Source organism: Pigmentiphaga humi (genome assembly GCF_900606115.1).
In the GTDB taxonomy this organism is placed as follows: domain Bacteria; phylum Pseudomonadota; class Gammaproteobacteria; order Burkholderiales; family Burkholderiaceae_B; genus Pigmentiphaga; species Pigmentiphaga humi.
The window spans coordinates 57,672-114,565 of sequence record NZ_UWPJ01000012.1; the positions used below are offsets into that span (position 1 = coordinate 57,672).

The 56,894-nt window shown below is 67.4% G+C and carries 51 protein-coding genes (2 of these 51 cut by a window edge); 22 read left to right on the top strand and 29 right to left on the bottom strand.

All coding sequences use genetic code 11. The annotated features are described in order from the left end of the window. Both PIGHUM_RS06645 and PIGHUM_RS06650 read left to right on the top strand, forming a co-directional pair. Window positions 1-6,746, top strand: the 3' portion of a protein-coding gene (locus PIGHUM_RS06645) for a VCBS domain-containing protein (RefSeq protein ID WP_124078610.1). 16,561 nt of this gene lie to the left of the window's left edge; only the last 6,746 of its 23,307 coding nucleotides appear in the window; its start codon lies off the left edge, out of view; its stop codon occupies window positions 6,744-6,746. A 122-nt stretch (window positions 6,747-6,868) separates the two neighbouring features. Next, window positions 6,869-7,468 carry a helix-turn-helix domain-containing protein gene (locus PIGHUM_RS06650; protein WP_124078611.1) on the top strand — a complete coding sequence of 200 codons (600 nt, stop codon included), beginning with the start codon at window positions 6,869-6,871 and terminating at the stop codon, window positions 7,466-7,468. A gap of 123 nt (window positions 7,469-7,591) precedes the next feature. On the opposite strand, the gene ppa is transcribed toward PIGHUM_RS06650, so the two are convergent. From ppa to hemC, 5 genes are all read right to left on the bottom strand, one after another. Next, window positions 7,592-8,128: an inorganic diphosphatase gene (gene ppa / locus PIGHUM_RS06655; RefSeq protein ID WP_124078612.1), complete on the bottom strand. Its 537-nt coding sequence runs from the start codon at window positions 8,126-8,128 to the stop codon at window positions 7,592-7,594. Window positions 8,129-8,201: 73 nt separating this feature from the next. Beyond that, complete coding sequence (locus PIGHUM_RS06660) at window positions 8,202-9,497, bottom strand: heme biosynthesis HemY N-terminal domain-containing protein (RefSeq protein WP_124078613.1); 1,296 nt, start codon at window positions 9,495-9,497, stop codon at window positions 8,202-8,204. Window positions 9,498-9,500: 3 nt separating this feature from the next. Then, entirely contained in the window at window positions 9,501-10,661 is a 1,161-nt protein-coding gene (locus PIGHUM_RS06665; protein WP_124078614.1) for a uroporphyrinogen-III C-methyltransferase, read from the bottom strand. Then, the gene (locus PIGHUM_RS06670; protein WP_124078615.1) at window positions 10,658-11,482 is read right to left on the bottom strand and encodes a uroporphyrinogen-III synthase; all 825 of its coding nucleotides are present in this window, start codon (window positions 11,480-11,482) and stop codon (window positions 10,658-10,660) included. The genes PIGHUM_RS06665 and PIGHUM_RS06670 overlap by 4 nt, the downstream gene beginning before the upstream one ends. 6 nt (window positions 11,483-11,488) lie before the next feature. Further along, window positions 11,489-12,415 carry a hydroxymethylbilane synthase gene (hemC, locus tag PIGHUM_RS06675; RefSeq protein WP_124078616.1) on the bottom strand — a complete coding sequence of 309 codons (927 nt, stop codon included), beginning with the start codon at window positions 12,413-12,415 and terminating at the stop codon, window positions 11,489-11,491. A gap of 183 nt (window positions 12,416-12,598) precedes the next feature. Between hemC and ppc the strand changes: the two genes are divergently transcribed. From ppc to PIGHUM_RS06695, 4 genes are all read left to right on the top strand, one after another. Next, complete coding sequence (gene ppc / locus PIGHUM_RS06680) at window positions 12,599-15,418, top strand: phosphoenolpyruvate carboxylase (RefSeq protein WP_246012980.1); 2,820 nt, start codon at window positions 12,599-12,601, stop codon at window positions 15,416-15,418. 214 nt (window positions 15,419-15,632) lie between these two features. Further along, a complete protein-coding gene (locus PIGHUM_RS06685) occupies window positions 15,633-16,772 on the top strand; it encodes an FAD-dependent monooxygenase (protein ID WP_124078618.1) in 1,140 nt (379 codons plus the stop codon). A 30-nt stretch (window positions 16,773-16,802) separates the two neighbouring features. Continuing rightward, entirely contained in the window at window positions 16,803-17,771 is a 969-nt protein-coding gene (locus tag PIGHUM_RS06690) for a Bug family tripartite tricarboxylate transporter substrate binding protein (protein WP_124078619.1), read from the top strand. A 71-nt stretch (window positions 17,772-17,842) separates the two neighbouring features. After that, entirely contained in the window at window positions 17,843-18,682 is an 840-nt protein-coding gene (locus PIGHUM_RS06695; protein ID WP_124078620.1) for an IclR family transcriptional regulator, read from the top strand. A 221-nt stretch (window positions 18,683-18,903) separates the two neighbouring features. Here PIGHUM_RS06695 and PIGHUM_RS06700 read toward each other — a convergent pair whose 3' ends face one another. From PIGHUM_RS06700 to recA, 14 genes are all read right to left on the bottom strand, one after another. Then, window positions 18,904-19,632 (bottom strand): TerC family protein, encoded by a 729-nt coding sequence (locus PIGHUM_RS06700; RefSeq protein ID WP_124078621.1) that lies wholly within the window; start codon window positions 19,630-19,632, stop codon window positions 18,904-18,906. Between the two features lie 203 nt (window positions 19,633-19,835). Continuing rightward, window positions 19,836-20,540 carry a TerC family protein gene (locus PIGHUM_RS06705; protein WP_124078622.1) on the bottom strand — a complete coding sequence of 235 codons (705 nt, stop codon included), beginning with the start codon at window positions 20,538-20,540 and terminating at the stop codon, window positions 19,836-19,838. Window positions 20,541-20,664: 124 nt separating this feature from the next. Next, on the bottom strand, window positions 20,665-21,546 hold the full coding sequence (gene sucD / locus PIGHUM_RS06710) for a succinate--CoA ligase subunit alpha (protein ID WP_124078623.1): 882 nt from the start codon (window positions 21,544-21,546) through the stop codon (window positions 20,665-20,667). 38 nt (window positions 21,547-21,584) lie between these two features. Then, window positions 21,585-22,745, bottom strand: coding sequence for an ADP-forming succinate--CoA ligase subunit beta (sucC, locus tag PIGHUM_RS06715; protein ID WP_124078624.1), 1,161 nt, complete (start codon window positions 22,743-22,745; stop codon window positions 21,585-21,587). A gap of 415 nt (window positions 22,746-23,160) precedes the next feature. After that, complete coding sequence (locus tag PIGHUM_RS06720; protein WP_124078625.1) at window positions 23,161-24,768, bottom strand: M30 family zinc metallopeptidase; 1,608 nt, start codon at window positions 24,766-24,768, stop codon at window positions 23,161-23,163. Window positions 24,769-24,854: 86 nt separating this feature from the next. After that, window positions 24,855-25,148 carry a hypothetical protein gene (locus PIGHUM_RS06725; RefSeq protein ID WP_124078626.1) on the bottom strand — a complete coding sequence of 98 codons (294 nt, stop codon included), beginning with the start codon at window positions 25,146-25,148 and terminating at the stop codon, window positions 24,855-24,857. A gap of 103 nt (window positions 25,149-25,251) precedes the next feature. Continuing rightward, on the bottom strand, window positions 25,252-26,253 hold the full coding sequence (locus tag PIGHUM_RS06730; protein WP_160142189.1) for a Bug family tripartite tricarboxylate transporter substrate binding protein: 1,002 nt from the start codon (window positions 26,251-26,253) through the stop codon (window positions 25,252-25,254). A 71-nt stretch (window positions 26,254-26,324) separates the two neighbouring features. Then, window positions 26,325-26,921 (bottom strand): NADPH-dependent FMN reductase, encoded by a 597-nt coding sequence (locus PIGHUM_RS06735; protein WP_124078628.1) that lies wholly within the window; start codon window positions 26,919-26,921, stop codon window positions 26,325-26,327. Further along, window positions 26,903-27,772 (bottom strand): alpha/beta fold hydrolase, encoded by an 870-nt coding sequence (locus tag PIGHUM_RS06740; RefSeq protein ID WP_124078629.1) that lies wholly within the window; start codon window positions 27,770-27,772, stop codon window positions 26,903-26,905. Before PIGHUM_RS06740 ends, PIGHUM_RS06735 begins: the two co-directional genes overlap by 19 nt. Window positions 27,773-27,777: 5 nt before the next feature. Beyond that, window positions 27,778-28,998, bottom strand: coding sequence for an LLM class flavin-dependent oxidoreductase (locus PIGHUM_RS06745; RefSeq protein WP_124078630.1), 1,221 nt, complete (start codon window positions 28,996-28,998; stop codon window positions 27,778-27,780). A gap of 11 nt (window positions 28,999-29,009) precedes the next feature. Further along, window positions 29,010-29,798, bottom strand: coding sequence for an alpha/beta fold hydrolase (locus PIGHUM_RS06750; RefSeq protein ID WP_124078631.1), 789 nt, complete (start codon window positions 29,796-29,798; stop codon window positions 29,010-29,012). A gap of 144 nt (window positions 29,799-29,942) precedes the next feature. Next, complete coding sequence (locus tag PIGHUM_RS06755; RefSeq protein WP_160142190.1) at window positions 29,943-30,608, bottom strand: GntR family transcriptional regulator; 666 nt, start codon at window positions 30,606-30,608, stop codon at window positions 29,943-29,945. 181 nt (window positions 30,609-30,789) lie between these two features. Continuing rightward, entirely contained in the window at window positions 30,790-31,278 is a 489-nt protein-coding gene (recX, locus tag PIGHUM_RS06760) for a recombination regulator RecX (RefSeq protein WP_246012982.1), read from the bottom strand. Further along, complete coding sequence (recA, locus tag PIGHUM_RS06765) at window positions 31,265-32,338, bottom strand: recombinase RecA (protein WP_124078634.1); 1,074 nt, start codon at window positions 32,336-32,338, stop codon at window positions 31,265-31,267. Before recA ends, recX begins: the two co-directional genes overlap by 14 nt. A gap of 236 nt (window positions 32,339-32,574) precedes the next feature. Between recA and PIGHUM_RS06770 the strand changes: the two genes are divergently transcribed. The 4 genes from PIGHUM_RS06770 (at window position 32,575) to PIGHUM_RS06785 (ending at window position 36,728) form a co-directional block, all read left to right on the top strand. Next, entirely contained in the window at window positions 32,575-33,633 is a 1,059-nt protein-coding gene (locus tag PIGHUM_RS06770; protein WP_124078635.1) for a 2,5-dihydroxypyridine 5,6-dioxygenase NicX family protein, read from the top strand. 93 nt (window positions 33,634-33,726) lie between these two features. Next, window positions 33,727-34,593, top strand: coding sequence for an alpha/beta hydrolase (locus PIGHUM_RS06775; RefSeq protein ID WP_160142191.1), 867 nt, complete (start codon window positions 33,727-33,729; stop codon window positions 34,591-34,593). A 144-nt stretch (window positions 34,594-34,737) separates the two neighbouring features. Beyond that, window positions 34,738-35,721: a Bug family tripartite tricarboxylate transporter substrate binding protein gene (locus tag PIGHUM_RS06780; RefSeq protein ID WP_124078637.1), complete on the top strand. Its 984-nt coding sequence runs from the start codon at window positions 34,738-34,740 to the stop codon at window positions 35,719-35,721. A gap of 89 nt (window positions 35,722-35,810) precedes the next feature. After that, window positions 35,811-36,728 carry a LysR family transcriptional regulator gene (locus PIGHUM_RS06785; protein WP_124078638.1) on the top strand — a complete coding sequence of 306 codons (918 nt, stop codon included), beginning with the start codon at window positions 35,811-35,813 and terminating at the stop codon, window positions 36,726-36,728. 37 nt (window positions 36,729-36,765) lie between these two features. Here the strand turns inward: PIGHUM_RS06785 and PIGHUM_RS06790 are convergent, their stop codons facing one another. The 4 genes from PIGHUM_RS06790 to PIGHUM_RS06805 are packed head-to-tail and all read right to left on the bottom strand — an operon-like array spanning window position 36,766 to window position 40,650. After that, window positions 36,766-37,791, bottom strand: coding sequence for a MaoC/PaaZ C-terminal domain-containing protein (locus tag PIGHUM_RS06790; RefSeq protein ID WP_124078639.1), 1,026 nt, complete (start codon window positions 37,789-37,791; stop codon window positions 36,766-36,768). An 18-nt stretch (window positions 37,792-37,809) separates the two neighbouring features. Then, window positions 37,810-38,661, bottom strand: coding sequence for an HpcH/HpaI aldolase/citrate lyase family protein (locus PIGHUM_RS06795; RefSeq protein WP_124078640.1), 852 nt, complete (start codon window positions 38,659-38,661; stop codon window positions 37,810-37,812). 40 nt (window positions 38,662-38,701) lie between these two features. Next, window positions 38,702-39,439, bottom strand: coding sequence for a GntR family transcriptional regulator (locus tag PIGHUM_RS06800; RefSeq protein WP_124078641.1), 738 nt, complete (start codon window positions 39,437-39,439; stop codon window positions 38,702-38,704). 11 nt (window positions 39,440-39,450) lie between these two features. Next, a complete protein-coding gene (locus PIGHUM_RS06805; protein ID WP_124078642.1) occupies window positions 39,451-40,650 on the bottom strand; it encodes a CaiB/BaiF CoA transferase family protein in 1,200 nt (399 codons plus the stop codon). Window positions 40,651-40,765: 115 nt separating this feature from the next. On the opposite strand from PIGHUM_RS06805, the gene PIGHUM_RS06810 reads away from it, so the two are divergent. From PIGHUM_RS06810 to PIGHUM_RS06820, 3 genes are all read left to right on the top strand, one after another. Then, entirely contained in the window at window positions 40,766-41,746 is a 981-nt protein-coding gene (locus PIGHUM_RS06810; RefSeq protein WP_160142192.1) for a Bug family tripartite tricarboxylate transporter substrate binding protein, read from the top strand. 73 nt (window positions 41,747-41,819) lie between these two features. Then, complete coding sequence (locus tag PIGHUM_RS06815) at window positions 41,820-42,509, top strand: response regulator transcription factor (protein ID WP_124078644.1); 690 nt, start codon at window positions 41,820-41,822, stop codon at window positions 42,507-42,509. A 16-nt stretch (window positions 42,510-42,525) separates the two neighbouring features. Then, the gene (locus tag PIGHUM_RS06820; protein WP_246012984.1) at window positions 42,526-43,974 is read left to right on the top strand and encodes a sensor histidine kinase; all 1,449 of its coding nucleotides are present in this window, start codon (window positions 42,526-42,528) and stop codon (window positions 43,972-43,974) included. An 18-nt stretch (window positions 43,975-43,992) separates the two neighbouring features. Here PIGHUM_RS06820 and PIGHUM_RS06825 read toward each other — a convergent pair whose 3' ends face one another. From PIGHUM_RS06825 to PIGHUM_RS06840, 4 genes are all read right to left on the bottom strand, one after another. Next, the gene (locus PIGHUM_RS06825) at window positions 43,993-44,751 is read right to left on the bottom strand and encodes a class II aldolase/adducin family protein (RefSeq protein WP_246012986.1); all 759 of its coding nucleotides are present in this window, start codon (window positions 44,749-44,751) and stop codon (window positions 43,993-43,995) included. A gap of 1 nt (window position 44,752) precedes the next feature. Beyond that, window positions 44,753-45,715, bottom strand: a complete 963-nt coding sequence (locus PIGHUM_RS06830; RefSeq protein WP_124078645.1) for a tripartite tricarboxylate transporter substrate binding protein — start codon at window positions 45,713-45,715, stop codon at window positions 44,753-44,755. Window positions 45,716-45,776: 61 nt separating this feature from the next. Continuing rightward, window positions 45,777-46,880 (bottom strand): aromatic ring-hydroxylating oxygenase subunit alpha, encoded by a 1,104-nt coding sequence (locus tag PIGHUM_RS06835; RefSeq protein ID WP_124078646.1) that lies wholly within the window; start codon window positions 46,878-46,880, stop codon window positions 45,777-45,779. Between the two features lie 34 nt (window positions 46,881-46,914). Then, entirely contained in the window at window positions 46,915-47,892 is a 978-nt protein-coding gene (locus tag PIGHUM_RS06840) for a PDR/VanB family oxidoreductase (protein WP_246012988.1), read from the bottom strand. Between the two features lie 148 nt (window positions 47,893-48,040). On the opposite strand from PIGHUM_RS06840, the gene PIGHUM_RS06845 reads away from it, so the two are divergent. From PIGHUM_RS06845 to PIGHUM_RS06885, 9 genes are all read left to right on the top strand, one after another. Continuing rightward, entirely contained in the window at window positions 48,041-48,955 is a 915-nt protein-coding gene (locus PIGHUM_RS06845) for a LysR family transcriptional regulator (protein WP_124078647.1), read from the top strand. Between the two features lie 149 nt (window positions 48,956-49,104). After that, window positions 49,105-50,781, top strand: a complete 1,677-nt coding sequence (locus PIGHUM_RS06850; RefSeq protein WP_124078648.1) for an MFS transporter — start codon at window positions 49,105-49,107, stop codon at window positions 50,779-50,781. Between the two features lie 155 nt (window positions 50,782-50,936). After that, window positions 50,937-51,689, top strand: a complete 753-nt coding sequence (locus PIGHUM_RS06855) for an ABC transporter ATP-binding protein (protein WP_124078649.1) — start codon at window positions 50,937-50,939, stop codon at window positions 51,687-51,689. 19 nt (window positions 51,690-51,708) lie between these two features. Continuing rightward, entirely contained in the window at window positions 51,709-52,617 is a 909-nt protein-coding gene (locus tag PIGHUM_RS06860; protein ID WP_124078650.1) for an HlyD family secretion protein, read from the top strand. A gap of 10 nt (window positions 52,618-52,627) precedes the next feature. After that, entirely contained in the window at window positions 52,628-53,383 is a 756-nt protein-coding gene (locus tag PIGHUM_RS06865; RefSeq protein ID WP_124078651.1) for an MtnX-like HAD-IB family phosphatase, read from the top strand. A gap of 29 nt (window positions 53,384-53,412) precedes the next feature. Further along, complete coding sequence (locus tag PIGHUM_RS06870) at window positions 53,413-54,279, top strand: alpha/beta hydrolase (RefSeq protein ID WP_124078652.1); 867 nt, start codon at window positions 53,413-53,415, stop codon at window positions 54,277-54,279. Continuing rightward, window positions 54,276-54,632 (top strand): EamA family transporter, encoded by a 357-nt coding sequence (locus PIGHUM_RS06875; RefSeq protein ID WP_124078653.1) that lies wholly within the window; start codon window positions 54,276-54,278, stop codon window positions 54,630-54,632. Before PIGHUM_RS06870 ends, PIGHUM_RS06875 begins: the two co-directional genes overlap by 4 nt. Further along, the gene (locus PIGHUM_RS06880; RefSeq protein WP_124078654.1) at window positions 54,632-55,030 is read left to right on the top strand and encodes a DMT family transporter; all 399 of its coding nucleotides are present in this window, start codon (window positions 54,632-54,634) and stop codon (window positions 55,028-55,030) included. Before PIGHUM_RS06875 ends, PIGHUM_RS06880 begins: the two co-directional genes overlap by 1 nt. Next, a complete protein-coding gene (locus tag PIGHUM_RS06885) occupies window positions 55,020-56,237 on the top strand; it encodes a DegT/DnrJ/EryC1/StrS family aminotransferase (protein WP_124078655.1) in 1,218 nt (405 codons plus the stop codon). The genes PIGHUM_RS06880 and PIGHUM_RS06885 overlap by 11 nt, the downstream gene beginning before the upstream one ends. A gap of 21 nt (window positions 56,238-56,258) precedes the next feature. Here PIGHUM_RS06885 and PIGHUM_RS06890 read toward each other — a convergent pair whose 3' ends face one another. Both PIGHUM_RS06890 and PIGHUM_RS06895 read right to left on the bottom strand, forming a co-directional pair. Next, on the bottom strand, window positions 56,259-56,744 hold the full coding sequence (locus PIGHUM_RS06890; RefSeq protein WP_124078656.1) for a cyanophycin metabolism-associated DUF1854 family protein: 486 nt from the start codon (window positions 56,742-56,744) through the stop codon (window positions 56,259-56,261). Further along, window positions 56,741-56,894, bottom strand: partial view of a cyanophycin metabolism-associated ABC transporter gene (locus PIGHUM_RS06895; RefSeq protein ID WP_124078657.1) — the 3' portion only. The gene runs 2,114 nt beyond the window's last position; the window shows 154 of its 2,268 coding nt (coding positions 2,115-2,268); the start codon falls outside the window, past its right edge; it ends in the stop codon at window positions 56,741-56,743. The genes PIGHUM_RS06890 and PIGHUM_RS06895 overlap by 4 nt, the downstream gene beginning before the upstream one ends.

Here is a 56,894-nt window from a genome sequence, read left to right on the forward strand (position 1 = left end):
CGGTCAAGGAGTCGGGCGTGCGCAACGGCGGCAACACGGCCGAGGCGGGCACCGGCTCGGTCACGGCCAATGTGCTGGCCAATGACACCGACGTGGATCACGGCTCGGTGCTGAACGTCACCGGCCTGGTGTACGACGGCAGCCCCTATGCTCTGGGCAGCGCCATCACGACCGTCTACGGCACCCTCACGCTGGCCGCCAACGGCCAGTACACCTATACCTTGGACAACAATCGCGCAGCCACCCAGGCGCTGCCGCAGGGCACCTCGGCCACGGAGACGTTCACCTACACGATCGCCGACCAGTACGGCGCCTCCTCCACCGCGAACCTGGTCATCACGGTCCAAGGCACCAACGACGTGCCGGTGATCACCTCGGCGGCGGAGGATGCGCAGGGCGCCGTCGTCGAAGCCAATGCCGGCAGCGCCGGCACGTCGGCCGCCACCGGCACGCTGACCTCGACCGACGTCGATACCGGACACACCGCGACGTGGTCGATGCAATCGACCAACGGCACCTACGGCACCATCTCGATCGATGCCGCGACGGGAACGTGGACCTATACGCTGGACAACACCCGCACCGCCACCCAGGAGCTGCAAACCGGACAGACCGAGACAGAAACCTTCACCGCGCGGGTAACCGACGAGCACGGCGCCTTCTCGACCCAGACCATCACCGTCCAGGTAAGCGGCTCCAACGACCCGGTGACGGCGGTCGACGATACGCGCACACTGAGCGAGGATCCGGCCGGAGGCCAGGTCACCGGCAACGTATTCGCCAACGACCTCGACGTGGACGATATGCTGAGCCTGGTCGAATTCCAGGTCGCGGGCGATCCCGCGACCTACGGCCCCGGCGATACGGCCACCATTGCCGGAGTCGGCACGATCAGCATCGCCCTCGACGGCGCCTATACATTCGCGCCGCTGGCCGACTACGCCGGCAGCGTCCCGGTGATCACCTACACGGTCGAAGAAAGCCGCGCCGGCGGCGTGTCGGATACGGCGACGCTGACCTTGACTATCACGCCGGTGGCCGACGCACCCGAGCTCGGCGCCGCGCCTGCTCCGTTCACGCCCGAGGATACGGCCGTGGCCCTGGGCCTTCATGCGCCCTCGCTCACCGACACGGTGGCCGGCGGCGGCAGCTATCCCGAGCGCCTGGGCGCGATCACGCTTACCGGCGTCCCCGACGGCGCCCAGCTGAACTACGGCGCTGCGAGCCAGACGGCGACCGGCGGGGCCATCGTCATCATCCTGACCGACCTGGAAGCCGACGACAAGCTGCTCGCCGACGTACGCACCGCCAATCCGGGCGCCTGGCTCATGACCTCGGCCGAATACGAAGCCATGACCATCACGCCGCCGGCGCACTCCGGCGCCAACATCGGCCTGACGGTCTCGGTCACCAGCTACGAGGTGGACGGCAGCGGCACCCCGTTGGCGGACATCGACGGCGCGACCTCCACCCAGGCCGTTGCCGTCGACGTACGGGCGGTGACCGATCCGGTGGGCTTGCAGATCTCCAGCACCGACGGCGGCACCCTGGGCAGCACCGCCACGGTGAGCATCGACGAAGACGCCACCGTCAACCTCAAGACACTGCTGGCGGCGACATTCAACGATCTCGACGGCAGCGAGGTCAGGTCGTTCACGATCACCAACGGCAGCGGCCATGCCATCGTGCTCAACGGCACGACCATCGGCGCGGGCGGCAGCATGACCGTCGCGGCGCCGGGCATGGCCACTTCCGCTTCCGGCCTGCCCGACCTGAACATCGGCGGCGTCCGGGATTTCAGCGGACAGCTGCACGGCATCACCATTACGCTGAATGCGAAGGACACCGACGGCGACAGCCCCTCGGCCTCGCCCGGACAACCGAATGCGCCCTTGGAGCAGACGGCCAGCGTCACCCTGGACCTGGACGTGCAGGCGGTCGTCGACAACGCGACGAGCCCGGCGATCAACGGCACCGAGGATACGCCCATCCTGTTCCTCGCGGACTTCGCGCTGGGCGATAGCGACGGCAGCGAAACCTTGACCGGGCTGGTGATCCAGGGCTTGCCGGCCGGCTGGCAGCTGTTCGCCAGCGCAGGCAGCGCCACGCCGCTGTTCACCGGCGACGGCGTCGCCAGCTACACCGTCGATGCCGGCGACCTGGACAGCGGCAGCGCCACCGCCGCGTTCCGCGACTACGTGCTGCTGCCGCCCCCCCACAGCAGCGCGGACATCCAGGTCACGGTGCAGGCCTCGATCCATGACGACGCGGTCAACACGGTCTCGGCCTCCGGCACGAAGACGGTCACCATCCCGATAACGGTCGCGCCCGCCGCTGAAATCGTCGGCAATGACTCCGACGGCGACGGCAACCCCGATCTGACGATGACCCTCGGACACACTTACGGCGCGGGCGTCTCGGGCACCGAAGACCAGTGGTTCGCCCTGAACCAGGATGGCTTCGACCTGAAGGCCGGCTGGAGCAACCAGGACGGCGACGAAGCCGTCTACGCCCTGCTCACGCCGGTGCTGGTGACCGGCGTGTCCGGCGAACAGGCCATCGGCGCGGAATTCCGCTACTCCACCGACGGAGGCATCAGCTGGATCACGCTGGCCTACGACGGCGATCCGGTCGAGATTCCGATGGCGTACCTCGATACGGTGCAATTCCTCGGCCCGGACAACGTCGCAGGCGTCTTCCGCATCGACGTGCAGGCCAGGACCGTCGATACGGATCCGGACCCGGCGGGCGGCTCGGACACCCAGACGTCCGGCACTGCCACGCTGGGCAACATCGTCCTCGCGCCGGAAGCGGACCAAGCCGCGGTGAGCGCCACGGTGCAGCCGGGACGGGAAGACCAGGACATTCCGCTGGCGGTGCGGCCGACCAGCAGCGACCCCAACGAGACGTTCAACGTCACGTTCAGCGGTCTGCCGCCCGGGGCCAAACTGTTCTACGGCGGGGTCGAACAGACGCTGGCGGGGGGTTCGGTCACAATCGACGGCTTCGACCCATTGACATCCCTGGCGGTGCGCGCGCCGGAAAACAGCAATGACAACTTCGATATCGGAATCTCGGTGGTGACGGTCGACACGGTCAATGGCGCCACCAGCATCTCCGGTTCGCCGACCACGTTGACGCTGCCCGTCATGGTCAAGGGCGTGGCCGATGCGCCGGACGTGATCATGCGCCAGGACGATCCGGACATCGCCCCCGAAGACCTGCCCTTCACCGAGCAGCAGTTCGAAACGCAGGGCATCGCGCTCAAGGACTTGATCACCCATGCGGCCCTGACCGACACGGACGGCTCCGAAACGCTGACCTTCCGCATTACCGGACTGGATCCGGCCTTCGCCATCGAAGGCGCCACCTTCATGGGCGGCAGCGGCCTGACGCGCGAGTGGGTCGTGACCATGTCCCAGCTGCAGGGCGCGGCCAAGCTGGTCGGCCCCGAGCACTTCAGCGGCACGGTCACCGGCTCGCTGTACGCGATCAGCACGGAGAACGACGGCGATTCGCATACCAGCGCGGATCTCGGCCTGGTGGCGGTCGTCACGCCCAGTCCCGAGTCCGACATGACCATCACGTCCCAGGTGCAGGAAGACACCTACAGCAAGGTCGCCTTCACGATCTCGAACAACCATGGCGATGCCGACGAGGCCTTGACCAAGGTGTGGATCAAGGTGGCGGACGTGGACGGCAACCCGAACTACTCGCTGCACCTGGGCGACGGCGGCCCCGACCTGGCAAGCGCCAGCCTGGCCATCGTCGTCAAAGACGGAGAAGACTACTACGAGCTGAGCGGCGCGCAGATCGACGACATCTACGCGCTGACCCTGGCCAACGTGGCGCACAACACACCGTCCGCGCCCGCGATGGAGTTCGAGGTCAAGTACGAGATCACCGACTACAGCAACGACGGCACGACCGGGCCGGTCACCATGGAGAAAGACAGCTCGCACAGCCTGCACGTCGCGCCCGTGACCGATCCTGTCTCGCTGGACGCCACCGGCATGGGCGGCACGTCCGGGACCGTCAGCCAGGACGGCGGCATCTTCAGCTACATGGCCCACGAGGGCTCGTCCTTCCATTTCGGCATCGATATCGGCAAGGTGCCCGACGCGCTGGCCGGCCAGCCGGACTACGACGGCAGCGAACAGCTCACCCGCATCCTGGTCGAAGGCGTGCCCAGCGGCGTCGTGGTGGAAGGGCTGGAAATCGGCGGCGTCACCATCGAAGCCAGCTTCATCGGCGGCAACGAATGGCTGATCGTGGTTCCCGACGCCGCTTACAGCCGCTTCGACGGCGTCATTGCCGGACAGGTGATCTTCACCATCCATGGCGCGCGCGTCGAAGATCTCGCGGACGCTCCCATCCAGGTCACCGTCGTGACGCAGGATGCCGGCACGAGCGGCGCGCAGGCCGAAGAACGCGCATCGGTCTCTTTCCTGCTCAGCACGGACTTTGCCGGCCAGGGCGACTCCGACTTTGTCGAGATCCTGAAGTGGGAGCAGAACACCGCCTTCAGCGCCGGCGAAGACAGCGCCTACACGCTGGGCGACGCCATGACCGCGCAGATCGACGATCATGGCGTTGCCGGCAGCGGCTTCGCCATCGTCCTGGAGGACCTGCCCCCGGGCACGGTGGTCACCGGCATGACCCTGACCTACATCGGCGGCAAGGAAGTATGGACGGCCAGCGGCACGGGCGGCAATGCCGAACTGCAGGCGTTGATGGACAGCATTACCGTGCAGCCGCCCGCCGACTGGAACGACAACAACCATCCTGACGGGCTGCCCTACACGGCTCGCCTGACGACGTTCTCGAGCGTGGGGGCCAACGACGTCGAGACGCTCCAAGTGGCGCAGCCGGTGGTGCCGGCATCCGATTTGCCGGAGATCTCCGTTACCAGCACCGCGGCCGACCCGGACGGCACGCCTACCCCCGACGCTCCGCTGGAGGGCAAGCCGGTCGCCATTGCCATCGACCTGAGCAATTCCGCGGACGGCAGTTTCGCCGTCATGGAAGGCAAGCTCTACCTCCAGCTGACCGAGACCGACCTGAACGGCGGCCGGCTCGAGGACGCCAACGGCCCGCTGGCATTGCAACCCGTCGCGGCCGGCGCCATCCCCGGCCTGCCTGCCGGCCAGTACTATGTGGTCGACCTGGCGGACGCCACGCTGCCCCTGCAATTGACGTATTTCCCCTCTGCGGGCGATGCGTACCGGTCCGGTTCGATCACGGTGAACAGCTGGGTCCAGAGCGAGGAGCAGAACGCCCCGCAGCCGGTCACCGCCCACGGCAGCACCACCATCGACCTGGCCCTGGTCAACAACGGCTACGACATAGGCATCGGCCTCGGCGGCGTGGTCACCGGGATCGAGCATGCGAACAGCAGCACCACAGGCATGATCGAACTGGACGTGTCCGGCACCGGCCTGGTGGACAACGACGGCTCCGAGCGCGCCTCGTTCGCGGTGCTGCGCAACCTGCCGAACGGCTTCCTGGTCTACACCGGAGACGATGCGTCGTCCGCAACGCTCGCCATGGCCGACAACGCCGGCAGCCAAGGCGGGACGAACAGCTGGGTGCTGCCGCTGCAGGCCGATGGCTCGCTGCCCAATTACGTGGCCATCCTGCCCCCGGCCAACTGGAGCGGCACGATCTCCGGCCTCGAACTGTCCGTGCTGAGCGGCGAAACCTCGCTCTCCGAGCAGCGCGAAGACACCACCAGCTTCGACCTGGTCGTCCAGGCCCAGGCCGATGGACTGCTCAGCATGACGCCCACGGCGTCCAGCGGCCGCGAGGACGGCATCGTCGCGCTCAACCTGAACGCGCTGATGGCCGACAGCGAAGCGGTGAGCCTGACCGGCCTGCCCGCCGACTCCTCGGTGGAGAGCATGACGGTGCGCCTGACCGGAGTCGGGGCGCATGCGGCCTTCTATGTGAACGACGACGGCGCCCAGGTGCTGGTCAGCGATCCTGGCAACACCCTGGGCATCACGGTGACCGAAACCGCGCCCGGCATCTACGAGATTGCCGGCCTGACGCAGGCGCAAGCCAACAACCTCGGGCTGCTGCAGGCCGCGGGCGCCGCTGCGCCTACGGTGCAGGTAGAGGCATGGACGGTGGAAAGCGACGGCGGCGACACCTCGGCCATTACCAGCGGCACGCTGGAACTGTCCATCCGCGACGTCCCCGCGACCGTGGGCAACGACGTCCTGCTCTACGACGGCCTGCCTCTCAACGGCAAGGGCGGCGATGACACGGTCTGGCTGCGCTATGGCGAAGACATCGATTTCGATCAGTCCAACATGCTGCAGAACATCGAGACCATCGATCTGACCCGACCCGGGTTCGATCATGTCCTCAGCAACCTGTCGGCACAGGACGTGCTGACGATGACCGATACGCGCCGCGTACTGACCATCAACGCGGACAACGGCGACGACGTGTCGTTCAAACCGGGAGAGAGCTGGACACTGGACGGCGCGGCGTCGGTGCCGGGCTACGACGTCTACGTCAATACCGTGGACGCCGGCGTACGGGTGGAAGTACGCATCACCAGCGGCCAGTTCGCGCTGGACGATCTGCTGGATGGCCCGAACCCGACCGTAATGGGATTCTCGTTCAACGCCGCGCCGCCGGCCGGCAGCGATCCGGCCGTCCTGGACGCCCTGTCGGCGCCCCCGCAAAACCCGGCCCTGGACGAGTTCTTGCAGAACCGGGTCCAGCCCGATCTTTGACGGCAGGCCCTGACCGGCGCCCCCGGCGCCAGTCAGGCCGCAGCGCAGCCTCCACGGCGCGCTGCGGGCTTGCGCCGTTGCTCTTGTTTTTTGCTTTTGTCTTTCAGCAGGATTTTCTGTAGATGACGGACCACCCGTTGGAAATCGCCCTGGTCCTGAACAGCCACGATACGGATAGCCAAATTGCCATTGCCCTGCTGCGCGCCGGTTTCACGGTCTACATATGCGCCAATGGCAAAGAGTTACAGACACTGATCCAGTCCGGCAAGCGCCCCATCGTGCTATCGGATGCGATTCTCTCGCGCGGCGAGAGCGATCCGACCGCGCTGAGCATCATCGGACAAACGCCGGCCGCCGCCCAGCCCCAATTGGCCGCCATCCTCGCTGCCATCGAGCGCCACCGGCCTTCCGACTGGAGACTGTCGTCGCATCCGCGCCGGCTGATCAGCCCGCAAGAACGCTTTCTGCCGTTGACGATGTCGGAATGGCATTTCATGCAGGAATTGTTGCGCCGTCCGGAGCAGACGCTGGCGTACGAAGATTGGCAAGCCTCGGAACCCGCCGATCTGGCGCGCAAGGCGCGCAACCTGGCCGTCCTGGTCAATCGGCTCCGCGACAAAGCATCCAGATTGCGCATCGCCCTGCCGTTGGAGTCGATACGCCGCTACGGCTACCGCTTCGCGGCCCCCTGTATAACGGACCTGGCGGACAAGCGCCTCTGAGAACCGAAGCCGCCCTGCAAGCAGCGCCCCCGAGCACCAAAATAAAAAGGGCGCATGCGCTGCGCCCGGGAGTTCGCTGCCCATCCTGACGGGCAGCGCGATGGCGATAGGATGGATCGCCCGTTACTCGGCCGTTTTCTGGTAGCGGTCGATGCCGCCGCTGATCTCCTGGAAGGCCGCCTCGGGGCCGTCCCAGCCCTTGACCTTGACCCACTTGCCTTTTTCCAGGTCCTTGTAGTGCTCGAAGAAGTGCTGGATGCGCAGCAGGTACTCGGGCGGCAGGTCTTCGGGTTTTTTCCAGTCGCGATAGATCGGCAGGACCTTGTCCACCGGCACGGCCAGCAGCTTGGCGTCGCCGCCCGCTTCGTCGTCCATGTTCAGGATGCCGATGGCGCGGCAGCGCACGACCGCGCCTACGGTCACCGGATGGGGGGTGATGACCAGCACGTCGACCGGATCGCCGTCGTCGGACAGGGTCTGCGGCACGTAGCCGTAATTGCAGGGATAGTGCATGGCCGTCATCATGAAGCGATCGACGAACAAGGCGCCGGTTTCCTTGTCGACTTCGTACTTGATGGGATCCGCGTTCATCGGGATCTCTATGATGACGTTGAATTCTTCCGGCGCCTTCTTGCCGGGACCGACTCGATCGAGATTCATGACTGTCTGAAAAGTTGGAGGGAACAAACAAGACCGGCCGCAGGGCGGCCGGAACGATGGGTGGGAAATGCCATTACAGGCCTGCCGCGCGGTCGGGCGCGACGGATTCCTCGCTTTCGAACTGGGGGTGCGCGGCCGCCGGTCCGAACAGGACGGCCTCGTCGCCTTGCAGCGCCGGCAGCCCGACCACGCTCTGCGTGGCCAGGCGCCAATGGCGCACGGCCTGCTCGGCGCGGTCGGTGCGGTCGTACACGCCGGCCAGCAAGGCATGGGTGCGAGGATCGTCGCGCCGCGCCAGGCTGCGCTCGAGATAGCGCTGGGCCGGTCCCCACAGGCGGCCGCACAGGCACAGCGTGCCGAGCGCCTGCAGGAGGTCGGGATCGTCGGGATGGTCGCGCAGCCAGCTTTCCGCCTTCTCCAGCCGCGGCTGGATCTGCGCGGCGCCGCTGCGGGCGTAGGCATGCAGCAACGGGGGCGAAAGCCGGATGTCGAGCGCGTCTTCCAGTACCTTGCGCACGCGCGCCTCGTCGCCGTCGGCCTCGAAGACTTCCGCCGCCGCCAGCGCCACTTCGGGCAGCACGCGCTCGTCCTCCTTGAGGTCTTTCCAGATCGCGCGGCGGGTGGCCGCATCGCTGGCCGAACGCAGCAGTTCGGCCGCCGCGGCGGCGATCATGCGGTTGCTGGCAGCGGGATGCAGCGCGTTGCGCTTGGTCAGCGTACGCGCCAGCTTGAGCACTTCGCCCCAGTGTCCCAGGTCGCGATGGGCACGCAGCGTCAGCCGCAGCGAATGCATATGGCGCGGGCCGTTCTCGTGCAGCTGCGCAAGCAGGGCCAGCGCTTCTTCCGGGCGCTGCTGGTCGAGCAGCATGTCGGCTTCGACCACGGTCACGGCGGGCTTGAGCGCGGCATCGGCCCCCGCGGCATCGCGTGCCTGGGCCAGCAGCGCGTCGCGGCGCTCGAACTCCTGCATGGAGTGGGCGGCGCGGGCGGCCGAAAGATGGGCCAGGACACGGCGCGACGGCACGTCGGTCTGGCCCGCCACTTTGCTCATGTCGGCCTCGGCCTTGGCGTAGCGGCCTTCGAGCAGGTTGATCCAGCCGCGCTCGAGCAGTTCCTGCTGGTGCGCCAGCGCGCGGCGGGCGCGCCAGCGGCGCACCCGCACCGGCAGGTCCAGGGTCCAGGAAATCGCGCGCAGCGCCACGTGCACCGCGGCGAACAGCACGACCAGGATCAGCGCCGCCAGGCTGGCCGACAGCTCGACCCGGTAAGGAGGCAGCAGCAAGGCGACATTGCCGGAGTGGTAACGCACGCCGACCGCCAGGCCGACGGCCGCCAACAGCAACAGGAGAGTCCAGAACCAGGTGCGCATGCCTTACCTCTGCGCGCCGGGAACGGCATTGCGCGGCAGCACCGAACGCACCGCCGCGAGGCTGTCGTTGAGCGTGGGCAGCTGGATCGAGATGTCGGTCTCGCGGATCTGCTTGAGCAGCGTTGACGCGCTGCGGGTGGCCGGCGCCTCGGCATCGAAATAAGTCGTCAGCGCCTGGCCCACTGCGTCCAGGTCGGCCTGCCAGGCATGCTCCTGGCGCGACAGCAGCGCCAGCCGCGCATTGAGCAGGCGCAGCTTGAGGTTCTCGCGCACCATGGCCCCCTGCTCGGGCGACACCAGCAGCGCCTCTGGCCGATCCACGCGCTGCACGCGCACCAGGCCGCGCATGTCCTGCACGAAGCCGTCGCGCAACGGCCGCCACCACGCCAGCGCCCGCTGCCACCAGGAGCCGGCGGCCTCGTCGCCCGCCGCGGCGCCTGCAGGCGCCGCATGCGCGGTTGCCGCGGCGGCGCTGGCCGGCTCGACGCCGGCCAGCAGCGGCACGCGGTCGAGTAATGCGATCAATTGGTCGATCTTGACCACCAGCCCGGATACGTCGACCGAAGGCAGGCTGCGCAGCCGTTCGAGATCCTGCGCGATGGCACGCCGCACGGACGTGAACTGGGGCCGGTCCGCCCGCGCCAGGCGCGCATCGGCCACCTGCAGCGCGGCGATCGAGTTCTGCACGTTGCCGGCCAATTGCAGTTGCTGAGCGGCGATCGCCAGCGCCTGCTCGACCTCGATCAGCGTCCATTCGTCCTCGCCGCGCGAGAGCTCCTGGTAGAGCTGTTCGAGCGCGGCCTGCTGGCTCTGCGATTCCAGCACCTTGGCTTCGAGCACGGCCAGCCTGTCGGTATTGCCCTGCGAGACCGACAGGGCCTGGCGCGCGCGCGCCTGCGCATCGCGCGCGAAGGAATCGATCTCGTTGAAACGGCGCGCCGACTCGCGTCCGATGGCATCGACCAATTGCTGCTGGCGCCACAGCGCGGCGCCCAGCACCACGATCACGATCAGCGCGAAGGCCAGCCCCGTCCCCAGCCACGGGAAGGATCGCGTCTGCCGGGCCTTGGCGGGACGGCTCGAGGCACGCTCGGCTGCGGGGCGGGTGTCGGTGGGCGCAGGACCCTGCGCGGAAGCGGGAGATGCGTTCTCGGATGCAGTCATGACACCGATTCTATCGCGGCCAGGACAGCCTCATCCGTGGGCGCGCAAGTTTGTAACAGGAGAGGATGGACGCGGCCCGGCAGCGCCTGCTCCATCACCGTTATTAAATGCCGGGCGATGCGCGGATGGGTTGCAACGAGGCGACAATCGGCCCACCACGGCAGCAGGCCGGCGCGCGCGAGCTGCTGCGCGACGGCGTCCACGCCTTCGGCGCTGGTCAGCAGCCAGGACGCGCCCTGCCCCCGGCGCGCCAATTCGCGCAAGGCCTCCAGCGCGTCGGCCGGCCACGCCTGGGGCTCGCGGCGATAGGCGCGGTGCAGGTCCAGCGGCACCCCGGCCTGGCGCAGCCGGCCGGCGAGCCAATCGCGCCCTTTTCCCTGCGCGCCGCTGCCGCCGCGCACGATCAGCGCGCTGGCGGGCATGGGAGAGGCGGCCAGCACGTCCCACAACGATTCCGAATCGAAATGCGGGCTGTTCGGGGCAGGCTGGACGATGCGCGGCCGGTTGCCGAAGGCGGGATGCGCGCGCAAGGCCGCGGCGCTGGCCGGCCCCACCACCGCGGCCGCCACCTGCTCCGGCCATGTCCATTGCCCCCCCCAGGCCGCGCGGCACTGATCGAGGAACATGCGCACCGCATTGCCGCTGACGAAGACCGCCAGGCCGTAGGCGGCCGGATCGGGCGGCACGCCGGCCACCGGCGTCAGGCGCAGCGCCGGCAGTTCCAGCGCCCGCCAGCCGCGCCCCGCCAAAGCTTGCGCCAGGCCGGCGTTCTGGCCGGCCGGACGCGTGAGAACGGCGATCGGGACAGGCTCGGCGGACATCGCGCGTCAGCCCAGCGCCGCCAGGATGTCGCGCGCACCCGCCTGCAGCAATTCTTCGGCCGCTTCCAGGCCCAGGGCCTCGGCGTCGTCGGCCCGGCCGGCTCGCTCGGCGCGTATGACCCGGGTGCCGTCCGGCGTGGCAACCAGTGCGCGCAGCCGCAGGCGGCCGTCCTCGCCGGCCTGGGCGTAGGCCGCCAGCGGCACCTGGCACGAGCCGCCCAGCCGGCGCGACACGGCGCGCTCGGCCAGGGCTTCGGCAGTCGTGGCGGCGTGCGCCAGCGGCGCGAGCACGGCGCGCAGGTCGGCGCGATCGGCGCGGATCTCGATGCCCAGCGCCCCCTGGCCGGCGGCCGGCAGGCTGGTCTCGGGTTCGAGCAGCCCCGCGATGCGGCCGGCCAGCCCCAGCCGCCGCAGGCCGGCGGCGGCCAGCACGATGGCGTCGTATTCGCCGCGGTCCAGCTTGGCCAGGCGGGTCTGCACGTTGCCGCGCAGCGGCTTGACCTGCAGGTGCGGATGGCGGGCGCGGACCTGCGCTTCGCGGCGCAGGCTGGAGGTTCCGACCACCGCGCCCGCCGGCATGCTTTCCAGACAGGCGTAGCGCGCGGACACCAGCGCATCGCGCGGGTCGTCGCGTTCGAGCACGGTGGACAGCGCGAACTCGGGCGCCATGTCGACCGGCACGTCCTTGAGCGAATGCACGGCGATATCGGCGCGGCCGTCCAGCAGCGCGGCTTCCAGTTCCTTGACGAACAGCCCCTTGCCGCCCACCTTGGACAGCGTGCGGTCGAGGATGCGGTCGCCGCGGGTGGTCATGCCCAGCAACTCCACGCTCAGGCCGGGATAAAGCGCGCGCAGCCTGGCCTGGACGTGTTCGGCCTGCCACAGGGCCAGTTGGCTTTCACGGGTGGCAATGATCAGACGGTCGTTCTTCAATGTGGATTCCTGCTTGCGGCGCCGGCCGCGCGGCTGTGCGGCGGCTTGCGGCGGGCCTGGCGGCCCGCGTCGTCCCTGGGGATTATAGAAGTATTCGGTAAACGGCCCGCTTTCATGGCATCCTTGCTGCAGTGCCGCAAGCACTGTCCGAAGCAGACGCCTACAACAACACCGAGACGTTCCATGACGACCCCGCCCATCGATCCCGACCTTCCCCTGCGCAACGACATCCGCCTGCTGGGCCGGCTGCTCGGCGACGTGATCCGCGCCAGCGAAGGCACGGGCGTATTCGACACCATCGAGACGGTGCGCCGCACCGCCGTGCGCTTTCGCCGCGACGGCAACGCCACCGACGGCCGCGCGCTGGAGAAGAACCTCAAGCAGCTCTCCCCCGACGCGGCCAACTCGGTCGTGCGCGCGTTCAGCTACTACCTGCACCTGGCCAACATCGCCGAAGACCGCGACCAGAACCGGCGCCGCCGCACGCAGTTACTGCGGGAAGACGCGCCGGCGCGCGGCAGCCTGCAGGAAGCCGTGGCGCGCCTGCGCACGGCGGGCATCGGCAACGCCCGCATGCGGCAATTGCTGGACGAAGCCTCGATCGTGCCGGTGCTGACCGCCCACCCCACGGAAGTCCAGCGCAAGAGCACGCTCGACGTGCACAAGGAAATCGCCCAACTGCTGCAGGCGCGCGATACGCCGCACACCAGCGACGAAGCCGCGGAGCACGCGCTGGCGCTGCTGGGCCGGATCGCCACGCTGTGGCAGACCCGCATGCTGCGCAATTCGCGGCTGACCGTGGCCGACGAGATCGAGAACGCGCTGTCCTACTACCGCAGCACCTTCCTGGCCGTGATTCCCCAGCTCTACGGCCACCTCGCCCGCCAGCTCGGACGCGAACCGGCCGATCCGTTCGCGGCCTTCCCCGCGCCGCTCAAGCCCTTCCTGAGCATGGGCAGCTGGATAGGCGGCGATCGCGACGGCAATCCGAACGTGAGTGCGGACACCCTGGAACTGGCGCTGCTGCGCCAGAGCGCCACGGTGTTCGAATACTACCTGGAGGAGACCCACGCGCTGGGCGCCGAGCTGTCGATGAGCGCGTTGCTGACGCCGGCCTCCGGCGCCTTGGCGGAACTGGCCGAGCAGGGCGGCGACGCCTCGGCCCACCGGCGCGACGAACCCTACCGGCGCGCCCTGGTGGGCATCTATGCCCGCCTGGCCGCCTCGGCCCGGGCGCTTACCGGGCGCAACCTCTCCCGCCGCGAGGCGCCGCAGGCCCGGCCCTACGCGAGCGCGGAGGAGTTCGCCGCCGACCTGGCCGTCATTGCCGGCTCGCTCAACACCCATCACGCCGCGCCGGTGGCGCGCCTGCGCCTGGCCGCGCTGCGCCAGGGGGTGGAAGTATTCGGCTTCCACCTGGCGACGATAGACCTGCGCCAGAGCTCGGACGTGCATGAACGCACGCTGGCCGAACTGTTCGCGCAGGCAGGGGTGGAACCGCGCTACGACGCGCTGGACGAAGAAGCGCGCATCGCGCTGCTGCGCCGCGAACTGGCCCAGCCGCGGCCGCTGTTTTCGCCGTGGCTGCGCTACAGCGAGGAAACCACGCGCGAACTGGCGATATTCCGGGCCGCCGCCCAGGCCCGCCAGCGCCTGGGAACCCAGGCGGTCCGGCATGCCATCGTCTCCCATACCGAAACCGTCAGCGACCTGCTCGAAGTGCTGGTGCTGCAGCAGGAAACCGGCTTGATCGCGCCGGGCGGGGCGGGCCGGGCCGCGGACGACGGCGACGGCCTGATGGTCGTCCCCTTGTTCGAAACCATACCCGACCTGGTCAACGGCCCGGACATCATGGCGCGCTTCCTCGACCTGCCCGAGGTCCGGACGCGCGTGCGCCAGGCCCAGCGCGGCGTGCAGGAAGTCATGCTGGGCTACTCCGACAGCAACAAGGACGGCGGCTTCCTGACCTCGAACTGGTCGCTCTACCAAGCCGAACGCGCGCTGGTGGAAGTCTTCAAGGCCCGCAAGGTCCGGCTGCGCCTGTTCCACGGCCGCGGCGGCACCGTGGGACGCGGCGGCGGCTCGAGCTACGATGCCATCCTGGCCCAGCCGCCCGGCACCGTGGCCGGCCAGATCCGCCTGACCGAACAGGGCGAAGTCATCCAGAGCAAATACAAGGATGCCGAGATCGGCCGCTGGCACCTGGAACTGCTGACCGCCGCCACGCTGGAAGCCAGCCTGGCCGACAGCACCGCCAGCGCCTCGGCCGAAGATGCCTTGTTCGAGAGCTACGGCGCCACGATGGACAGGCTATCGGCCACCGCGCTGCGCAGCTATCGCGCACTGGTCTACGAAACGCCGGGTTTTGCCGATTATTTCTTCGCTTCCACCCCCATCGCCGAGATCGCCGAGCTCAACATCGGCTCGCGCCCCGCGGCGCGCAAATCGACCGGCCGCATCGAAGACCTGCGCGCCATACCCTGGGGCTTCTCGTGGGGACAGTGCCGGCTGCTGTTGCCGGGCTGGTACGGCATGGGATCGGCCATCGACGAATATCTGCGCAGCGGCGACGGCAAGCGGCGCGACCGCATCGCCCATTTGCAGGACATGGCGCGCCATTGGCCTTTCTTCCGCACGCTGCTCTCCAATATGGAGATGGTGCTGGCCAAGACCGACCTGGTCATCGCGGCGCGCTACGCCCAACTGGTGCCGGATGCGGCGCTGCGCAAGCGTATTCTGCAAGCCATAGGCGACGAGCTGAAGCTGACCCTGGCCACGCTCAAGCTGATCACGGGACACCGCCAGTTGCTGGCCGACAACCCGTCGCTGGCGCGCTCCATCCGCGACCGCATCGCTTACATCGATCCGCTCAACCACTTGCAGATCGAACTGCTGCGGCGCTATCGCGCCCGGGGGCGCAAGACCGATCCCCAGGGACGGACGCAGAACGGCATCCACCTGACCATCAACGGCATCGCCGCCGGGCTGCGCAACAGCGGCTGAGCGCCTCACGGCATGCGGCTCCCGCCGGGGAGCCGCGCTTCTTCCTTCCCTCCCATCCTATTTTCGCGCCGGCGCTGTTCCTCCGGGCGAGGGGCGCGTGCGTCCGGCGTGCGCACGCCCGCCGTTCGAGGATCGGGCATTCTCCCTATTGCACTCGCCTGCATTGAGTTTTATATTCGAAAAAGTTTTTTGAATACAAAACAAAGAGAGCAATATGGAACACGTCGATATCGCCATCATCGGCGCAGGCATAGGCGGGATGGCCGCCGCGATCGCCCTGCACCGGGAGGGCTGCAAGGTCGGCATCTACGAGCAGGCGGCCCGTTTCGGCCGGGTCGGCGCCGGGATCAATCTGACGCCCAATGCCGTGCGCGCGCTGGACGGCCTGGGCGTGGGAGAAGGCCTGCGCGAGACCGCCTACGAGCCGACCTGCCGGGTGAGCCGGATGTGGGACACCGGCGCGGAAACCTCGCGGCTGGAACTGCACGCCGACGGCCGGCGCCGCTACGGCGCGCCGCAGTTGACGGTCCACCGCGCCGACCTGCTCACCGCGCTGGAAACGGCGCTGCCGCAGGACTCGGTGCATCTGGGCAGCAAAGTCGTGAGCGTGGCGCAGGATGCGGCACGCGCCTATGTGGATCTGGCCGACGGCACGCGCGTGTCGGCCGGCGCCGTCATCGGCTGCGACGGCATCCATTCGGTGGTGCGCGCCGCCCTTGCCGGTCCGGAGGCGCCGCGCTTCACCGGCAAGGTGGCATTCCGGGCCATCGTGCCCACGGCGCCGCTGGCCCGCTACGACCTCACGCCCACCACCAAATGGTGGGGGCCGGACTCCTCCAGCCAGATCTTCACCTTCCTGATCAACCGCGGCCGCGAGCTGTTCGTGTTCGCCACCGTCGCCGAAGAGGAATGGACCCGGGAATCCTGGTCCATGCAAGGCAGCAAGGAAGAACTGCTGCGCGCCTATGCCGGCTTCCATGAGGAGGCCCGCGCGATCCTGTCGCAGTGCGACGTCGTCCTGAAGACCGCGCTCTACATACGCGACCCCATGCCGCGCTGGACCGAGGGCCGCATCACGCTGCTGGGCGATGCCTGCCACGCCATGCTGCCCTTCATGGCCCAGGGCGCCGCGATGGGCCTGGAAGACGCCGTGGTGCTGAGCCGCTGCCTGGCCGGACAGCGCGGCGACATGCCCGGGGCCCTGCTGCGCTACGAACGCGCGCGCCTGGAGCGCACCGCGCGCATCCAGCGCGGCTCGCTGCAGAACGATTGGCTGCGGGCGGATACGAATGCGGACTGGGTCTATGGCTTCGATGCCTGGACCGAGCCTTTGCCGGAGCAGGCAGGCGCCTGAGCCGTCCCCCCTTTTCCCGGAGAGCCCATCATGCACAGACGACATTTCCTCGGCACGCTAGCCGCTGGCGCAGGCGCCAGCGTCCTTTCCCCGGTCCACGCCCAACCGTCCGGCTTCCCCTCGCGTCCGATCCGGATGCTGGTGGGCTTCGCCCCGGGCGGCGCCACCGACGTCGCGTTCCGCGTGCTGGCGCAGAACGCCGCAGGCATCCTCAAGCAGCCTGTCGTCGTCGAAAACAAGCCCGGCGCCGGCATGGTCATTCCGGCCCAATTGATGCAAAGCACGCCGCCGGACGGCTATACCATCGCGCAAGTCGCGGTGTCGGTGTTCCGCGCGCCCTACCTGGTCAAGACCAACTGGGATCCCCTGAAAGACCTGAAGTACATCATCGGCCTGGCTTCGTATTCGTTCGGCCTGGTCGTGCCTGCCTCCTCGCCGATACGCACGCTCGCCGACTATCTCGCCTACGCCAAGGCCCGCCCGGGCGAGCTGAGCTATGGCACGCCGGGTACGCTGTCCTCGCCCCACCTGACCATGGAAGACCTGGCCTTCCAGGCAGGCGTGAAATTCAACCACGTCCCGTTCAAGGGCGGGGCCGAGGCGCTGGCCGCGCTGCTGGGCGGGCACATCATGTCGCTGGCAGACGGCCCCAGTTGGGCACAACACGTCGAATCCGGCCAGTTGCGCCTGCTGGCAACCGGCGGCGAAACGCGCAGCGCGCGATTCTCGGCCGCACCGACCCTGCGCGAGCTGGGCTACGACATCGTGCAGAACGCGCCCTTCGGGCTGGCGGCCCCGCGCGACACCGATCCCGGCGTGGTCCGCGTCCTGCACGACGCGTTCAAGCGGTCCATGGACATGGACAACTACCGCGCCGCGCTCAAGCAGTACGACCTGGATGCGGCCTACCTGAGCAGCGAACAATTCACCCGCTTCGCCGCCGAGACCACGGAGAAGGAAGGACGGCTGATCGACCGCATCGGGCTGCGCAAGCTGTAGGGAAACGGGTTCGCTTCCTGGAGATAGAATAGGCGGCAGCGGACCCGCCGCCCTATTTTCCACCCCGCCTCATGACAGATAACGAGAAGCCGGCGCTCGACATACCGGACGGCTCCCCCGGGACATCCGCCGCGCCCGCCAAAGATCCCTACTGGGTCGACGCCCTGGCCCAAGGCCTCGCCGTCCTGGAAGCCTTCGATTGCGACCAGCCCTCGCTGACGCTCAGCGAACTGGCGGCGCGCCTGGGCTGGAGCCGCAGCAAGCCCCACCGTTTCGTGCACACGCTGGAAAAGCTCGGCTTCCTTCAGCGGGAAACCGTGAGCAGGCGCTACCGGCTGACGGCCCACGCCATGAAACTGGGCTTCGCCTATCTGAAACGGCTGCCGCTGGTGGAGCTGGCGCAGCCCGTGCTGGACCGGCTGCGCACCGAGGTCGGGGCGTCGGTCCACATGGCCCTGCTGGATCGCGGCGAACTGGTCTACGTGGCGCAGGCGCGCATCCCGCTGCCGACCTCGATAGACATCCACGTCGGTTCGCGCATGGCGCCCCATGCCTCGTCCATCGGCCGCATTCTGCTGGCCTACCAGCAGCCGGATGAAATCGACCGGCTGCTTGGACAAGCGCCGATCCCGGCCTTGACGGAAAAATCGACAGTGGACCCGGACGCGTTCCGCACGCTGCTGGAAACCGCGCGGCAGCGGGGCTACGTCTACAACGACGAGGAATTCCACCGGGGCGTGCGTTCTATCGCAGCCCCCGTATTCGACGCGTCAGGGGCCGTTGCGGCCGGCCTGAACGCGACCGCGATGACCTACACCTTCACCGACGAAGTGGTCCAGGGCACCGTCATCCCGGCCGTGTTGCGGGCGGCGCGGGAATTGTCGCTGGCGCTGGGGCACCGGACGCCCTGAGCCGGCGGCTCGGGGCAATAGGGCGATAGTCAGCGCAGGTACTGCGCCGCCACCGCTACCGCCAGGCCAATGGCGCCGATCAGTACCAACATCCGCATCAGCGTCATGCCTTTCTGGAACACCTTCATACCATCCTCGGTCAGGGGCCGGCCTGCAAGCGGGCCGATGAATATTGCGGGGCCGGCGCCTTTCGCGGCTGCCGGCCCCGGCGCCAACCTGCCTCAGGCCTGGCTGACGGCTTCCGTCTTCTTGCGGCGCGCCAGCAGCGTGCCGGCGGCGACCACGACCAACGCGCCGATGATTTCGGCGGCATAGGTGATCTCGGTATTGTAGGCCGCCAGCGAGCTCGGCTGGATCACGTGTTCCTGGACGGCCACATCGGTGATGAACATGCCGCCGGCGATCCAGCCCAGCAGCGCGCCGCCCAGGGTGATCACGAGCGGGAAGCGGTCGATCAGCTTGAGCACCAGCGTGCTGCCCCAGACGATGATGGGCACGCTGACCAGCAGGCCGAAGATCACCAGGCCGAGCTGGTGGGCTTCGTCGGCGCGCTGCGCGGCGCCGGCGATGGCGATGACGTTGTCCAGGCTCATGACGAAGTCGGCGATGATGATGGTCTTGATCGCGGCGAGCAGCGTGGCGCCGCCCCGGATGTTGTCATGGCCCTCGTCCTCGGGCACCAGCAGCTTGATGCCGATCCAGAACAGCAGCGCGCCGCCGACCAGTTTGAGGAACGGGATCTGCAGCATCGTCACCGCGAAAGCGATCAGGATGACCCGCAGCACGATGGCGCCGGCGGTACCCCAAAGTATCCCCTGCATGCGCCGCTTGGCGGGCAGGTTGCGGCAGGCGAGCGCGATCACGACAGCGTTGTCGCCGCCGAGCAGGATATCGATGATGATGATTTGCAGGACTGCGCTCCAGCTGAGCGTCTGGAAAAACTCAAGCACGTGTGACTCCCTAAGTCGAAACCCGGTCGGGCGTACTTCGCCGAAACGACGATTCGCCCTTCCTTATTTTTTTGGCCAATAAAGCCCCTTCCCTACCCAGGCCGACGGCACCCGCATGCCGCAATCCTGGTCCAGGAAGAGAAAAGCCGGTCTGGCATCGTACGCCAGACCGGCACGCTACAACAAGAGTGACAACCCGAGCGTCAGGCCGCCTGATCGCCGGTGGTCTTCCTGGCGATCATGATTTTGCCGATGATCAGCACGACGACGGCACCGACGATGCCCGCGGCGATTTCCGCGCCGTGATGGGTCATCCCCATCGAGGCCTCGATCGCTTCGGTATGCAAGGCCGGATCGTTGACGAACAGCTCGCCCGCGATGAAACCCAGCAGCGCCGCGCCCAGCCAGACGATCAGCGGGAAACGCTCGATCACCTTCAGCAGCAGCGTGCTGCCGAAGATCACCAGCGGGATGCTGATGGCCAGGCCCAGAACCAGCAGGACCGTGTTGCCCATGGCGGCGGCCGCCACGGCGATCACGTTGTCCAGGCTCATGACCAGGTCGGCGATCAGGATGGTCCGGATGGCGGCCATCAGGCCGTCCTTGGTCGACGAACCAGCCTCGTCCTCACCTTCCGGCAACAACAGCGAAACACCGATGTACAGCAACAGCAGCGAGCCGATGAGCTTCAGCCAGGGCAATTGCAGCAGTTGAGCCGCAACCAGCGTCAAGACGATACGCATCACGATGGCGGCCGCAGAGCCGATCACGATTGCTTTCTTTTGTTGATGCGCCGGCAGCGAACGCGCCGCCAGGGCGATGACCACCGCGTTGTCCCCCGACAACAAGATGTTCACCCAGATGATTTGAATGAGGGCCAGAACAAAGGCCGCCGAACCAAACTCCATGCGTCTCTCCTAAAAAGGTAGATCCCCCCCTACGCGCTTACGCGCGCCCCCCAGGGGGCTCTACTTACGGACCGGCGGAGCCGGATCCGCTGTGCTCTGGGTGGGAAGGGGTATGTTGGTTTTTTTACAGAACGGACTTGAGGAGCTTGCCCATCTCGGACGGGTTCTTGGTCGTCTTGATGCCGCAAGCTTCCATGATCTCCAGCTTGGCCTCGGCCGTGTCGGCGCCGCCCGAGATCAGCGCGCCGGCGTGGCCCATGCGCTTGCCGGCCGGAGCCGTGACGCCGGCGATGAAGCCGACCACCGGTTTCTTCATGTTGTCCTTGGCCCACTGCGCGGCGTTCACTTCGTCCGGGCCGCCGATTTCGCCGATCATGATGACGGCGTCGGTGTCGGGATCGTCATTGAACATCTTCAGCACGTCGATGTGCTTCAGGCCGTTGATGGGATCGCCGCCGATGCCGACTGCGCTCGACTGGCCCAGGCCCAGTTCCGTGACCTGGCCCACGGCTTCGTAGGTAAGCGTGCCCGAGCGGCTGACGATGCCGATGCGGCCCTTGCGGTGAATGTGGCCGGGCATGATGCCGATCTTGATTTCGTCGGGGGTGATCAGGCCGGGGCAGTTGGGTCCGAGCAGCAGCGTGCGCTTGTTCTCGGCGCGCATGCGGTTGCGGACTTCCAGCATGTCGCGGACGGGGATGCCCTCGGTAATGCAGATGGCCAGATCCAGGTCGGCCTCGACGGCTTCCCAGATCGCGGCGGCGGCGCCCGCGGGCGGCACGTAGATCACCGACACGTTGGCGCCGGTGGCGGCCTTGGCTTCGGAAACGTTGGCGTAGATGGGCACGCCTTCGAAGTCCTCGCCGGCCTTCTTGGGGTTCACGCCGGCCACGAAGCAGTTCTTGCCGTTGGCGTATTCGCGGCACATGCGGGTGTGGAACTGGCCGGTCTTGCCGGTGATCCCCTGCGTGACGACCTTGGTATCTTTATTGATCAGAATCGACATTTCGAGTCCTTAATATTCTTTGCTGTGCGCTCGCGCGCTTACTTGGCGGCGGCCACGACCTTGGTGGCGGCTTCGGCCATGGTATCGGCGCTGATGATGGGCAGGCCGGAATCGGCCAGCATCTTCTTGCCGAGTTCCTCGTTGGTGCCCTTCATGCGCACGACCAGCGGCACGCTCAGGCTGACGGCCTTGCACGCGGCGATCACGCCTTCGGCGATGACGTCGCAGCGCATGATGCCGCCGAAGATGTTGACCAGGATGGCCTTCAGGCCGGGGTTCTTCAGCATGATCTTGAAGGCTTCGGTCACCTTCTCGGCCGTGGCGCCGCCGCCGACGTCCAGGAAGTTGGCCGGCTCGCCGCCGAACAGCTTGATGGTGTCCATGGTGGCCATGGCCAGGCCGGCGCCGTTGACCAGGCAGCCGATGTTGCCGTCGAGCTGGATGTAGGCCAGGCCGAACTTGCTGGCTTCGATTTCAGCCGGATCTTCTTCGTCGGTGTCGCGGTAGGCCATGATTTCGGGATGGCGGAACAGCGCGTTGGAGTCGAAGTTGAACTTGGCGTCCAGGGCAATGATCTTGCCCGAGCCGGTCACGATCAGCGGGTTGATCTCGGCCAGGTCGGCGTCGGTCTCGACGTAGCAGGTGTACAGCTTCTGGATCTGGTCGGCGGCGTCGGCCACCGAGCCCTCCGGCACGCCGATGCCGCGCGCCAGCTCGGAGGCTTCGGCGGTGGTCAGGCCGGTGGCGGGATCGACGAACACCTTCAGGATCTTCTCGGGCGTGGCGTGGGCGACCTCTTCGATCTCCATGCCGCCTTCGCTCGAGGCCATCACGCAGACACGCTGCGAGTTGCGGTCGGTCACGATGCCGACGTAGAGTTCCTTCTTGATGTCGGCGCCTTCTTCGATCAGCAGGCGGCGGACCTTCTGGCCCTCCGGGCCGGTCTGGTGCGTGACCAGTTGCATGCCCAGGATCTGGCCGGCCAGCGTGCGCACTTCCTCGATGGAGCGGCCCAGCTTGACGCCGCCGCCCTTGCCGCGGCCGCCCGCGTGGATCTGCGCCTTGACGACCCACACCGGGCCGCCCAGTTGTTCTGCCGCCTTGACGGCTTCGTCCACCGAGAACACGGGGATGCCGCGCGGAACGGTGACGCCAAATTTTTTCAGAAGCTCTTTGCCCTGATACTCGTGGATTTTCATGCGGAGCCTTCGCTGTCGGGTAGACGTTGAATGTTCGGTTGAAGAAGTCCTGCGCGATGGTCGAACATGCGCCCGGAAACGGATGGGGATAGCGCCTTCGTCGCCGCGGCCGGGCAAACAAACGCCCACGCACCCGTGCTCAATAGGAGCAGGGCCGCGGGCGTTCGCATAGCGAGGCGGTTGGCGGTCACGGACATACGCTAAGGGTGCCCGATTGCACGGGAATGCCGGCTGGTTTCAGGATTGGCCGGAAATGCAATGGGCGGGCGATAAAACCCGAAGAGTATAGCACCCCCCCTTACGCGCTTCGCGCCAAGGAAGCCCGCCCCCTACCCGCTTCGCGGGCCCCCTCGAGGGGACTCTACTTACGGACCGGCGGAGCCGGATCCGCTGTGCGCGGGGTCTGAGACGTTGTCTACTGCACCACGACCGTCAGGGCGGAGCCAGGCGGGACCGCGACCAGTTCGGAATACGTCCTCGCCGACGGGCGGCGCACGACGGGGAAGTGGCCGGCCGCTTGCAGCGTGGAAGGCGCGCTCGTCGGCAATTTGCGCGCCGAGGCAAAGGCCGGACCGTCGATCGCCGGCAGATCGTAGCCTCCCTGGGCCAGGTGCGGATGCCCGAAACCGGCCGGCGGCGCCGCGGGCAGCAGCGCGAGCGACGCGCCCCAATCCCGCAGCGCGGCGGGAGCTCCCGCGCCGCCCGCCTGCTTGATCGCCTGGTCGAGCACGGCAAAGGAGTCGGTGGACACCAGGCTTTTCACCAGGCCGCGGTAGAAATCCATGCCGTATTGGCGCAGCAGGTAGCCGCCGAAGCTGCTCGCGATCGAATACGAGAAGCAGCGCGAGCCCGGGTCGCCGTCCCAACTCCGGATGAAGTCGCAATTCTGGCTGTTGCCGAGCCAACCCGTGAACTCCTGATCGCGCAGCGTGTTGTAGCCGGGCACCAGCCGGCCCGATGCCGACTCTTCCACCATCAGCGCCGTCATTTCCTCCAGCCATGTCTCGAACGCGTAGCTCGGCGCCTCGCCGCGGCTTGCGGTGCGATGATAGAAATTCGACATGTGGGTCATTTCGTGCGCCAGCGTTCCATAGATGGCGTTCTGCCCCTCCTGGCCAGCCAGGTAGATGGTTTCGGTATCCATGAACAAGGCCACGGCTTCGTTGCTGAGCGGCTCGTCACGCTTGAGCATGCCGTTGGCGCCGAAGAAATAGCCGAGCAATCCCCACGGCTTGCCGTCGGGCGTCAGGTTGGCGAACACGACGTCCACGTCCTGGTCAGCCTCGATATAGCCGCCGCCCACGGTCTGGCCCCAGGGTATGCCGACGAGATCGAGCACCATGGGATAGACGGAATCCCCCGTCGAGGAAAACTTGGCCTGTATCGCGTCGACCAAGGCCTCGCTCACTTTCGTCGGCGAGCGCTCGTCGTTTTCCACCCATAGATTCAGCATGCGTCCGTCGGCGGCCGCCCACCTGCGCGCCAGAGTGGTCTGGAAACGCCTGACGCCATCGGCGTGCAGCCATTCCCGTGCATCGCCCTCCGCCGACACGCGCGCGGCGGCGCTCCTGCCCTGCCCCGCCGCGGCTTCGGCGGCCGCGGGAACGGGAGGCCGGTAATCGCGGATATAGGACGGAACCTGGTTGAAGCCACGCACGGGGGCCGGGTCGGCCTGCGCGGCGGTCTTGGACGATGCCGACGCGCCTGCCGCCGCCGACACATCGATGGCGGGCATGTCGACGGCGCGGTCGGAAACGTTGGTAAAGACCAGGGTAAGCGTGCGGCCGGCCACGCCGTCGAGCGTCACCGACACGGGCGTGCCCGATGCCGAACCGCTGTTGTCGTAGCGCCAGATGCCTACGCCGCTGCCATAGGTCCGGGCATCGACCGCGCCGCACTGCGCGCCGCTGCAGGCAGCGGACAGCGCCGCCGCGGAACCGTCGGCGCCCCCGCCGCCGCAGGACGCCAGCGAGGCAACCAAAACAATGCCGGCCAACGCCCGGTAGGCAACCGTGCTGTTCATCGCACCCCTCCTGAATTAGGTTTTGGGCGCAACATATCACGACCATGCCCGCCTGGGGCATGCCTGGGCATTCCCAACGCCAGCCGTCAGCGCAGGGATTGCACGTCGAGCTGGGCCGGCAGCCCCTCTCCCGGTGGACGAACGACCTTGCCGGCGACCACGGCGTTGCGGGACTGCAGCTCGAGCATTTGCTGCCGGGTCAGGCCCCGCAGCGTCCATTGCGCATCCTTCGTCTCCAGCACGGCGGAGACGAAAGGTTCGCTGCCCTTGAGAAGAATGCGCCCTTCCACCACGATCACGTCGCCCGCCCGAGGCGCGGACTGGGCACAGCCCCACAGGCCGGACAGGCTCAGGCACAGGGCCAGCAACAATGCGCGCACGGCAGCCTCGCGGAAAGATAATGAAGGGAAAGTGTACGGATTTTCCGTCCCGGACAGCAAAGACGCCGTCCGGGAAACGGAAACCGGCCCCGCGCAGGTGGCGCTATTGCAATTTCATGCCCGTGTCGCGCGCCAATTTGCCGAATTTCGCGTATTCGCTGCGCATCGTGGCGCCGAACCGCTCAGGGGTCGCATCGGGGATCGGTGGCGTGCCGAAGTTCTTGAACTTGGCGGAAATTTCCGGATCCGCCAGCGCCTTCACAATACCCGCGTTGATCTTGGCGATCACCTCGCGCGGCGTCGAGGCGGGAACCATCGCACCGAAGGTGGAGGATATGTCGTAGCCCGGCAGCCCCGACTCCGCGACGGTAGGCACGTCGGGCAGCGTAGAGGAGCGCTCGGCCATCGTACCGGCCAGGATACGCAGATTGCCGGCCTTGACCTGGGGCACGATCGCGACCTGTCCATAAATGGCCAATTGCACGTCGTTGCCGATCAGCGCCTTCACGCCTTCAGACCCCTTGTACGGCACGTGCAGCAACTCGACGCCCGCCATCGAACGGAACAATTCCCCTGCCATATTGCCGGACGAACCGGCGCCTGGCGTGGCGTATGCGATCTTGCCCGGATGCTTCTTGGCGTAGTCGATGAGATCCTGCACCGTGCGCAGCGGCGAGGACGCATTGACCGTCAGATACATCGGCAAATGCGCCGCGCCGATGACGGGGGCGAAATCCTTGAGCGGGTCGTACGACAGCTTGCCGTAGACGTGTGGATTGATGCCCCACAACGTGCTGTCGCCGAACAAGATGGTGTAGCCGTCCGGTTCGGATTTGGCGACAAAGGAGGCGGCCACGACGCCCGAGGCGCCGGGCCGGTTCTCCACCACCACCGGCACGCTCCATATTTCGGCGAGCCGCTGGGTGATCAGGCGCGTCAGCGCGTCGGGCACCACGCCGGGCGTGGTCGGCACGACGACCCGGACGGCCCGGGTCGGGTAGTCGGACTGCGCCTGAACGGCGCCGCCGCCAAGCAGCAGCGCGCCCACCGTCAAAGCGCATCCGGCAAGGCGCATGACTCGCGCGCCGGAGACTGCGGACCTCATGCCAATCGATGTCATAGCTTGCACTGTCTTCCTCCTTGGTGGATATATAAGTTTTCTCGGTGCCTCGGCGCTCAGGCCTCGGCAAGAGACGAGACACGCTCCAGAGCCGCCTTCATCCTGGCGAACTGGACCACCTGCCGCCCTACGCATTCGAGCTGGAAGGCCGCGGCCGCATCCCGGCACGCGCCCGTTTCGTCAAAAAGCGGAATCGAGGTATTGAGTACGGCGCCCAGCGGCGTGGGCCAGCCCCGCAAAGAATGCGCGATGGCGCGCAACGCGGTCAGCGCATGGCCTGCGCCTTGCCATCCGGCCCCGCAAGCGATCAGGCCGATCGCGCAGCCGTCGAAATAGACGCGCTCGTCGCGACTCAGGTCCTCGGTATAGTCCAGCGCGTTCTTGAGCAGGCCCGAAATCGTGCCGTGATACGACGGCGAAGCGATGATGAGTCCGTCGCAGCGCCGCAGCAGCGCGGTCAGCCGCTGCGCGGCACCGCTGCGTTCGGGCCGCTCGGGCGCGTACATCGGCATCTCGAGCTCGGGCCCGGCCAGCATGGCGACCCGGGCGCCTTCGCGTTCGGCTGCGCGCAGGCTGAGCGCGAGCGCCTTTTCGGACGAAGAGCCGGCGCGGGTGGTGCCGCCCAGGCCGACGATCAGAGGTTGGTAGTCCATGGCATTTCCTTTTGATGGACTCGGCGTAGAAAGCCGATGGTCAAGTCGTTGAAGCGATCGGCCTGTTCGATATTGGGGCAATGGCCGCAACGCTCGAAGACATGCACTTCGCTGTGCCTGATGCGCCGGCCCAGTTCCTCGGCATAGCCGGGCAGGCGAAGGCGGTCCTCGGCTCCTGCGACGATCAGCGCCGGTACGGCGATCGCCTCATAGGGCGTGGGGTCCGCGCGGCCGAAGGCGCTTGCTGCGCCAGTCGGCATTGCAGGCTTCAGGCGCGGCGCGGCCGCGCACTCCCACGCGCCGGGCAGCAGCGCAAGTTGCTGCCGGCGCGCGACATAGTCCTCATCAGCCGCCCATCCCGGGTCGTGGAACATCGCCCCCAGCATCGCGCGCATCGCCTCGGGCGTGCCATCGTAGGAAAGCAATGTCTGCCGCTCGGGCGTCAGCGGGACGAAACCGCCTCCGCTCGCGGCGACAAGCGAGCGAATCGGCAATAGGCCGGAAGACTCGGCGGCGATGCGCAGCAGATTGCTGGCGCCCATCGAATTGCCGACGAAGTCCGCCTCGTCCGTGCCCCGCTCGGCCAGCATCCGCGCGACGAAGCGGCTCAGGTGCCGCACGGAGCGCCCGCGAGGATCGGCAAAGTCGAATACCTTGTCGGTACGCCCGAAACCGAGCCAATCGGGCGCCAATACATGGAAGTGCCGGGCGAGCGCCGGCAGCGTGAATTCCCAGCTGAGTTCAGCTGCCGCGCCGAACTCGCCCGAATGCAGCAACACGACGGTCGGCCCCTCTCCGGCCTCGAGATAATGAGTGCGGATACCGTCGATGTCGATGTAGCGGCCGGTCATTTCGTTCACCGCACGAAATCGCGGCTCATGCCGCCCGCATCGGCGAACTGCCGGTCGGGCTCGGCTTCGCGCCGCGCGCGCATTTCGCTTTCGTCGTAGCCGGCGACCAATGCGTTCAAACGTGGCCGGACCTCGCGCGCAAACAGCGCCATGGACCGCATGCTTGCTTCGCTGGTCATCGAACCGGCGTGCCCCATCATCAACAGATGCCCGAAGCCGCCGCTATATTCCCAGAACGCCTTGATCTGCTCGTAGACTTCGTCCGGCGTACCGGCAAACAGGTTGCCGCGCGCCATCTGCTCCTCGACCGTCGCCGGAGCGCCGCCGCCGGCGGGCTTCAGGAATTGGGCGGCGACGGCCGGAGGATGGTATCCGGGAGGATTCGAGAACTGTGGCGCTCCCTTGCTGGTGTTCAGGTACCACAGCAGCTGCTCGGCACCGGCACGGGCCTGGGCGCTGGTCTCGCCAACATGGACCAGCGCGCAATAAGCCAACCGGTCGAGCGGTGCCGGCCGGCCGTGCGCGTCGCGGTAGGCCTGGCGATAGCCGTCGAAAATCTTTCGGATGTTCTGGTAGCCGGCCAGGAAAACCGCGCCGACGTGCCCGCGCCGGGCCACTGGCGCCGTGCTCGGGCCGCTGCCTACGGTGACCCAGACGGGCGGATGGGGCTGTTGCCAGGGCCGGGGCCAGATGTTGACCTGGCGATGGGTATAGAAACGGCCTTCGAAATTGAACGGACCGTCGTGCGTCGTCCAGGCCTTCAGGATCAGGTCGTGGGCTTCCCAGACACGCTGGCTGCCGCGGAACGCGCTGATGTTGGCGGCCGCGGCCTCGTACGGCACGCCGCGCACGAAACCGCACTCGAGCCTCCCCCGGGACAGCACATCGATCATCGCCATTTCTTCGGCCACGCGCACGGGCTGATTGCGGTTCGCGAGCGGATTGCCCAGAACCAGCAGCCGCGCGCGGGTGGTCTGGCGGGCGAGGATGCTGAGCATCAGCGGTACGGCGGGCACCGTGCATGTGGGCGTCTGGTGATGCTCGTTCAGCATCAAATCCATGCCCAGGCTTTCCGCCTCCAGCCACATATCGAGATACATGTGGTAGAGATCGGCCCCCTTGCGAGGATCGTAATGCTTGTTCGGCAGGCTGACCCGGATCGATTCGTAGGTGTCGGAATCGGGCAGATACGGGTACGGGCACTCGGTGAAGAACCAGGTTTGCATGGAAATTCCTGTCAGGCGGCCAGATTGGGGGCGACAAACTCCAACACGTGGCCAACGAACGTGTCAGGCTGCTCGATATGCGGCGCATGGCCGGCTGCATCGATCGTGCGCAGGTCGGCTCGTGGAATCAGGCTCGCGTAAGCCCGGCCGTAATCCGGCGTGACAAAGCTATCGGAGGCTCCCCACAGCATCAGGGTCGGCACGCTGATCCGGTGCAGCCGGCGCGGCAACTTGGGGTTGTGCATGTAGGGATCCCAGGTGTACATGCCCAGCGCGATGCGATTGGCCGCCGCCGTCTGCCATTCCTGGTCGGTGCGGCCGGATGAGCCGGGCGCCTTGGACGGGTCGTGCCACATCAGTTGTTCGACGCTCTCGGGAGACATCGCGAAAATGTCGGCAATGTCGCGGTCGTCGCGCGTGCCGGGCTTGATGCCGACGGCGTCGACCAGGATCAGTTGGCCGATACGCTGCTGATTGCGCACCGCGATCTCGGCCGCCGCCCAGCCGCCCATGGAGAAGCCCATCAGCACCGCATCCCGCAGATCCAGGGCATCCATCAGATCCAGGTACAGATAGACGAGATCTTCCAGGCCGTCGAAATGCTCGGGAATGGCGCTGCCGGCAAACCCGGGATGGATGGGCTCGATGATTTCCATGTGTTTGGCGAGCTCATCCGTGAAAGGATGAGATGAAGCCGGACCGCTTCCGCCATGCAGCATCAATAGCGGGCGGCCGCGCCCTTTGCGGATGACCGGCAGCTCGATGCCTTGCAGGCTGAGCGTGGTCTCGGTGATTGGCATTGAGAATCTCCAACGGATCGAATGGCGCAGCGCCTCGGAACTGCATGCTGCGAATCTGGCAAAATTATTAATGATTAATCATTAATAAAAAATAAGGGTTAACCAGATGTCCGTAGCCGCAATGGGAGCAAAACGAAAAGGAGGCTACAAGCCGGAGGGCAGGCCCAGGCCGCCCAATGGGCGCCGCACGAGCTGGCGCGCAGCGGTACGCGCGGCCGCGATATCGCGCCGCTCGAGCGCGTCGACCAATTCGCGCCAGGGCTCGCTGACCTCATGGGGATCCGTGCTGTTGCGCAGCGCGGTATGGAAATACATGCGGGACTGCGAGGTGAACCGATTCCAGTTCCGGGCCAGGCGTCCGTTGCCCGAACAGTCGCAGATCCAGAGGTTCAACGCATTGCCAAGCGCCAGTTGAGCCCTGATATCGCCATTGGCCAGCGCCTCGTCCAATTCGGCCAGCAGCCGCCGGCCGGCCGCCAGTTGCTCGGCGGATACATGCTGCGCCGCCAGTTCGGCCGCGAGTTCGAGCAGGGCTGCCCGAAGCTGGAATAGCTCGACGATTTCCTCGTCGCTCAGCTCAACCACGCGCACGCCGCGCCACGGCTCGCGGACCAACAACTCCTCGCCGACCAATAGCTGCAGCGCTTCGCGGATCGGCCCGTTGGAATAACCGAACTCCTCTGCCAGCGCGCTTTCCCGAACCCACATACCCGGCGGATAGACTCCCGTCACGATCCGGTCGCGCAGCACTTCGGCAAGGCTGCTGCCAATGGATTGCGTCGCCCCTGGCGGCATGGCGACCGGCGACACATCGCGAGCGGCGGCCGATGCCGATTGAGCGGAGTCTTTGCGGGGTGAAGTGGCGCGAGGGGCCATGATGAGCGAGAGGCGGCAGCGACGGGAAAGCCGCAGCCTGGCTTGGCGCGCCGCCGAATCGTTAATGATTTCGAGGCTTGGTTTATACCATGTGCATGCCAAGGCGTGGACAGGCCTAATCCGAATCGCCGGGATCGTCGAGGTCCGTGCCCCGCAATACCTGTTTGATGGTGGCTTGCCCGAAGCCCCGCGACATCAGGAACCGCAACTGCTTGGCGCGCTGCGCCGCATCGGCGGGCAACTCGCCGAACCGCTTGCGCCAGACCTCGCGCGCACGCGCCAGCTCGGTGGCTTCCAGATCGCTGCGCAAATCGGCGATCTGCGCATCCGCCACGCCGTGCTGGCGCAGCTCGTACATGATCCGCACCGTGCCCTGCTTGGCCGCGAGCCGGTGCACCACGCTCTGGGCATAGCGTTCGGTGGAAAGCCAGCCCTCTTTCTCGAGCGTGTCGAGCACGGCCCGGACTTCTTCTTCTTCGCCGAAACGGGCGAGCTTGCGGCCCAGCTCGAGACGGCTGTGCTCGCGCCTGGACAAATAGCCGACCGCCCGGGCCTTCAACGTAGGACCCTTGGCTGCCGGCTTGCCGTCGTTACTCGCTTTCAAGCTCTTGTTCGGCCCGTTTGCCGGCAACGCGCGCGCTCACGCCCAGGTTCTCGCGGACGCGGTTCTCGATTTCGATGGCCATTGCCGGACGCTCTTTCAGGAACTCGCGGGCGTTGTCCTTGCCTTGGCCGATGCGCTCGCCGCCATAGCTGAACCACGAACCAGCCTTCTCGACGATGCCGGCCTGCACCCCGAGGTCGAGGATTTCACCCTCGCGCGAGATGCCGGCGCCGTACATGATGTCGAATTCGGCGCTCTTGAACGGAGGCGACACCTTGTTCTTGACGACCTTGACGCGGGTCTCGTTGCCGATGACTTCGTCGCCCTTCTTGATCGAGCCGGTGCGGCGGATGTCGAGCCGGACCGAGGCGTAGAACTTCAGCGCATTGCCGCCGGTAGTGGTTTCGGGGTTGCCGAACATGACGCCGATCTTCATCCGGATCTGGTTGATGAAGATGACCATGCAGTTGGTGCGCTTGATCGAGGCGGTGAGCTTGCGCAGCGCCTGGCTCATCAGGCGGGCTTGCAGCCCGGGCAGCGAATCGCCCATTTCGCCTTCGATTTCGGCCTTGGGCACCAGCGCCGCGACCGAGTCGATGACGATGAGGTCGACCGCGCCGGAACGCACCAGCGCATCGGTGATCTCGAGCGCCTGTTCGCCGGTGTCCGGCTGGGAGATGAGCAGGTCGGCCAGGTTGACGCCGAGCTTGGCGGCGTACTGGACGTCGAGCGCGTGCTCGGCGTCGATGAAGGCGCAGGCGCCGCCCAGCTTCTGCATTTCGGCGACGACCTGCAGCGTGAGCGTGGTCTTGCCCGACGATTCCGGACCGTAGATTTCGACCACGCGGCCGCGCGGCAGGCCGCCCACGCCCAGGGCGATGTCCAGGCCCAGCGACCCGGTGGAGACGACCTGGATGTCGTGCTCGACCTCGTTGTCGCCGTAGCGCATGACCGAGCCCTTGCCGAACTGCTTTTCGATCTGGGACAGCGCGGCGGCCAGGGCCTTGGTCTTTTCATTCTGGGCAGCGGCAGCGGCCTTGGAAGCTTTGGTGTCGTCCATTCTGGGATCCTTGGGTTGATGGGCGAATTATGGCACTGGCCTATACTGTATAAAAAAACAGTATGGGACTGCAAGCTCCCACCTCGAAAAACAACGCCTCCGGCGCAGCGGCGAAAAGCCATGAAGGCGGCTCATGAGCTACATGAAGCGCGCTGCCTTCCTCTCTCCCTGAGGCATTACTAGACTTGTCGCGACACCTGCCGGACGGCGGGCGCTCCCGGACAAGGACTTCCTCAATGTGGCAACCCGACATCGACGCGGCCGAACTGACTTCAGCATTCCGCCGCCAGCTTCAACTGTGCAATCTTCAGCCGGGCGAAACGGTGGCGTTTCTCACCGATCAGGGCTCGGATCGCACCGCCGTGGACGCCGGCTTCGCGGCGGCGGCGGAGCTGGACAACCAGGCCTACGAGATCCACGTGCGCCAAGGCACGGACGACCGCTACATGCAGTCCAACCCGTTCCTGGCCCCCGGGCTGATCGACGCCATCTGCAAAGCGGACCTGGTGATCTGCTTTTTCGTCGGCTTCTTTTCCGCCTGGCAGAAGCCCGCCCGGGCGGCTGGCGCGCGCGTGCTCAATATTCTGGATAAGCCCTACCAGTTGATCCGCCTGCAGGCCACGCCCGAATTGCGGCAGGCGGTGGTCGCGGCCAGCCGCCGGCTGGAAACGGCCAGGACGATACGCGTGCTCAGCGAGGCCGGTACCGACCTCGTCTGGGACATCGACAAATCCACTCCGCTGTCGGTGCACTATGGCGCGGCCGACCTGCCCGGCACGATGGATCAATGGGGCCAGGGCATGGTGGCTACCTTCCCGGTGGAGGGTTCGGCCCACGGCCGGGTCGTCGTTCAACCCGGGGACGTCTGGATTCTGCCCTATGCGCGCATGGTGCAGTCCACCATCGACCTGGACGTACGCGAAGGATTCATCCGCAATATCCGGGGCGGACTGGACGCCGACGTCTTCCGGTATTGGCTGGACAGTTGCAAGACCAGCGAGACGGACCTGGACCCCTACGCGCTATCCCACTTGGGGTGGGGGCTCAACCCACGAGCGCGCTGGGACGACATCATCCGCTATGAGAACCAGCCAGATTATCTGATCGCATCGATGCGCAGCTATCCGGGAAGCTTTCTGTTCTCGACCGGCCCCGGCCCCCGCCGCAAAACGCGCGGCCACATCGACATGCCCATGAACCACTGCACGATCCAGCTCGACGGCGAAACCGTGGTCGAGCGCGGCCGCATCGTCGCTCCGGACCTGATCGCGGATCCGGCACGCACCGGCCACTGAAAGGCACACTCCACACTCCATCCTCTGTGCGAGGCCGCTGCCTTTGGAGATTTCCACCCCGGGGGCGGCCTCGCCATGAAAAGGAACACGCTCATGAAATTCCTGGACTACCCCGAACGCCCCCCCCTGCGACCGCAGGCGGCCGCCTACCACGAACGGGTACTCGCGCTCGCATCCGGGACGCAAGGAGAAGAAGCCGCCTATGGCGACGATCCGCTGCAACGCCTGCTCGTCTTCGCCGCGCGGGAACCGGCGGGAGAAACGCTGCTGGTATTCCACGGCGGCAACTGGACGCATGGATACAAGGAGTGGATGGCATTGATGGCGCCGCCGTTGAACCGGCGCGGCATCGCGCTGGTTTCCGCCGGCTACCGGTTGGGCCCGGTCAACCCTCATCCGGTCGGCTTGAGCGACTGCGGCCTCGCTCTGCAGTGGGTCGGCCGCAACCTGTCACGTCTGGGCGGCCGGCCCGATGCGATCTTCCTCGGCGGACACTCGGCCGGCGCGCATCTCGCCGCGCTGCTGGCGGTGGCGCCTGAAAGCGCCGGTGCCGGCGCCCTGCCGGCAATCGCCGGTTGCCTGCCGGTGTCCGGCATCTATCTGTTCGGACAGGACACTCAGGCCGCCGTGCCGCCCGCGCTCTTCCCGGATGGGGGCACCGAGGAACGACATGCCGCAGCCAGCCCGCTGCGGGCCGCGCTGGCCGGCGCCCCCCCCTTCCACATTTCCTGGGGCTCCGACGATCTGCCCCATATCCGCGCCCAGTCCGCGCATATGTTCCAGGCCCTGCGCACGGCAGGCGTGGAAGCAGAAACCCTGGTAATGGAAAACTGCGACCACTTCGCCGCCAGCTACGCCACGGCCGAGCCGGAGGGCGGGTGGGTCGGATCGGCGGAACGCTTCATGCGCAGGCATCGCGCCCGGCAACATGCCGGCAAGAGCGATGAGCCGCATTCATAGCCGGTATGAGCGCCGCGCGGTAGCTGGCGCGCCCATCCCTGCTTAGACTGCATTATGACAAACGCCGCCGGCATCGCCGAACACGACCGCCCTCCGGCGTGCCGATGCGCCGACACTCGCGGCGCACGATAAAAAGGAGACTCCGTGCCTGACCTCCCCCTTCCCTTCGCGCTGCGCGCCTGCGCGGCCGTGCTGCTGGCGGCCGCGTCGCTCGCAGTCCAGGCCAGCTATCCCGACCGCCCCTTGCGTCTCATCGTTCCTTCCGCCGCCGGCGGCAGCACCGACCTGCTGGCGCGCCAGATATCCATCCCATTGTCGCGCCAGCTCGGCCAGCCTGTCGTGGTGGAGAACAAGCCCGGCGCCGGCACCGCCATCGGTGCCCAGTCGCTCGCCGCCGCCAGGCCGGATGGCTACACCCTCATGCTGACGACCAACTCCACCTTCACGCTGAATCCCGCGCTGAGCAGGCATGCTCCGACCTACGACCCGGTCAAGGACTTCGAACCCGTCGCGACGATCGCCGACCTTCCTCTGGTGCTGGCGATACGCGCCTCCTACGGCATCAGTACGGTGCAGGAACTGATCGCAGCGGCCAAGGCCGCGCCCGACACCTATCGCTTCAGCAGTTTCGGGCAGGGAACAGGGTCGCATTTCGCGGGGGCGAATTTCGAGGCGGAGACCGGTGTGAAACTCGGCCACGTGCCCTACCAGGGCGGACCACCGTCGGTCCACGCCATGCTGGGCGGCCAGACGGCGATGACCGTGAACTCCGTCATGATCCTGCTTCCGCACATCAAGGCCGGCACGGTGAGGGCTCTGGCGGTCACGACGCCGCAGCGCTCCGGATTGCTGCCCGACGTGCCGACGCTGGCCGAAGCGGGCTACCCGCAAGCGGGACTGGAAGGCTGGAGCGCGATCGTCGCGCCGCGCGGCACGCCTGCCGAAGCGATCTCGCAGCTGCAGGCTGCGCTCTCGACGATCATGGCCGAGGCGGCGTTCCGCAAGCAGCTCGTGGAGTCGGGCTTCGATCCGGCCTATCGAATCATCGGCAACTGGGCGGAATTCGTTACGGCGGAGACGAACCGATTTCGCCAGATCGTCGAACGCACAGGCCTCGCCCGGGACTGAACGGCCGCGGCAACGAAACGTTGCGCGCGCGCCGGGAGCTTCATAGACTCCCCTCGTGCACACGAACGCCACCGCGCCGCGGCTCCCCTGTGAAACCTGCTTTCGATCTGAACCTCCTGCCGGTCCTCGACGCGCTCATCAGCCAGGGAAGTGTATCCGGCGCTGCCGAGCTGCTCGGCATTACCCAGTCGGCGGCCAGCCACGCACTGCGCCGGCTGCGCGAGCACTTCAACGACCCGCTGTTCGTCCGCTCGGGCAGTCGCATGCTGCCCACACCCCGGCTCCAGGCGCTGGAGTCCTTCGTGCGCTCGACCATGGAGGGTCTGCACAGTCATCTCGACCCCAGGTTCGAGTTCGACCCGGCCACGGCGTCGCGCACGTTCACGCTGAGCTCCACCGACATGGGCGAAGCCGACTTCCTGGCATCCATCGTCGGCGAACTGCGCCGCCAAGCGCCTCGCTGCCGGCTGCGCATGGTGCCGGTCAAGCCGCGCGACGTTGCCGGCGCCCTAGAAAGCGGCGATGTCGATCTGGCGATCGGCGCGCAGCGCCTGACCAGCGAAGGGCTCTACCAACAACGGCTGGTGCGCAACCGTCTGGTATGCATCGCATCGGCAGACAGCTATCCGGATCTGTCCGCACTCACTCCGGAAGCATTCGCCGACCTGCCCCATATTGCGATCAACCCGTACGGCTACGATGAAGACTTGTACGAGTGGGCGTTCCAGGAACGCGGCCTGCACCGCCGCTTCGTCGTGACAACACGCAGCTTCCTGGCCGTGCCCCTGCTCGTGACGCGTTCAGACCTGGTCGCTACCGTCCCCGAAACGCTGCCGCGCCATTTCGGCGGGTTGGCCCGGCTGCATTGCCTTCCACCCTGCATAGAGCTGCCGCCCATCCTGATGCGGCAGGCCTGGCATCCGCGCTACCACTCGGATCCTGCCAATGTCTGGTTGCGCGCGATGATTTTCAAACTGTTCTCCGACGGCGCACAGGCGGCGCCTTGACCGCCTGACAGAATGTTTCTCCCGAAGCCGCCGCCCGCTAGGCGCGCGGCTGCGCCCCCCGGCGATAAACCATCAACGCCCGCCGATACCGATTGACCATTTCCCCCCGCTGGTTCCGTGCCTCGGTCAGCACCGACACCACCCCCTGGTCGGGCCGCGAGCCGGAGGCGCGCGCGCCTTCGACCGTGGACCGCGCCTCCAGCGTGTCGCCCGGCATGAGATCGGCGCCGAATTCGACGTCGGTCCATCCCAGGTTGACGGTGACGCGGCCGAAGGTGCGCGTGGACAGGGCGACGGCGATCGCGATGCCGACGGTTTGCGGCACGACCGGCCCTTCCAATCCCAGCGAGCGGGCGAAGTCGTGGTCGTGGTTGAGCGGCTGCCACTCCATCGCGCGCAGCGCATGCAGCGTCGCTTCTTCGGCCATCACAGTCTTGCGCGGGCCGTGCACGAAGGTTTCGCCTGCGCGCAAGTCCTCGAAATAGAGCCCGGTCTGTTCCAGCCAGGCCCCATCCTCCTGCTGCGCATGCGAGGCGAAGCGCGGCTCCAGGGCGGGCTCTCCCGCCATCCGGTCGGGGCCGGCCGCGCCGTGCCAGAGTTCGAGTTCGTAGCGCAGTTCGGCCACTTGTTCGCGGCGCTGGTTGAAGCCGCGCGTGCACAGCGCGGCCTTGCCCAGGCTGGCGTCGAGCCGTTCGACGGCCAGTACGTCGGTTTCGACGTAGAGGGTGTCGCCGCCGAACATCGGCCGCGTGAGCGCGATGCTGGACATGGCCACGATGCGCCGGCGCCGGCCGAAGGTCTTGGCGGTCATGCCGATCAGGCGCTGCAGGGTCAGGGTGCTGACCATGATGGGCTGTTTCCACTCGGTCTGCGCGGCGTAGCATTGGTCGTAGTGGACCATGGCCGCGTTGAGCGTATCCAGGCATTCGGCCACGTTGTCCTGCTGCGAGAACGTGATGCCGGGCCGGTGCACGAAACGCTGGCCGGGCGCGAGCTGTTCGAATCCCAGGCCGAAGCGTTCGGCGTAGACACTGTCGTCCTGCCGGTAGTACGAGGTATGCATGCGGATCTCCGGTTGCGCTCAGGACGGCACGGCTTGCCGCAGGATGCGGCAGGCGCCGAGGTAGACAGGCTCGTCGACCATGGCGCCCCCCACCGAGCAGGCCCGCCCGCCCGCCGCCACGTAGGCCGCCACGACCTCGCGCGCCCAGGCCAGCCGCTGCGCGCTCGGGGCGAACGCCTGGACGATGATGGGCCACTGGCGCGGATGGATCGCTAGCTTGCCGTGAAAGCCCATCGCGCGGGCGCGCTCGCAGTCGACGCGCAGGCCGGCGTCGTCGTCGATCTGCACGTGCGGGACGTCCAGCAGGGGCACGCCGCTGGTCTCGAACAGCAGGCGGCCGCGTACATAGGCCAGGGCTTCCCAGCCGATATCGGCGCCCGCGTCCACCGCGTAATCGACCGCGCCGAACGCCAGACCCGCCAGACATGCGCCGGCCTGCGCGATGTCCGCGGCCTGGCGCACGCCGCGCACGGATTCGATCAATGCCATGACGCGCACCGCCTCGCGGGCTGCCCGGGCATGCGCATGCGCCAGCCGGACTTCGGCAGCGCTCTCGGCCTTGGGCAGCACCACCAGATCGAGGGCGGGCAAGGGGCCGGCATGGGCCAGCGCGTAAAGGTCTTCGAGGCCGGCGGCGGTCTGCGGCGGGGAGATCCGCAGGGCCACCACGGGCTGGCCGGGCGCGGCCGGGTCCAGCGCGGCGAGCCAGGACAGCGTGTCGCGGCGGGCGCTGTCCTTGTCCTGTACGGGTACGGCGTCTTCCAGGTCGATGATGACGCCCGGCGCGCCGCCGCGCAGCGCCTTGTCGTAGCGGTCCGGCCGGTTGCCGGGGCAGAACAGGAAGGTGGGGGGTAGCAAGGGCTGGATCACGCAGGCTCTCCGATACGGGATCGCGGCCGGCGCGACCGGTTCAGACGGTCGGCTCGCGCCGCATGACGGTGGTGAACAAATGGCGGCCTTCGGGGAACAGCGTCACCGAAGCGACGATCAGGTCTTTCTTGTTTCCGTAATACCAGGTGCGGGTACGCAGCGTCGGCGTGCTGGGCGCGGTCTCCAGCAGGGCGGCCTGCGCCCGGGTCAGCCGCACGGCATCGATTTCCTGGCGGATTTCGCACACCCGGTCGCCGCGCCGCTCGGCCAGCAACTCGGCGACCGAGGCGCGGTAGCCGTCCATCGCGTCGAGCGCTTCGGCATAGAGCGGGGGCACGTGGTGTTCGCTGTAGACCACCGGCGGCGCGCCTTCGGCCCGCCTCAGGCCGGTAACGCGGATGAAACGCTGCGCCGGCGGCAGCCGCAGCGCCCGCGCCGAGGGCTCGTTGCCGTCCACTTCCTTGATGGCCAGCGTGTGGAAGGTAAAGCCGCGCGTGAAGCGCAGGATGTCGTCCACCGTGTTGCCGACGTGGACGAAATCGCCGGTGGGCTGGGTCGACTCCACCCGCGTGCCTATGCCGGGCCGGCGGCTCACCAGCCCCTGCATTTCCAGCTCGCGCAGCGCGCCGCGCACGGTAATGCGGCTGACGTTGAATTGCTTGCCCAGCTCGTGTTCGGTCGGCAGCAGTCCGCCCGCGGGATAAATGCCGTCGCGGATCCGCCGGATCAGGGTCTGGGCCAGCAGCTTGTACTGCGAGCCGGCACTGCGCTGGAACATGGGGCAACACGTCAGAGAACGCCAAGGGCTTTAAGTCTACCCTGCTCTTCCTCGCCCACCCCCAGGGAGGCGAGCAGCGCGGCGGTGTCCGCGCCCATGGCGGGCGCTGGGCTGGGCGGCACCGGCCCGCGCGACGTCCGCAGCGGGCTGGCCAGCACGTCGAGGCGCTCGCCGCCGTCCAGCTCGAAGCGGCGGATGCGCTCGCCGGCGCGCGCCACGGGCGCATCCAGCGCCTCGCCGACGGACCAGACCGGCGCGGCCGGCACCGCCCCGCCGAAGATTTCCATCCACTGCGCCGTGGTGCGCGCCGAGAGCGCCTGGTCGAGCAATTCGGTCAGCGCCTCGCGGTGCCGCTTGCGCTGCGCGAAATCCAGGAAGCGGGGATCGGCGACCCACTCCGGCCGGCCGATCCGTTCGCACAGGGCGCGCCAGAACTTTTCCTTGTTGCACATCAGGTAGATCCAGCCGTCGGCGGTGCGGTAGAGCTGGCAGGGCGTCAGCGACGGGTGGCCCGAGCGCGGCTGCCGCTCGGTCCCGCGAGCCCCGTTCAGATACCACGCGCCGACGTAATTGAGGTTGTACAAGGCCACGTCGTACAGGCTGGTGTCGACGTCGCAGCCCTTGCCGCTGCGCGCGGCGTCCAGCAGGCCGCTGACCAGCCCGACCGACATCACCACCCCGGTCATGTAGTCCACCAGCGAGAGTCCCATGCGCGTCGGCGGCGTGTCCGGTTCGCCGGTCAGGGAGAAATAGCCCGCCTCGGCCTGCATGAGGTAGTCGTAGCCCGGCCAGGCGGCCCGTTCGCCGGTGCGTCCATAGGCCGAGATGTGGGCGCAGACCAGCGCCGGATTGACGTCTTTGAGCTGCTCGTAGGTCAGCCCCAGCTTGGCCGGCACGTCGCCCCGCAGGTTGTCGACCACGCCATGCGCGGTGGCCGCCAGCCGCCGGAACAGCGCGCGTCCCTCGGGATGGGCCAGGTTCAGCGCCATGCTCTTCTTGCCGCAGTTCAGGCTCTGGAAGAACAGGCTTTGCGCGCTTTCCGGCAACGCTTCGAGGAAATGCGGGCCGACCAGCCGGGACACGTCGCCGCCCTGGTCAGCCTGCTCGATCTTGATGATCTCGGCCCCCAGCGACGCCAGCAGCTGCGTGCCGAAAGGCGCGGCGCCATACTGCTCGACAGCCAGGATGCGAAACCCGTGGAGTAATGACATGACAGCTCGCTCATCGAAATTTGGGCAGGAACATCTTGTGTTTGTTATAACAATATATCAAAATCCCCATCCAGAAAAGCCGGCTGCCGGCGCCATTCCTAAAGAGGAGACTTCCATGACCAAGCTGCTCCCGTTGCTGCTGGGCCTGGCCGCCGCGCTGGCCGGCCAGGCCGCCCACGCCGACCGGACCTTTCCCGACAAACCGGTGCGCGTGGTCGTGCCCTTCCCGCCCGGACAAGGCTCGGACATCCTGGCTCGCGCCATCGGCGACAAGCTCTCGCAGAAATGGGGGCAGGCGGTGGTGGTGGAGAACAAAGCCGGCGCCAACGGCGCCATCGCCCTGCAGGAAGTGGCGCGCGCCAAAGGCGACGGCCACACCCTGCTGGTGACCTCGAATTCGCCCGTGGTCATCAATCCCAGCCTGTACAAGCAGCTTCCCTACGACGCCGAACGCGATTTCCAGCCGATCGCGCTGCTGGCGGCGACCGACATGCTGATGGTGGTGAACAGCCAGTTCCCGGCCACCACGCTCGCCGAGGTCGTCGCCCACCTGAAGGCGCATCCGGGCCAGTACAGCTACGCCTCGCCGGGCACGGGCTCCACCAGCCACCTGAGCATGGAAGTATTCAAGCAGCGCGCCGGCGTGGAGATCACCCACGTGCCCTACAAGGGCAGCCCGCCCGCTTTCACCGACCTGATCGGCGGCTCGACCCAGCTGATGATCGACGCGCTGCCCAGCGCCCTGCCCCAGGTCAAGGCCGGCCGCGTGCGCGCCATCGCCATCACCAGCAGCGATACGCCGTCCACCATCGTGCCAGACGTGCCGCTGGCCAGCGCCGCCGGCGTCACCGGACTGCCCGGCCGGGCCTGGTACGGCATGTTCGCGCCGCGCGCCACGCCGGCCCCCGTCGTGGCCAAGATCGTGGCCGACGTGCAGGACGTGCTGCAGATGCCGGACATCGCCGCCAAGCTGCCGCAGCTGGGGCTGGAGGCCGTGCCGGCAACGCCGCCCGCAGAATTCGGCCGTTTCCTGGCCAAGGAGCGCGCCTATTGGGTGGACGCCACGCGTCGCACCGGCATGTACCAGATCGAATAGTGACGCCGTCCCCAGGCTGGGGGACAATGGCGGGAACCTCCTTGGTGCGCCGCACCGAAGTTAGAATCCCGCCATGCGCATCCTTATCGCCGAAGACGACAACATACTCGCCGATGGCCTGTCCCGCTCGCTGCGCCAGAACGGCTACGCGGTCGACGCCGTGCACGACGGCATCGAGGCGGACTCGGCCCTGGCGGCCCAACCCTTCGACCTGCTGATCCTGGACATCGGCCTGCCGCGCCTGTCCGGCACCGAGGTGCTGCGGCGCCTGCGCGCGCGCAACTCGCACATGCCGGTGCTCATCCTTACCGCCGCCGACAGCGTCGAGCAGCGCGTCAAGGGGCTGGACCTGGGCGCCGACGACTACATGGCCAAACCGTTCGCGCTGTCCGAACTGGAGGCCCGGGTGCGGGCGCTGACGCGGCGCGGCGCCGGCGGCGGCCCTGCGCTGCTGCGGCATGGACGGCTGACCTTCGACCAGGTCGGCCGCGTGGTCACCATCGACGACCAGCTCGTCGAACTGTCCGCGCGCGAAGTCAGCCTGCTGGAAGTGCTGCTCTCGCGCAGCGGGCGCATGGTCAGCAAGAAACAGCTGGTGGACCACTTGTGCGAATGGGGCGAGGAGGTCAGCACCAACGCGATCGAGGTCTACGTGCACCGCCTGCGCAAGAAGCTCGAGCCGGGCGACGTGCGCATCGCCACCGTGCGCGGCCTGGGCTACTGCCTGGAACGCGAGGCGGGTGCGCAGAACGGCGCCGCCTGAGCGGCCGCCGGGGCACATGGACCAGGACGCCACCGGCCAGCTGGCGCCGGCCCCCGGCATCGAACGGCCCGCGCGCTCGCTGTTCGGCGAGATCCTGGACTGGATGCTGGTGCCGCTGTTCCTGCTGTGGCCGATCAGCGTCGCCATCACCTATGTCGTGGCGCAATCGATCTCGGTCGCGCCCTATGACCGGGGCCTGGCCAATTCCGTGCTGGCGCTGTCCCAGCAGATCAAGGACGTGAACGGCCGCGCCCGGCTGCAGTTGCCGGTGCCCGCGCGCGAGATGCTGCGCGCCGACGAAACCGACAGCGTGTTCTATCTGGTGCTGGGCAGCCGCGGCGAATACCTGAGCGGCGACCGCGAACTGCCGCTGCCTTCGCTGGAGCGGCCGCTGCCCGGCATCATCCAGTATCGCGACGATGTGATGCGCGGCTTCGCGGTGCGGGTGGCCTATACCTGGGTCGCGCTGCCCAATACGCCCAGCGCGCAGCCGGCGCTGGTGCAGGTGGCCGAGACCCTGGAAAAGCGCGCGCAGCTGGCCAGCGAGATCGTCAAGGGCGTGATCCTGCCCCAGTTCGTGATCCTGCCGCTCGCCGTCGTGCTGGTGTGGTTCGGGCTGTCGCGCGGCATCGCGCCGCTGGGCAGGCTGCAGCAGCGGCTGCGGGCGCGCCGGCCGGGCGACCTCTCCCCCATCGACGAGCGCGAAGTCCCGCAGGAGATCGCGCCGCTGGTGGGGGCGATGAACGAGCTGCTGCTGCAGCTGTCGGCCAATGTGGAAGCGCAGAAACGCTTCGTCGCCGATGCCGCGCACCAGTTGAAGACGCCGCTGGCCGGCATACGCACCCAGGCCGAGCTGGCGCTGCGCAACGCCAGCCCGGAAGACATGGAAGCCAGCCTGCGGCACCTGACCGCGGGCGCGGAACGGGCCACCCGCGTGGTCAACCAGCTGCTGGCCCTGGCGCGCGCCGAGGATACCGGCAGCCCCGTGGACATCTCGGCCCGGGTCGACCTGCAGGCCATTGCCAGCGAACAGGCGCAGAACTGGGTGCACGAGGCCATGGAGCGCCAGATCGACCTGGGCTTCGAAGGCCCCGAAGAACCCGTGGCCGCGATCGGCAATGCCCTGTTGCTGGCCGAGCTGATCAACAACCTGATCGACAACGCCCTGCGCTATACGCCGCGCGGCGGCACGGTCACGGTGCGGGTCGCCGAAGAGCCGGAAGGCGCGCGCCTGGACGTCGAAGATTCCGGGCCGGGCATTCCTCCCGGCGAGCAGGAGCTGGTGTTCGACCGCTTCTACCGCATCCTGGGCTCGAACGCCGAAGGCAGCGGCCTGGGCCTGGCCATCGTGCGCGAGATCGCGCAGCGCCACGGCGCCACGATATCCGTTTCCGACAATCCGCAAGGCGGCCTGCCGGGCATGCCCGGCACCCGCATCAGCGTAGCCTTTCCGCCGGCCGCCTGAACCGGACGCCGGACCAGGTCAGCGATCTTCACCGCGCGCCCGGCTCTCCTCCTCGCACCAGGCGGCCCAGGCCCGGTCGAAATCGCCTTGCGTCTCGATAGTCGCCTGGCTCTCGCCCGCCGACAGGTAGTTGATGCCGCGGTCGCCGCCGGCCAAGGTAATCGCCTGGATCTGCAGCCGCGCGTTCAACTCGAGATAGACGCTGCGCGCGACCGCCTGCGGGATCGATCCGGCCACCACGACCGCGCCATGGCCGCGCTGCAGGCATACGGCCTTGTCGTCGAGCGCGATAGCCAGTTGCCGTCCCAGCGCCTGGTCGCGGATCAACAGGTCGGAGCGATCGCCCACGGTATCCCGGATCTCGAACAGCGGCACCCCCGGCCCGATGAATCCGCAGACGTGGCATACCGGCCGCATGGGTACCGGGCCGATGCCGAACGGGATGACCGTGGGCGAGTGGCTGTGCACGACCGCCAGCACGTCCGGACGGCGGCGGTAGATCTCGCCGTGGATGTAGCGCTCCAGGTAGAGCTGCCGGTCTTCCCGCCCGACCGGGCGGCTGTCCAGGTCGAGTTCGACGATGTCGTCGGCCTGCACCGAGGCTGGCGCGAGGGAACGCGCCAGCAGGAAGCGGTCGGGATGGTCCGGCGATCGCGCGCTCACGTGGCCGTAGCCGTCGAGCACGCCCTGCCGCACCAGTATGTGGTTGGCCTTGACCAGGTCCGAAACGCGCCGCGTCCACGCCCCGGACCGGCCCTGCATGGTTGCCTGCTTCATCTCAGTCCCCATGTATCTGCTTGACCTTGATGATTTCCGCGAATCGCGCCACGTCGGCATCGAGCACCTTGCGGAAGTGCGCGGCGCTGCCGCCCACCGGCTCGAAAAAGGACTCGGCCATCTTCGCGCGCACCCGCGGTTGCTGCATGATCGCATTGACGCTGGCGTTCAGCCTGTCGATCACGTCCTTGGGCGTGTTCGCGGGCGCCATCAGCCCGAACCATCCGTCCAGGTCGTAATCCTTGACGCCGGCTTCGGACACCGTGGGAATGTCGGGCGCGATGTCGGACCGCTTCGCCGTGGTCACGGCGTAGGGAACCAGCCGCCCGTCCTTGAAGAAGGCGTTCAGATTGCCGATGGCGTTGAACAGCAGATCCACCTGCCCGCCCAGCACGTTGGGAATGGCATCGGCACAGCCCTTGTAAGGCACGTGCACCATGGAGATGCCGGCCTCGGCCTGGAATACTTCCGCGGCCAGGTGCTGGATGGACCCCACGCCACAAGAGGTATAGGTGAGCTTGCCGGGATTGCGCTTGGCGTAAGCGATCAGTTCCGGCAGCGTGCGTATGGGCAGGGACGGCCGGCCCGCGACGACGATGGGCGGCCGCGCGGCCAGCACCACCGGCGCCAGCCGCGACAGGCTGACGGACCGCCCCGCCATCAGCGTCTGGTTGATCGCGATCTGGTTGGGCGCCATGATCAGCGTATACCCGTCGGGAGCGGCGCGCGCAACCGCTTCCAGGCCGATGTTGCTGTTGGCTCCCGGCTTGTTCTCGACGACGAACGGCTGTCCGTATTCGGCCTGCAATTCGGCGGCGAGCAGCCGCGCCACGGTATCCGCGCCGCCGCCCGGGGGCAGCGGCACTACCAGGCGCACGGGCCTGTCGGGGTACGCGGCGTGGGCCGCCGTGGCGGCCAGGCAGGCGATGGCGCACAGCCTGGCGATGGATGTTGCGATAGTCATGGTGTCTCCTTGGTTTTTGGTGGATGAACGGCGTGCGCCGCCGCTGCGTGTACCTTGCCGGTCAAAACCGTGCGCCCGCTTCGCGCGCCGCCATGTCGTAGAGCACGCGGCGCATCATCAGCCCCGGTTTGTCGGGAGCGAAATTCAGGTCGAACTGCGGCTCGACGTCCCGCGTCACGACGTCGAGAATCCACTCCAGCGCATCGACGTCCTCCAGATAGGCCTTGGCCGACGCCTCGTGCAGATACGCATCGGCGGCCGGATCGTCGAGGTTGGAGTCGCGGCTGTTGAACCACCAGTAGTGGATGCTGCCGTTGCTCTCGGGCGTGAAGGCGTGCGTGATGTTGAAGCGGTAGGTGCGCGGCCTGCCGCCGGGATCGGCGTTGTCGACGATGCTGGCGAAGGCCGTGTGCAAGGCCGGCGACGCGAAGCGGGCTTCGGAATAGCGATCGACCGGCTTGCCCATGAGGCCTGTCGGCACGCCGTACACCGCCGGCGGAGGCGAGTTCTTCAGGGTCCGGTCGATGATCACCACGCTGCGCTCCTGACGCACGTCGAGCTTGCTGCGGGCGTATTCCGGCGTACCGATGGCGCCGGGATGCAGGAAGGGAAAATGGGTCTGGTCCAGCAGGTTCTCGTGCATGGATACATAGTCCGACTTCATGTGGAAGCTGCCGTGCACACTCTTCCATTCCTGGCTGGCCAGCCAGCTCGTGTCGGGAACCAGCCCGACATCGGCGTGGTCCGGGTCGCCCATCCAGATCCAGACCAGCGGCGCGCGCTCGACGACGGGAAAGCTGCGCACCTGTGCATTGGTCGGCACCAGCGGCATGGAGGGCATGCTCACGCACCGGCCCGACGGGTCGAACTGCATGCCGTGGTAGCCGCACATCAGCACGTCGCCTTCCAGCCGGCCCTTGGCCAGCGGGAAAGAACGGTGCGGGCAGCGGTTGCGCACGGCGACAGGCTCGCCGGCCAGCGTCCGGTACAGGGCCACGTCCACGCCCAGGAAGCGGCGGCTGATCAGCTCGCGCGTGATTTCGCTGGACAAGCCGGCCACATACCAGCAATTGCGTACCAGCGGCGTACGGTGATCGGCGAAACCGCCCGGCTCGAAACAGAAATCGGTGTGGAGTTCGGGGATGGCATCAGCGATGCGGTTCATGGCAGCGCACTCCTTCTGAAAAGGGATGGAAAGCTCAGGCGTCGAGCACCAGGCGCGATCCGCGTATGCGGGATACGCAGATGCAAAGAGAGCCGCCCTTGGCGCGCTCTTCTTCGCTCAGATAGCGGTCGCGGTGCTCGATCGGACCGTCGGACTCGATCACCGGCAACGGACACAGCCCGCACTCGCCGCGCGCGCAGTCCCACAACACCGGCACCTCGGCAAGTCGCAGCGCATCGAGAATGCTGGCATCCGCGCTGACCTGCACGACCTTGGCCGAACGCCTCAGTTCGACCTCGAAGGCAGCCTCGTCGCCCATGGGACCGGCAGTGAACAACTCGCTGCGCACCCGGTCCGGCTCCCATCCCAACGCTGCCCCGGCCGCATGGACGGCTGCGATCATCGGCGCGGGACCGCATATATAGACGCGCGTGAGCGCCGGCTGCGCGGACAGCAGCGCGCGCAGGTCGAGTTCGCCTTGCTCATCGCTGTAATGGAAACGGACGCGATCGCCCGCAAGCCGCGCCAGCGTTTCGCGATATGCCATCTGCGCCGGGCTGCGTCCGGCGAACACCACGCGATAGTCGCAACGGCGGCGCGCCAGGCTGCGCGCCATCGACACGATGGGCGTCACGCCTATGCCCCCGGCGACCAGCAGGGTCGACGCATCGCGCCGGTCCAGCGGGAAATTGTTGACCGGCGGCGTGATGCGCAGACAGGTGCCGGCCCGGAAGGTCTCGTGGATGAAAGCCGAGCCGCGGGCGCGGTCCTCTCGCTGCACGGCGATGCGGTAGACGTTGCGCGGGTCGTCGTCGCCTTCCAATCCGCCGATCAGCGAGTAATGCCGCACGATGGGGCCGCGCGTCCCGGACACCATGTGCAGGGCCACGTGCGCGCCCGGCTCGTAGCGCGGCAGCGGACGGCCGTCGGCCGCCGCCAGGAGGTACTCGGTCACGCGCGGCGTCAGCGTCCGCACGCCGGCCACCCTCACGTCCATGAATTTGCTCGTCACACCACCCGCTCCTCTTTCCTCTCTATGGGTTTGCCGGCGAATCGGGTCCGCCCCGCTTGTGGGAAATGATTTTATTAAGGAACAATAGCGCTCATTTATTCAAAAAATAGCTATCAGTAATCTCGATCAAGAAAAACAGGATCCGTCCATGGACGCTATTACCCAACTCAAGACCTTCACGATCGTGGTGGCCTGCGGCGGCTTCTCCGAGGCTGCGCGCCAAATGAACGTGGTGCCTTCGGTCGTGGCCAAGCGCGTGCGCCAACTGGAAGCAACCGTCGGCGCCCGGCTGTTCGACCGCACCACGCGGACGGTGCGCCTGACCGAGGCGGGCGAGAAACTGCACGCCCGCGCCGGCGTGCTGGTCGCCAGCTTCGAAGACCTGGTGCAGAGCGTGGAACGCGACGCGTCCAAACTGGTGGGCCACCTGCGCGTGGCCATACCGACCACCCTCACCACCGTCCGCCTGGGCGCGATATTCAATGCCTTCCTGCTCGAGCACGACCGCATCACGCTGGACATCTCGCTGGTGGACCACTCCACCAACCCGGCAGAGCGGGACTATGACCTTGCCATCAGCGGCCGGCCGGCGAGCTACGAAGGCGTGGTCGAGATCCCCCTGTGCCCGGTGGACACGCTGCTGTGCGCCACGCCGGCCTACCTGCAGCGGCACGGGCGGCCCCGCCATCCCCAGGCCCTGACCGAGCACGCCTGCCTGGTATTCAAGCCCTCCGGCACGGCCTGGCACTTCCAGAGCCCCAAGGGCGGCATCAGCGTGGACATCCCGCCCCGGCTGACGGCCGACGACAATCTGACCCTGCGCAATGCCGCGCGGATGGGGCTGGGCATCGCCGCCCTGCCCGGCTACGTGGCCCAGGCCGACATCGCATCCGGGGCGCTGGTGACGGTGCTCGACGAATTCCCATTGCAAGAGACGTGGTTCAGGGCCTACGTGCCGCGCAGAAAGCAGCACGTAGCCCGGATCGCGGCGATGGTCGACTGGCTGACGCAACACCTGCGGCAGGATGTTGCCGTTCCCTGGGAAAGAGATATCGACAAGTGACGAAAATTCAGTTTCCCGTCAGTAAAACGTAAGTGCCGGGTCAGCAACTGTTTCTACTCTGGTTTCGAGCCCGGGACTCGCGCAGTACCGGGCCAGTCTGCCATACCCACCTTCATAGCAAGCAGGCACACCCGAGGAGACACCCTTTCATGAGCACCACCGTCAGCAGTACTGGGGCACCGGCGCCAGCGTCGCGCCCCATGACCAAAGAAGAGCGACGCGTGATCTTTGCCTCGTCGCTTGGTACGGTTTTCGAGTGGTACGACTTCTATCTGTACGGATCCCTCGCCGCCATCATCGCGCGGCAGTTCTTCTCGGGGGTCAACGAGACCGCCGCCTTCATCTTCGCCCTGCTCGCCTTCGCCGCCGGTTTCGCCGTCCGGCCCTTCGGCGCCCTCGTGTTCGGCCGCCTGGGGGACATGGTCGGACGCAAGTACACCTTCCTCATCACCATCCTGATCATGGGCCTGTCCACGTTCATCGTGGGTATCCTGCCCTCGTACGCATCGATAGGCATGGCCGCTCCCGTCATCCTCATCATCCTGCGGCTGGCCCAGGGCCTGGCGCTGGGCGGCGAATACGGCGGCGCCGCCACCTACGTGGCCGAGCATGCCCCGCACGGCAGGCGCGGCGCCTACACCAGCTGGATCCAGACGACCGCGACCCTGGGCCTGTTCCTGTCGCTGCTGGTGATCCTCGGCGTGCGCACCGCCACCGGCGAGGAAGCCTTCGCGGCATGGGCATGGCGCGTGCCGTTCCTGGTCTCCATCCTGCTGCTGGCGATCTCGGTGTGGATCCGGCTCAAGCTGAACGAGTCGCCCGCTTTCCAGCGCATGAAGGCCGAGGGCAAGGAATCCAAGGCGCCGCTGACCGAATCCTTCGGGCGCTGGAGCAACCTGAAGGTGGTGCTGCTGGCGCTGCTCGGCCTGACCGCCGGCCAGGCCGTGGTCTGGTATACGGGTCAGTTCTATTCGCTGTTCTTCCTGACCCAGACCCTCAAGGTCGATGCGTTCACGGCCAACATCCTGATCGCGCTGGCCCTGCTGATCGGCACGCCGTTCTTCGTGATCTTCGGCACGCTGTCCGACCGTATCGGCCGCAAACCCATCATCATGGCCGGATGCCTGATCGCCGCGCTGGCGTATTTCCCGCTGTTCAAGGCCATTACCCACTACGCCAACCCGGCCCTGGAAGCCGCCCAGGCCAACGCGCCGGTGGTGGTGGTGGCCGATCCCAAGAGCTGCTCGTTCCAGTTCAACCCGGTGGGCACCGCCAAGTTCGTCAGCTCATGCGACCAGGCCAAATCCTTCCTGGCGTCGAATTCGGTCAATTACAGCAACGAAACCGCTCCCGCCGGTTCCGTAGCCAAGATCAAGATCGGCGACACCACGGTGGATTCCTTCGAGGGCGCCGGCCTGTCGACGGCCGAAATGAAGACCCGCAGCGACGAACTCAAGGCCCGCCTGACCTCGGAGATCCGCAACCACGGCTACCCGGCCAAGGCCGACCCGGCGCAGATCAACCACGTCATGCTGGTCGTGCTGCTGACGCTGCTGGTGATTCTGGTAACCATGGTCTACGGTCCGATCGCGGCCATGCTGGTGGAGATGTTCCCGACGCGCATCCGCTATACCTCGATGAGCCTGCCTTATCACATAGGCAACGGCTGGTTCGGTGGCTTCCTGCCCACAACGGCCTTTGCTATCGTGGCAGCAACTGGTAACATTTATAACGGCTTGTGGTATCCGATCGCCATTGCGGTAATGAGCCTGGTGGTCGGCACGCTGTTCATCAAGGAGACCAAGGACAACCGGCTGGAAGACTGATTCCCGGCCGTCCGTTCGCCAGCACTGCTGCCTGCCTACAACAGTAGGCGGGCAGCAGCGCCTAAAACCTTTCTCTCCGAGAGGGATTTCGCGTTAGCGTAACGCCGCATCCTCCGGGCCTCGCCGGCCTTTCCCGTCCATCGGAGAACCACGCCATGCCGGCGACCGAGTCCACCGCTCCCTGGCGCATTTCCGGGGGAGAACCCAGCATCATCGCCGAATCTCTCGGCAAATCCTTTCTGACCGGTAATGTGCGCGAACGTATCCTGCGCAATTTGTCGGTTAGCATCATTCCAGGCGAGTTGACGCTGATTTCCGGCCCGTCGGGCTGCGGCAAAAGTACCCTGCTCGCCATCCTCAGCGGCATGCTGCGTCCCGACGAAGGCCGTGTCCGCGTACTCGGACAGGATCTGGGGCAACTGCGGCTCCAGGAACTCGAACGGTTCCGGCTCATGCATACGGGCTTCGTATTCCAAGGCTTCAATTTGTTTCCGGCGCTTACCGCGCAGGAACAGGTCATGTTGCCTTTACGCTACATCGGCATGCCTGCCCGGGAAGCCGACCAGCATGCCTGGTCCGCCCTGGAAGAAGTGGGCATGGCCGGCCGCGCCGGCATGCGCCCGGCCAGCCTGTCGGGCGGCGAGCAGCAGCGCGTGGCGATCGCCCGCGCGCTCGCCAAGCAGCCGGACCTGCTGTTCGCCGACGAGCCCACCAGCGCGCTGGACGCCGGCAACGGCATGAAAGTCATCGACATCCTGCATCGCATCGCACACCGCCACGGCGCCACGGTGTTGTGCGTCAGCCACGATCCGCGCCTGATCGGCCATGCGGATCGCATTTTGACCATGGAAGACGGGAACATCCTCGACGATCGCCGCGTGGACGTGCCCGTTGCCGTTTATTCATAGATAGGAGCGCCCGGACCTCGTGCTTTTCCGTGCCCACTTTTTCCGCCTCACGGCCTTCGCCATGCTTGCCGGCAGCACGCTGCTCGCGGGGTGTTCGCGGCCGGCCGACCCGCAGGCCGAGTCCGGCGCGGCCGACCAGCCGGCCTACGCCGCGGTGGCCCGCGGCCGGGTCGACGTCGAAGGCGGGCTGATCCGCGTCGGCGCGGCCGTGGACGGTACGATCGCGCAGGTGGCCGTACGCGATGGCGACAAGGTCCGCAAAGGCCAGCCGCTGATCGACCTGGACCCCGCCGCAGCCCGGCTCGCGGTCGATGCCGCCCAGGCCGAACTGCGCCAGTTGCAGGCCCAGGAACGGGTGCAGCGCGGCCGCATTGCCGGCCTGAAGCAGCAGGCCCAGCGCCTGGCCGAAGCTGCTGCCGGCGGCGCCGTGACCGGCCAGTCGGCCGACGACGCCCGGCATGCCGCGGTCCAGGCCGAGGCGGAAGCGGCCGCGGCCCTGGCCGCAGTCGAGGTCGCGCGCCAGAAGGTGCTCGCCGCGCAATGGACGCTCGAGCGCCAGCAGATACGCGCGCCCGCCGACGGCGAAATCGTCGGCCTGAAAGTACAACTGGGCAACACCGTCACCACGCAGACCGAACTGCTGCAATTGCTGCCGCGCCGGCCGCTGCTGGTGCGCGCCGACGTCAACGAAGCCTACGTGGCCGCGCTCAAGCCCGGCATGCAGGCCGAGATCGTTTCCGAGGCTTCGCCGGAAGCCCCCCCCACCGCCGCCCGCCTCGAACGCATAGGCAGCGTCTACCAGGCCATGCCGCCCGGCGACGATCCGCAAGACCGGGTCAGCCGCCGTGGCGTCGAGTCCCTGCTGTCCATCGCCCATCCCGAGAAACTGCGCGTCGGCCAGCGCGTGCTCGTCCGCTTTCTTCCTTGAAGGCTTTTTTATGTTGATCGACCTCCACTCCGCCAAAGGGCTCGCCGAATCCGAATGGATCGTGCTGTGCGACTTCGACGGCACCATTTCCACACGCGACGTCACCGACACCCTGTTGGACCGCTTCGGCAAGCCTGGCTGGCAAGCGCTCGAAGAGGCCTGGGAACGCGGCGAGATCGGCTCGCGCACCTGCATGGCCGAACAGATCGCGCTGATCGACGCCAGCAAGGAAGAACTGGAAGAACTGGTCGACAGCATAGAAATCGATCCGGCGTTTCCGGATTTCGTCCGGCAGGCGCGCGCGCTGGGTGTGCCGGTGCACGTGGTCAGCGACGGCCTGGCCGCGGTCATCACCCGCGTCCTCGGACGCCATGGACTGGCCGATCTGCCGGTCGTGGCCAACCGCATCAAGCAGGTCGGTCCGCGCAGTTGGAAGCTGGACTTCCCGTACGCCGATGCCGCCTGCAGCAAGGCCAGCGGCACGTGCAAGTGCTCGTATGGCGCCGACGTGCGGCAATCGCGCTCGCGCATCCTCTACGTCGGCGACGGCGCCTCCGACTTCTGCGTGGCCGGCACCGTCGATTTCGTGCTGGCCAAGCACCGGCTGATCGACTATTGCCGCGACCACGGCCTGGTCCACATTCCGATTGCCGGCTTCAGCGAGGCCCGCAATGCGCTCGAATTCATCCTGGGTGGCCAACTGCACGCGATCGCGCAGCCGCCGCGCGAGTTCGGCGTTCCTCCCGCTGCAGCAGGCAGGGCCTGAACGCGCAGGACCTAGTTCGAACGGTTTTCATGATTACATCTGCGGATTTCTACTTCGAAGGCGGCCGCTCGGGCGTGCTGCTCATACATGGATTGACCGGTACGCCGAACGAGATGCGTACCGTTGCCAAGGGCCTGCACCGCGCGGGCTACACCGTTTACGGGATGCAGCTCGCCGGGCATTGCGGGGACGTCGACGACCTCGTCCGGACCCGCTGGCAGGATTGGTACGCCAGTGTCGAGCAGGCCCTCGACAAGCTCGGCCGCGAAGTCGACCACTGCTTCGTGGCGGGCCTGTCCATGGGCGCGGTGCTGGCGCTCAAGGCCGCCGCCGACCACCCCGACAAAGTGGCCGGCGTAGGCGTCTATGGCGCGACCTTCCGCTACGACGGCTGGAACATCCCCTGGTATTGGCGCCTGTCGTTCCTGCTGCCCTGGTTCAAGCGCCTGAACATCTTCCAGGACAAGGTGTTCGACGAAGAGCCGCCCTACGGCCTCAAGGACGAGCGCCTGCGCGCCGCCGTCTCGTCCAGCATGCTCGGCGGCGACAGCGCCGACGCCGGGCTGCCGGGCAATCCCTTCCCTGCCCTGGCCGAGCTGATCCAGCTCTCGGCCGTCGTGCGCAAGCAGCTGCCCCAGGTGCGCTGCCCCTGCCTGGTGATGCATGCCGCCCATGACGACATGGCCAGCGTGGGCAACGCCGAACTGGTAGTGCAGCGCGTGCGCGGTCCCGCCAAGCTGGTGCTGCTGCACGACAGCTACCACATGATCACGGTGGACCGGGAACGCCGCGAAGTCATCCGCGAGTCGGCCGAGTTCTTCGACGCCGTGGCGGCGCAGCGCAAGGCGCTCGCCACCCCCGGCTCGGCAGACGCGACGCTGGCGATGGCGCGATGACGCCGCTCGTCGCGCTGCTCTGGACGCTCAACGTCCTGGTGGACACCGGCGGCCAGCTCGCCTTCAAGGCTGCCGCCAGCCATCCCGCCGGCGGCAGCGGCCTGCAGTACTGGCGGCAACTGGCCGCGCGGCCCTGGATCTGGATAGGCATAGGCTGCTATATCCTGGAATTCGTAGTCTGGCTAGCGTTCCTGTCGCTGGTGCCGCTGTCCGAAGGCGTGCTGCTCGGCTCCATCAACATCGTCGCCATCATGATCGCCGGCCGTTTCCTGTTCAACGAACGCCTGACGCCGCTGCGCGTGGCCGGCATCGCCCTGATCGCCGCCGGCGTCGCCGTGGTGGGAATCCCCTGATGGGCCGCTTCTACCTGATAGGCTTCGGCCTGCTGATGGCCTTCGATACGCTCGCGCAGGTCAGCTTCAAGCTTGCCGCCAACCACGCGATGCCGCTGGCCGCCGATCTCGACTGGCTGCTGCGGGTATTCGGCCAGCCCTGGATATATGGCGCCTTCGTCGGCTATGTAGGCGCCTTCTTCACCTGGATGGCCTTGCTCAAGCGCGCGCCGATCGGCCCGGCATTCGCCGCCTCGCACCTGGAAGTCGTAACCGTCATGCTGGCATCGGTATGGCTGTTCGACGAGCATATCGGCACCCACCAGACCGTGGGGGCCGTGCTGATCCTGGCCGGCATCGTCTGCCTGGCCTTCGGCGAGGCGCGCGAAGCCCCCGCCGACGCCGGCCATGGCGCCTGAGCCCGGCGCCGTCGAGATCCCGCCCACCGCCGGGCTGCCGCTGCGTGCCGGCGACCTGCTGCCGGCAGGGCCGGCCGACCTGGAAACCTTCGTGGCGCGCTGGCTGGGCGTCGACGCGCTGCAGCTCGAATGCTCCGGCACCGCCAGCCTCGTCGTCGCCCTGACGGCGCTGGCCGGCGCCAGCGCCCGCAAAACCGTGGTGCTGCCGGCTTATACCTGCCCACTGGTGGCGCTGGCCGTGCACCGCTGCGGGCTGCGCATCCGCCTGTGCGACCTCGCGCCGGGGCACTTCGACTTCGACCGGGATGCGCTGGCCGCCGCCTGCGGTGCCGACACGCTCGCCATCGTCGTCACTCACCTGGCCGGCCGCGTGGCCGACCTCGACACGGCGCTGGACTGCGCCGCCTCCTGCGGCGCGGCGGTGATCGAAGATGCGGCGCAGTCGCTGGGCGCGCGCCGCCATGGCCGCAGCGTGGGCCTGGAGGGCGATGCCGGATTCTTCAGCCTCGCGGCAGGCAAGGGCTTGAGCATTTTCGAAGGCGGCTTGCTGCTGGCGCGCGACCCGGCGATGCGAGCGGCGCTGCAGACCGGCAGTGCGCGCCTGGTGCCCGCCGACTGGCGCTGGGAGCTGCGGCGCAGCGTGGAGCTGCTGGGCTATGCGGCGCTGTACGGCCCGCGCGGGATGCGCCTGGCCTACGGCAATCCGCAGCGCGCGGCGCTGCGGGCGGGCGACCCGGTGCGCGCGGCCGGCGACGATTTCTCGCTGGCCATTCCCTTGCATCGCGTCGGACCCTGGCGGCGCGGCGTCGGCGCCCGCGCGGCGCGCCGCCTGCCCGCCTTCGCCGAAGCGGCCACCCGGCGCGCGCTGCAGCGCCTGCCGCGGCTCCAGTCCCTGCCCGGCGTCCAGGTGCTGCACGACCGGCGCCCCGATGAACAGGGCGTATGGCCCTTCTTCATGCTGGTGCTGCCCGACGCCGCGCGCCGCGACCGCGTGCTGGCGCAGCTATGGGGCGCCGGCCTGGGCGTGGGGCCGCTGTTCGTCCATACGCTGCCGGACTACGACTACCTGCGCGCCATCGTGCCCGCGGCCGACGTGCCCCGGGCCCGCGATTTCGCCGCCCGCTCGCTCTCCATCAGCAATAGCCATTGGCTGGACGACGGCCGCTTCGACGCGCTGACGGCGCGCCTGGCCAAGCTCTTGTCCTGACGGGCCCGGAGGGACCCGGCCTTACAGGAACCGGTCCAGCATGCGCCGGCTCGCCCGGTCGAGCTTGTCCAGGTCGCGGATCAGGAAATGGATGCCGTGGCCGTCCGAGATCAGCAGCTTGGACTGCGAGATGCGGCGGATGTCCTGCTCGCTCTTGAGCGCCAGCCGGGCCTCGCCGCGGCTGGTCTCGACGGTCCAGGCAGTAGGCGTCACGTAACTGTCCACCGACACGATGCGCAAGATCTCCGGCATGAACTCGCGGCGCGCCAGTTCGTCCCTGACCAGGTCGCGCGCCTGCGGCGGCAGCTCGTCGAGCCGGGAAATCCACGCCACTTCATGGCCGGTAGGGCCGACCAGCGAAATATCCTCGGATTCGGTATCGATGGGGAAAGCGCGCACCGGCACGACCTCTTCGGCGGGGCCGCCGTCGGCGGGCGTATGGATCAGCCGGCCGAAGGCGTTGCGGCTCAGCATGAAGGGAAAGCCGTTGCTGGCCGGGATGCTCATGACTCCTCCTCGCTCCAGGTATTGTCGCTGCCCGGCGGATCGAGCTGGCGGGTCTGCGCCTGGTGCAGGCGATAGTACGCGCCGCCCTTGGCGATGAGGTCTTCGTGGCGGCCTTCCTCGACGATGCGGCCGCGGTCCAGCACCACCAGG

What these genes read in the sequence shown, in the direction of transcription:
- PIGHUM_RS06650 (WP_124078611.1), top strand. Translation starts at nt 6,869, where the DNA reads ATGACGGACCACCCGTTGGAAATCGCCCTGGTCCTGAACAGCCACGAT.
- ppa (WP_124078612.1), bottom strand. Translation starts at nt 8,128, where the DNA reads ATGAATCTCGATCGAGTCGGTCCCGGCAAGAAGGCGCCGGAAGAATTC.
- PIGHUM_RS06660 (WP_124078613.1), bottom strand. Translation starts at nt 9,497, where the DNA reads ATGCGCACCTGGTTCTGGACTCTCCTGTTGCTGTTGGCGGCCGTCGGC.
- PIGHUM_RS06665 (WP_124078614.1), bottom strand. Translation starts at nt 10,661, where the DNA reads ATGACTGCATCCGAGAACGCATCTCCCGCTTCCGCGCAGGGTCCTGCG.
- PIGHUM_RS06670 (WP_124078615.1), bottom strand. Translation starts at nt 11,482, where the DNA reads ATGTCCGCCGAGCCTGTCCCGATCGCCGTTCTCACGCGTCCGGCCGGC.
- ppc (WP_246012980.1), top strand. Translation starts at nt 12,599, where the DNA reads ATGACGACCCCGCCCATCGATCCCGACCTTCCCCTGCGCAACGACATC.
- PIGHUM_RS06685 (WP_124078618.1), top strand. Translation starts at nt 15,633, where the DNA reads ATGGAACACGTCGATATCGCCATCATCGGCGCAGGCATAGGCGGGATG.
- PIGHUM_RS06690 (WP_124078619.1), top strand. Translation starts at nt 16,803, where the DNA reads ATGCACAGACGACATTTCCTCGGCACGCTAGCCGCTGGCGCAGGCGCC.
- PIGHUM_RS06695 (WP_124078620.1), top strand. Translation starts at nt 17,843, where the DNA reads ATGACAGATAACGAGAAGCCGGCGCTCGACATACCGGACGGCTCCCCC.
- PIGHUM_RS06705 (WP_124078622.1), bottom strand. Translation starts at nt 20,540, where the DNA reads ATGGAGTTTGGTTCGGCGGCCTTTGTTCTGGCCCTCATTCAAATCATC.
- sucD (WP_124078623.1), bottom strand. Translation starts at nt 21,546, where the DNA reads ATGTCGATTCTGATCAATAAAGATACCAAGGTCGTCACGCAGGGGATC.
- sucC (WP_124078624.1), bottom strand. Translation starts at nt 22,745, where the DNA reads ATGAAAATCCACGAGTATCAGGGCAAAGAGCTTCTGAAAAAATTTGGC.
- PIGHUM_RS06720 (WP_124078625.1), bottom strand. Translation starts at nt 24,768, where the DNA reads ATGAACAGCACGGTTGCCTACCGGGCGTTGGCCGGCATTGTTTTGGTT.
- PIGHUM_RS06730 (WP_160142189.1), bottom strand. Translation starts at nt 26,253, where the DNA reads ATGAGGTCCGCAGTCTCCGGCGCGCGAGTCATGCGCCTTGCCGGATGC.
- PIGHUM_RS06735 (WP_124078628.1), bottom strand. Translation starts at nt 26,921, where the DNA reads ATGGACTACCAACCTCTGATCGTCGGCCTGGGCGGCACCACCCGCGCC.
- PIGHUM_RS06740 (WP_124078629.1), bottom strand. Translation starts at nt 27,772, where the DNA reads ATGACCGGCCGCTACATCGACATCGACGGTATCCGCACTCATTATCTC.
- PIGHUM_RS06745 (WP_124078630.1), bottom strand. Translation starts at nt 28,998, where the DNA reads ATGCAAACCTGGTTCTTCACCGAGTGCCCGTACCCGTATCTGCCCGAT.
- PIGHUM_RS06750 (WP_124078631.1), bottom strand. Translation starts at nt 29,798, where the DNA reads ATGCCAATCACCGAGACCACGCTCAGCCTGCAAGGCATCGAGCTGCCG.
- recA (WP_124078634.1), bottom strand. Translation starts at nt 32,338, where the DNA reads ATGGACGACACCAAAGCTTCCAAGGCCGCTGCCGCTGCCCAGAATGAA.
- PIGHUM_RS06770 (WP_124078635.1), top strand. Translation starts at nt 32,575, where the DNA reads ATGTGGCAACCCGACATCGACGCGGCCGAACTGACTTCAGCATTCCGC.
- PIGHUM_RS06775 (WP_160142191.1), top strand. Translation starts at nt 33,727, where the DNA reads ATGAAATTCCTGGACTACCCCGAACGCCCCCCCCTGCGACCGCAGGCG.
- PIGHUM_RS06790 (WP_124078639.1), bottom strand. Translation starts at nt 37,791, where the DNA reads ATGCATACCTCGTACTACCGGCAGGACGACAGTGTCTACGCCGAACGC.
- PIGHUM_RS06800 (WP_124078641.1), bottom strand. Translation starts at nt 39,439, where the DNA reads ATGTTCCAGCGCAGTGCCGGCTCGCAGTACAAGCTGCTGGCCCAGACC.
- PIGHUM_RS06805 (WP_124078642.1), bottom strand. Translation starts at nt 40,650, where the DNA reads ATGTCATTACTCCACGGGTTTCGCATCCTGGCTGTCGAGCAGTATGGC.
- PIGHUM_RS06810 (WP_160142192.1), top strand. Translation starts at nt 40,766, where the DNA reads ATGACCAAGCTGCTCCCGTTGCTGCTGGGCCTGGCCGCCGCGCTGGCC.
- PIGHUM_RS06815 (WP_124078644.1), top strand. Translation starts at nt 41,820, where the DNA reads ATGCGCATCCTTATCGCCGAAGACGACAACATACTCGCCGATGGCCTG.
- PIGHUM_RS06820 (WP_246012984.1), top strand. Translation starts at nt 42,526, where the DNA reads ATGGACCAGGACGCCACCGGCCAGCTGGCGCCGGCCCCCGGCATCGAA.
- PIGHUM_RS06825 (WP_246012986.1), bottom strand. Translation starts at nt 44,751, where the DNA reads ATGAAGCAGGCAACCATGCAGGGCCGGTCCGGGGCGTGGACGCGGCGC.
- PIGHUM_RS06830 (WP_124078645.1), bottom strand. Translation starts at nt 45,715, where the DNA reads ATGACTATCGCAACATCCATCGCCAGGCTGTGCGCCATCGCCTGCCTG.
- PIGHUM_RS06835 (WP_124078646.1), bottom strand. Translation starts at nt 46,880, where the DNA reads ATGAACCGCATCGCTGATGCCATCCCCGAACTCCACACCGATTTCTGT.
- PIGHUM_RS06845 (WP_124078647.1), top strand. Translation starts at nt 48,041, where the DNA reads ATGGACGCTATTACCCAACTCAAGACCTTCACGATCGTGGTGGCCTGC.
- PIGHUM_RS06850 (WP_124078648.1), top strand. Translation starts at nt 49,105, where the DNA reads ATGAGCACCACCGTCAGCAGTACTGGGGCACCGGCGCCAGCGTCGCGC.
- PIGHUM_RS06855 (WP_124078649.1), top strand. Translation starts at nt 50,937, where the DNA reads ATGCCGGCGACCGAGTCCACCGCTCCCTGGCGCATTTCCGGGGGAGAA.
- PIGHUM_RS06865 (WP_124078651.1), top strand. Translation starts at nt 52,628, where the DNA reads ATGTTGATCGACCTCCACTCCGCCAAAGGGCTCGCCGAATCCGAATGG.
- PIGHUM_RS06870 (WP_124078652.1), top strand. Translation starts at nt 53,413, where the DNA reads ATGATTACATCTGCGGATTTCTACTTCGAAGGCGGCCGCTCGGGCGTG.
- PIGHUM_RS06875 (WP_124078653.1), top strand. Translation starts at nt 54,276, where the DNA reads ATGACGCCGCTCGTCGCGCTGCTCTGGACGCTCAACGTCCTGGTGGAC.
- PIGHUM_RS06880 (WP_124078654.1), top strand. Translation starts at nt 54,632, where the DNA reads ATGGGCCGCTTCTACCTGATAGGCTTCGGCCTGCTGATGGCCTTCGAT.
- PIGHUM_RS06885 (WP_124078655.1), top strand. Translation starts at nt 55,020, where the DNA reads ATGGCGCCTGAGCCCGGCGCCGTCGAGATCCCGCCCACCGCCGGGCTG.
- PIGHUM_RS06890 (WP_124078656.1), bottom strand. Translation starts at nt 56,744, where the DNA reads ATGAGCATCCCGGCCAGCAACGGCTTTCCCTTCATGCTGAGCCGCAAC.